The sequence below is a fragment of the Streptomyces albicerus genome, from assembly GCF_008905045.1.
Classification (GTDB): Bacteria; Actinomycetota; Actinomycetes; order Streptomycetales; family Streptomycetaceae; genus Streptomyces; species Streptomyces albicerus.
This window is the reverse complement of record NZ_VWMY01000024.1, coordinates 51,113-95,084: the sequence shown is the minus strand read 5'-3', so window position 1 is coordinate 95,084 and position 43,972 is coordinate 51,113. Positions and strand designations below refer to the sequence as shown.

At 70.7% G+C, this 43,972-nt stretch carries 38 protein-coding genes and 1 pseudogene; 17 read left to right on the top strand and 22 right to left on the bottom strand.

Going from position 1 to position 43,972, the window contains the following annotated elements; translation table 11 throughout:
* Positions 1 to 115 precede the first annotated feature (115 nt).
* The gene (locus tag GAS53_RS22655; RefSeq protein ID WP_151479498.1) at positions 116 to 1,537 is read right to left on the bottom strand and encodes a GH39 family glycosyl hydrolase; all 1,422 of its coding nucleotides are present in this window, start codon (positions 1,535 to 1,537) and stop codon (positions 116 to 118) included.
* 208 nt (positions 1,538 to 1,745) lie between these two features.
* Between GAS53_RS22655 and GAS53_RS22650 the strand changes: the two genes are divergently transcribed.
* A complete protein-coding gene (locus GAS53_RS22650; protein ID WP_151479497.1) occupies positions 1,746 to 2,840 on the top strand; it encodes a DUF5925 domain-containing protein in 1,095 nt (364 codons plus the stop codon).
* Between the two features lie 184 nt (positions 2,841 to 3,024).
* A complete protein-coding gene (locus GAS53_RS22645; protein WP_151479496.1) occupies positions 3,025 to 3,795 on the top strand; it encodes a DUF72 domain-containing protein in 771 nt (256 codons plus the stop codon).
* Between the two features lie 152 nt (positions 3,796 to 3,947).
* On the opposite strand, the gene GAS53_RS22640 is transcribed toward GAS53_RS22645, so the two are convergent.
* The gene (locus tag GAS53_RS22640; protein ID WP_192583238.1) at positions 3,948 to 4,322 is read right to left on the bottom strand and encodes a GntR family transcriptional regulator; all 375 of its coding nucleotides are present in this window, start codon (positions 4,320 to 4,322) and stop codon (positions 3,948 to 3,950) included.
* Positions 4,323 to 4,393: 71 nt separating this feature from the next.
* Between GAS53_RS22640 and GAS53_RS22635 the strand changes: the two genes are divergently transcribed.
* Both GAS53_RS22635 and GAS53_RS22630 read left to right on the top strand, forming a co-directional pair.
* Entirely contained in the window at positions 4,394 to 5,314 is a 921-nt protein-coding gene (locus GAS53_RS22635; protein WP_151479494.1) for a GNAT family N-acetyltransferase, read from the top strand.
* The gene (locus tag GAS53_RS22630) at positions 5,295 to 5,795 is read left to right on the top strand and encodes a DUF402 domain-containing protein (protein ID WP_151479493.1); all 501 of its coding nucleotides are present in this window, start codon (positions 5,295 to 5,297) and stop codon (positions 5,793 to 5,795) included. Before GAS53_RS22635 ends, GAS53_RS22630 begins: the two co-directional genes overlap by 20 nt.
* Before the next feature lie 109 nt (positions 5,796 to 5,904).
* Here GAS53_RS22630 and GAS53_RS22625 read toward each other — a convergent pair whose 3' ends face one another.
* Positions 5,905 to 6,534 carry a class I SAM-dependent methyltransferase gene (locus GAS53_RS22625; RefSeq protein ID WP_151479492.1) on the bottom strand — a complete coding sequence of 210 codons (630 nt, stop codon included), beginning with the start codon at positions 6,532 to 6,534 and terminating at the stop codon, positions 5,905 to 5,907.
* Between the two features lie 231 nt (positions 6,535 to 6,765).
* Between GAS53_RS22625 and GAS53_RS57645 the strand changes: the two genes are divergently transcribed.
* Positions 6,766 to 6,900, top strand: coding sequence for a hypothetical protein (locus GAS53_RS57645; protein ID WP_263974157.1), 135 nt, complete (start codon positions 6,766 to 6,768; stop codon positions 6,898 to 6,900).
* 61 nt (positions 6,901 to 6,961) lie between these two features.
* Here the strand turns inward: GAS53_RS57645 and GAS53_RS22620 are convergent, their stop codons facing one another.
* Positions 6,962 to 7,426: a GNAT family N-acetyltransferase gene (locus GAS53_RS22620; RefSeq protein WP_151479491.1), complete on the bottom strand. Its 465-nt coding sequence runs from the start codon at positions 7,424 to 7,426 to the stop codon at positions 6,962 to 6,964.
* Between the two features lie 169 nt (positions 7,427 to 7,595).
* On the opposite strand from GAS53_RS22620, the gene GAS53_RS22615 reads away from it, so the two are divergent.
* Positions 7,596 to 8,651, top strand: a complete 1,056-nt coding sequence (locus GAS53_RS22615) for a lytic polysaccharide monooxygenase auxiliary activity family 9 protein (protein WP_151479490.1) — start codon at positions 7,596 to 7,598, stop codon at positions 8,649 to 8,651.
* A gap of 122 nt (positions 8,652 to 8,773) precedes the next feature.
* Here GAS53_RS22615 and GAS53_RS22610 read toward each other — a convergent pair whose 3' ends face one another.
* Both GAS53_RS22610 and GAS53_RS22605 read right to left on the bottom strand, forming a co-directional pair.
* Positions 8,774 to 9,643 (bottom strand): esterase/lipase family protein, encoded by an 870-nt coding sequence (locus GAS53_RS22610; protein ID WP_151479489.1) that lies wholly within the window; start codon positions 9,641 to 9,643, stop codon positions 8,774 to 8,776.
* A 171-nt stretch (positions 9,644 to 9,814) separates the two neighbouring features.
* Positions 9,815 to 10,261 (bottom strand): MarR family winged helix-turn-helix transcriptional regulator, encoded by a 447-nt coding sequence (locus GAS53_RS22605; RefSeq protein WP_151479488.1) that lies wholly within the window; start codon positions 10,259 to 10,261, stop codon positions 9,815 to 9,817.
* Between the two features lie 94 nt (positions 10,262 to 10,355).
* On the opposite strand from GAS53_RS22605, the gene GAS53_RS22600 reads away from it, so the two are divergent.
* Entirely contained in the window at positions 10,356 to 10,730 is a 375-nt protein-coding gene (locus GAS53_RS22600; RefSeq protein WP_151479563.1) for a cupin domain-containing protein, read from the top strand.
* Here GAS53_RS22600 and GAS53_RS22595 read toward each other — a convergent pair.
* Together GAS53_RS22595 and GAS53_RS22590 are read right to left on the bottom strand one after the other, a co-directional pair.
* The gene (locus GAS53_RS22595; protein WP_151479487.1) at positions 10,668 to 11,786 is read right to left on the bottom strand and encodes a DNA polymerase Y family protein; all 1,119 of its coding nucleotides are present in this window, start codon (positions 11,784 to 11,786) and stop codon (positions 10,668 to 10,670) included. The two genes, GAS53_RS22600 and GAS53_RS22595, sit on opposite strands and share 63 nt — an antisense overlap.
* Positions 11,783 to 15,244 carry a DNA polymerase III subunit alpha gene (locus GAS53_RS22590; RefSeq protein WP_151479486.1) on the bottom strand — a complete coding sequence of 1,154 codons (3,462 nt, stop codon included), beginning with the start codon at positions 15,242 to 15,244 and terminating at the stop codon, positions 11,783 to 11,785. Before GAS53_RS22590 ends, GAS53_RS22595 begins: the two co-directional genes overlap by 4 nt.
* 155 nt (positions 15,245 to 15,399) lie before the next feature.
* Between GAS53_RS22590 and GAS53_RS22585 the strand changes: the two genes are divergently transcribed.
* Positions 15,400 to 16,452, top strand: coding sequence for an ABC transporter permease (locus GAS53_RS22585; RefSeq protein WP_151479485.1), 1,053 nt, complete (start codon positions 15,400 to 15,402; stop codon positions 16,450 to 16,452).
* Positions 16,453 to 16,595: 143 nt separating this feature from the next.
* Here GAS53_RS22585 and GAS53_RS22580 read toward each other — a convergent pair whose 3' ends face one another.
* Together GAS53_RS22580 and GAS53_RS22575 are read right to left on the bottom strand one after the other, a co-directional pair.
* Positions 16,596 to 17,678: a S1 family peptidase gene (locus GAS53_RS22580; protein ID WP_151479484.1), complete on the bottom strand. Its 1,083-nt coding sequence runs from the start codon at positions 17,676 to 17,678 to the stop codon at positions 16,596 to 16,598.
* A gap of 287 nt (positions 17,679 to 17,965) precedes the next feature.
* The gene (locus GAS53_RS22575) at positions 17,966 to 18,967 is read right to left on the bottom strand and encodes a slipin family protein (protein ID WP_151479483.1); all 1,002 of its coding nucleotides are present in this window, start codon (positions 18,965 to 18,967) and stop codon (positions 17,966 to 17,968) included.
* An 89-nt stretch (positions 18,968 to 19,056) separates the two neighbouring features.
* Here GAS53_RS22575 and GAS53_RS22570 point away from each other — a divergent pair, with 89 nt between their 5' ends.
* Positions 19,057 to 19,938 carry an alpha/beta fold hydrolase gene (locus GAS53_RS22570; protein ID WP_192583237.1) on the top strand — a complete coding sequence of 294 codons (882 nt, stop codon included), beginning with the start codon at positions 19,057 to 19,059 and terminating at the stop codon, positions 19,936 to 19,938.
* 201 nt (positions 19,939 to 20,139) lie between these two features.
* On the opposite strand, the gene GAS53_RS22565 is transcribed toward GAS53_RS22570, so the two are convergent.
* The 3 genes from GAS53_RS22565 to GAS53_RS22555 form a co-directional block, all read right to left on the bottom strand.
* Positions 20,140 to 21,051: a S1 family peptidase gene (locus GAS53_RS22565; protein ID WP_151479482.1), complete on the bottom strand. Its 912-nt coding sequence runs from the start codon at positions 21,049 to 21,051 to the stop codon at positions 20,140 to 20,142.
* 238 nt (positions 21,052 to 21,289) lie between these two features.
* A complete protein-coding gene (locus GAS53_RS22560; protein WP_151479481.1) occupies positions 21,290 to 22,093 on the bottom strand; it encodes a DUF1684 domain-containing protein in 804 nt (267 codons plus the stop codon).
* Between the two features lie 102 nt (positions 22,094 to 22,195).
* A complete protein-coding gene (locus GAS53_RS22555; RefSeq protein ID WP_192583236.1) occupies positions 22,196 to 23,437 on the bottom strand; it encodes a DUF5685 family protein in 1,242 nt (413 codons plus the stop codon).
* 285 nt (positions 23,438 to 23,722) lie between these two features.
* Here GAS53_RS22555 and GAS53_RS22550 point away from each other — a divergent pair, with 285 nt between their 5' ends.
* Positions 23,723 to 24,166 (top strand): cell division protein SepF, encoded by a 444-nt coding sequence (locus GAS53_RS22550; RefSeq protein WP_151479480.1) that lies wholly within the window; start codon positions 23,723 to 23,725, stop codon positions 24,164 to 24,166.
* Between the two features lie 53 nt (positions 24,167 to 24,219).
* On the opposite strand, the gene GAS53_RS22545 is transcribed toward GAS53_RS22550, so the two are convergent.
* Both GAS53_RS22545 and GAS53_RS22540 read right to left on the bottom strand, forming a co-directional pair.
* Positions 24,220 to 25,410 carry an acyl-CoA dehydrogenase family protein gene (locus GAS53_RS22545; RefSeq protein WP_151479479.1) on the bottom strand — a complete coding sequence of 397 codons (1,191 nt, stop codon included), beginning with the start codon at positions 25,408 to 25,410 and terminating at the stop codon, positions 24,220 to 24,222.
* Positions 25,411 to 25,688: 278 nt separating this feature from the next.
* Positions 25,689 to 27,308, bottom strand: coding sequence for an MFS transporter (locus GAS53_RS22540; protein WP_151479478.1), 1,620 nt, complete (start codon positions 27,306 to 27,308; stop codon positions 25,689 to 25,691).
* Positions 27,309 to 27,569: 261 nt separating this feature from the next.
* On the opposite strand from GAS53_RS22540, the gene GAS53_RS22535 reads away from it, so the two are divergent.
* On the top strand, positions 27,570 to 28,739 hold the full coding sequence (locus GAS53_RS22535; protein ID WP_151479477.1) for a glycosyltransferase family 39 protein: 1,170 nt from the start codon (positions 27,570 to 27,572) through the stop codon (positions 28,737 to 28,739).
* Positions 28,740 to 28,976: 237 nt separating this feature from the next.
* Complete coding sequence (locus tag GAS53_RS22530) at positions 28,977 to 29,999, top strand: phosphatase PAP2 family protein (protein WP_151479476.1); 1,023 nt, start codon at positions 28,977 to 28,979, stop codon at positions 29,997 to 29,999.
* Positions 30,000 to 30,119: 120 nt separating this feature from the next.
* On the opposite strand, the gene GAS53_RS22525 is transcribed toward GAS53_RS22530, so the two are convergent.
* Positions 30,120 to 30,335: an I78 family peptidase inhibitor gene (locus tag GAS53_RS22525; RefSeq protein WP_151479475.1), complete on the bottom strand. Its 216-nt coding sequence runs from the start codon at positions 30,333 to 30,335 to the stop codon at positions 30,120 to 30,122.
* A gap of 434 nt (positions 30,336 to 30,769) precedes the next feature.
* Between GAS53_RS22525 and ctaD the strand changes: the two genes are divergently transcribed.
* Positions 30,770 to 32,461 carry an aa3-type cytochrome oxidase subunit I gene (gene ctaD, locus GAS53_RS22520; RefSeq protein ID WP_151479474.1) on the top strand — a complete coding sequence of 564 codons (1,692 nt, stop codon included), beginning with the start codon at positions 30,770 to 30,772 and terminating at the stop codon, positions 32,459 to 32,461.
* Here ctaD and GAS53_RS22515 read toward each other — a convergent pair.
* Positions 32,343 to 33,380: a helix-turn-helix transcriptional regulator gene (locus GAS53_RS22515; RefSeq protein WP_151479473.1), complete on the bottom strand. Its 1,038-nt coding sequence runs from the start codon at positions 33,378 to 33,380 to the stop codon at positions 32,343 to 32,345. The two genes, ctaD and GAS53_RS22515, sit on opposite strands and share 119 nt — an antisense overlap.
* Before the next feature lie 63 nt (positions 33,381 to 33,443).
* Between GAS53_RS22515 and GAS53_RS22510 the strand changes: the two genes are divergently transcribed.
* Positions 33,444 to 34,619, top strand: a complete 1,176-nt coding sequence (locus GAS53_RS22510; protein ID WP_151479472.1) for an epoxide hydrolase family protein — start codon at positions 33,444 to 33,446, stop codon at positions 34,617 to 34,619.
* 2 nt (positions 34,620 to 34,621) lie between these two features.
* On the opposite strand, the gene GAS53_RS22505 is transcribed toward GAS53_RS22510, so the two are convergent.
* From GAS53_RS22505 to GAS53_RS22490, 4 genes are all read right to left on the bottom strand, one after another.
* Positions 34,622 to 35,461 carry a hypothetical protein gene (locus tag GAS53_RS22505; RefSeq protein WP_404829269.1) on the bottom strand — a complete coding sequence of 280 codons (840 nt, stop codon included), beginning with the start codon at positions 35,459 to 35,461 and terminating at the stop codon, positions 34,622 to 34,624.
* On the bottom strand, positions 35,458 to 36,726 hold the full coding sequence (locus GAS53_RS22500) for a glycosyltransferase family 4 protein (protein ID WP_151479471.1): 1,269 nt from the start codon (positions 36,724 to 36,726) through the stop codon (positions 35,458 to 35,460). Before GAS53_RS22500 ends, GAS53_RS22505 begins: the two co-directional genes overlap by 4 nt.
* A gap of 143 nt (positions 36,727 to 36,869) precedes the next feature.
* Positions 36,870 to 38,159, bottom strand: a complete 1,290-nt coding sequence (locus GAS53_RS22495; RefSeq protein WP_151479470.1) for an ABC transporter substrate-binding protein — start codon at positions 38,157 to 38,159, stop codon at positions 36,870 to 36,872.
* Positions 38,134 to 38,673 (bottom strand): hypothetical protein, encoded by a 540-nt coding sequence (locus tag GAS53_RS22490; RefSeq protein ID WP_151479469.1) that lies wholly within the window; start codon positions 38,671 to 38,673, stop codon positions 38,134 to 38,136. Before GAS53_RS22490 ends, GAS53_RS22495 begins: the two co-directional genes overlap by 26 nt.
* Positions 38,674 to 38,793: 120 nt before the next feature.
* Between GAS53_RS22490 and GAS53_RS22485 the strand changes: the two genes are divergently transcribed.
* From GAS53_RS22485 to GAS53_RS22475, 3 genes are read left to right on the top strand one after another with little or no spacing between them, the layout of a single operon-like run.
* Positions 38,794 to 39,315 (top strand): hypothetical protein, encoded by a 522-nt coding sequence (locus tag GAS53_RS22485; RefSeq protein WP_151479468.1) that lies wholly within the window; start codon positions 38,794 to 38,796, stop codon positions 39,313 to 39,315.
* Positions 39,315 to 42,641, top strand: coding sequence for an ABC transporter permease subunit (locus GAS53_RS22480; protein WP_151479467.1), 3,327 nt, complete (start codon positions 39,315 to 39,317; stop codon positions 42,639 to 42,641). The genes GAS53_RS22485 and GAS53_RS22480 overlap by 1 nt, the downstream gene beginning before the upstream one ends.
* On the top strand, positions 42,638 to 43,408 hold the full coding sequence (locus GAS53_RS22475) for an ATP-binding cassette domain-containing protein (protein WP_151479466.1): 771 nt from the start codon (positions 42,638 to 42,640) through the stop codon (positions 43,406 to 43,408). The genes GAS53_RS22480 and GAS53_RS22475 overlap by 4 nt, the downstream gene beginning before the upstream one ends.
* Before the next feature lie 262 nt (positions 43,409 to 43,670).
* On the opposite strand, the pseudogene GAS53_RS58795 reads toward GAS53_RS22475, so the two are convergent.
* Positions 43,671 to 43,964: pseudogene (locus tag GAS53_RS58795) on the bottom strand (transglycosylase family protein); the annotation flags it as partial.
* Between the last annotated feature and the right edge of the window lie 8 nt (positions 43,965 to 43,972).

The following is a 43,972-nucleotide window of genomic DNA, read 5'->3' as shown; positions in this document are numbered from 1 at the left end:
GGGGCGCGGGGCCGTGACATATGCGGCTCCGCCGCGTGGGCGCGACCAGCCACAACGGCCCCGCAGCCAAGACCGCACCCCAGCGGGGCACCCAGCGGCCTAGTGGCTCAGCGGTTTACCGCGTAAGCCACTTCACCTCGTACGCGCCCATCTCGAACCGCTTCCCGTCGACGTTCGCGCTGATCTTCCGGTCGAGGATGTTCACCACCAGGACCGCCTTGTCGTCGGCGAGAACCCGTACGTTGGGCACGTCGTCCTCGGCGACGGAGACCTGCTCGTACGTGGTGCCGGCCGGGAACTCCTTGCCGAAGCGGGAGACGAGGTCGAGCATCGGCAGGGCCTTGCCGCCCGAGGCGCGGTCGGTCGGGGTCCACAGGCAGCCGGCGCAGGTGGCGCCCTTCTCGTTCTCCGGGTTCCAGTAGAAGGCGGAGGTGGTGCCGCCGCGGGCCATCGCGATCATGCCGGAGGCCTGCACGGCGACGCGGTGCGGCTCGGACCAGCCTTCGCGTTCGTCGTCGGCGTCGGCCGGTTCGACGTAGTACTCGGCCCACCACAGCGGCAGCTCGCCGGTCCGCTCACGCACCCAGCGGCTGATCGCCGTGAACTTGGCGGTGGCCGCGAACTCGTCGGGCAGCAGGTCGTCGTCCTTGGTGTAGCTGGACCCGTCGACGACGACGAAGTCCGCGCCCGTCTTGTTCTTGTTCCAGTAGTCGAACGCGTCGAGAACCCGCTGGTCCGCGGAGCCCCAGGCGCCCTTCAGCGTCGTCGACGCGTCTTCCTTCTGGCGCGGGTCGAGGCTGTCCATCACGAGATAGGGCCCGCCGACCTGGATGTCCTCGTTGACCTTCTTCAGCGCCTTGTACACGAGGTTGTACAGCTCGGTGTAGCCCTCGTAGTCCCAGCGGGCCTCGGCATCGTTCCAGAAGCCCTTGAACTCGTTCCAGACGATGAAGTGGCGTACGTCCGGATAGCGCTTGGCGACGGTCGCGGCGAGCGCGGCGTAGTCCTTGTAGTGGGCACGCTCCGGCGCCGTCTCCAGTGCCTCCTGGCTCCAGTCGGTCTTGTCGGTGCCGGGCGTGCCGCCCTTCATCCAGTCCGGGGCGCAGCACAGCGTGACGACCGGCGTGCCGCCCGTCTTGCGGACGAAGTCGATCCGGCGGTCCATGTCCTCGAAGTCGTACCGCCCCTTGACCGGCTCGGGGTTGCTCGAACCCCAGCCCATGATGTGCTGGATCTGCGGCAGGGGCTGCTCGCCGAGGCGTTCCTCCACCCGCTTCGAGGCGGCGCCGGGGCCCTCGTCGGCGCTGAACTGGGTGTGGGTGAAGCCCCAGCCGACGTCCGGTTTCGTCTCCGGCGGGGGTACGGCCGGCGTGCCGTGCACCTTGTCGCCGTCGCGGGTCGTGCCGGCCTTGCTTCCGGTGTCCCCGGGCAGCGTGTTGATCAGGGTCAGTACCAGGGCCAGAGCGGCCACGCCCACGCCGAGCAGAGCGGTGAGTCGCCACCGCCGAGCCCCCGAATTCCACCCATGACGTCCCATCAAGGGCAACAGTAACGGCGGTGGTCGGCGGTAGGACAGGTTCCGTAGTCCACAGCCCTGTAACAGGACGGAGGGGATACACCGGAAGCCAGGGCCCTTCTGACGGATCTCCGCGGCGTCGCGACGCCCAGCACGCACTCTCGCCGGCACAGGGGGCGCAACGCGGAAACCGGATGCACGGGGCGTCCACGTGACGGATCATGGCGGCATGTCTGCGAACCCACACGACGCTCTGCCGATCCGGCTCAACGTCGACGACAGCGACTCACCGTCGGACGTCGTCGACGCGCTGTTCCTCGGCCGCTTCGCGACGGGCGAGCAGCCGCACTCGCACGCGGCGAACATCGACCGCGTACGGTCCGGGGCCACTCTTCTCCCGCCGGGCGCACGCGTGTTGCGGTCCGCCCGCGACGACGACCGCAGCGCCACACTCGCCGAGGGCGACGGCTGGACGGTGCTGGTGTCGCGCTGGAACCGGGGTGCCGACGTCACGGTCACCGCAACCAGCGAGGAGCTCGCCGAGAAGGTGCTCGGCCAGGCCACGGACGGCGCGGCCGACGAGCCCGAACCGCAGCCGGAGAACGTGACGATGGGCTTCTGGTACGTGTCCCCGCGGCGCGGCCCGCACCGCACGACCCGGCAGATTTCGGCGGGTACGTGGGAGGAGGTCCGCCCCAACTACACGGCACCCGTGGCGGACGCGATGGACGGCCTGATGAAGACGACGCCGGAGGACATCGCGGGCCGTCTGCTGTTGCTGCACGGTCCGCCCGGTACGGGCAAGACGTCGGCGCTCCGTACGCTGGCGCGCTCGTGGCGGGACTGGTGCCAGGTCGACTGCGTCCTGGACCCGGAGCGCCTGTTCTCCGACGTCGGCTATCTGATGGACATCGCGATCGGCGAGGACGACAGCACGGGCAAGGGCCGCTGGCGGCTGCTCCTGCTGGAGGACTGCGACGAGCTGATCCGCGGCGAGGCCAAGCACACGGCCGGCCAGGCGCTCTCACGCCTGCTCAACCTCACGGACGGCTTGCTGGGCCAGGGCCGCAACGTCCTGGTGGGCGTGACCACGAACGAGGACCTGGAGCGCCTCCACCCGGCCGTCGTCCGCCCGGGCCGCTGCCTCGCCCGCATCGAGGTCGGCCCCCTCACCCGCCGCGAGTCCGCTGCCTGGCTCGGCACGGAGGAGGGCCTGGGCCGCGAGGGAGCAACGCTGGCGGAGCTGTACGCGCTGCGCCGGGGCACCACGCCGACGTCGGTCCCGGACCCGCGGACCACGGCGGACTCGGGTCTGTATCTGTAGCCGCCGAGGTCGCCTGGGCCGCCGAGATCTGTAGCCGACGAGCGGGCTGAGCCGGCCCACCGAGCCCGTCGGCTCCTGTCCGTACGTGCCCGGAGGCCGGCTCCTGTCCGTATGTGCCCGGAGGTCGCGTCCTGTCCGTACGTGCCCGGAGGTCGCGCGTCTCCGCCGGTGCTTTGATGGGTGTATGACCCTGTTCGTCGGCACATCGGGGTGGCAGTACAAGGACTGGCGCGGCGTCGTGTACCCGGCCGGGGTGCCCATGCGGCGCTGGCTGGAGGAGTACGCGGAGCGGTTCGCCACGGTCGAGATCAACAACGCCTTCTACCGGCTGCCGTCCCAGGAGACCTTCAAGACATGGCGGGAGCGCACACCGTCGGGCTTCGTCGTCGCCGTCAAGGCGAGCCGCTATCTGACCCACATCAAGCGCCTGCGGGATCCCGAGGAGCCGGTGCAGCGGCTGATGAGCCACGCCGCCGGACTCGGCGACCGACTCGGACCCGTGCTGCTCCAGCTCCCGCCCACCCTGCGCGTCGACCCCGGTCTCCTCGACGACTGTCTCGGATGCTTCCCCGCCGACACCCGGGTCGCGGTCGAACCGCGTCACGACTCCTGGTGGACGCCCGAGGTGCGCGAGGTGCTCGAAGCACGGGGCGCCGCGCTGTGCTGGGCCGACGTCCGGGCCCGGCCGGTGACTCCACTGTGGCGGACGACCGACTGGGGCTATGTGCGCTTCCACGTCGGACGCGCCCGGCGGTGGCCGCACTACGGCCGGCAGTCCCTGACCACCTGGGCACAGCGGATCGCGGACACCTGGCCCGACGATCGCGACGTGTACGCCTACTTCAACAATGATCCGCATGCCGCGGCGGCCCTGGACGCAACGGTCTTCGCACGGGCCGCGACAGCAGCGGACCTGACCGTCACCCGCACACCACGACGCCTCCGCGCCCCGTAAGAGGCGCGGGGCTGTATCAATCTGCGGCTCCGCCGCGTGGGCGCGACCCCCTACCGGCCCGCAGCTTCACCACCGCGCCCCGTAAGGGGCGCGGGGAACTGCGCGACCAGCCCCACCGGCCCGCAGGTGAATCACCGTGCCCCGCGGAGCGCTCAGTCCCCGTACGCCGCGCGCAGCGCATCCCGAGCCGCGTCGAGGGCGGCGGACTCGGCCAGCCCGAGCCGTCGGACACGCTCCGCGTAGGCCTGCGCGGCAGCGGCCGCTTCCCGGGAAGCCGCATCCCCCGCGGCAGCGACAAACGTCCCGTTGCGCCCCCGAGTCTCGATGACCCCGTCCGACTCAAGTGCCCGGTACGCCTTGGCGACCGTATTGGCGGCGAGTCCGAGCTCCTCGGCCAACCCCCGCACGGTCGGCAGCCGGTACCCCACCGGCAGCGCCCCGGCCCGCGCCTGCTCGGAAATCTGGGCGCGCACCTGCTCGTAGGGCGCGACCCCCGCCTCGTCATCGATGTCGATCTTCAACGTCACGCAGCGATTGTCCCGCACCGGAGGGAAAATGAGAGGCACCCTGCCACGCCTCACGCGTAGCGTGCGACGTCATGACTGTGACTGTCCGCGACTTCCGCGCGGGAGACGCCGAGGACTTCGCCCGCGTTCGGCACCTGGCGTGCCCCTTCATGCTCTCCACCTCCAAGTCCGTCGCCTACGACGTCGCGAACGCCCACCCCGACGCCCACGCCCGGCCGCTGGTGGCCGAGGAGGACGGCGAACTCATCGGCAGGGCCGACATCGGCATCGTGTACGACAGCCCGCAACCCGGCCAGGGCTACCTGTACGTGTTCGTACGCCCGGACCGCCAGGGCCGCGGCGCGGGCTCCCTGCTCGTGAGGACCGCCGAAGAGCACCTCGCCGCCCTGGACGCGAAGAAGCTCTTCTCGTGGGTCCTGGACAAGCCCGCGAACCGTGCCTTCGCCCAGAAGCGCGGCTATCGTGCGAGCCGCTCCGCGCACTTCCTCCGCCTGGACCTGGTGAACGGCACGCTGCCGCCACTCCAGGAGCCGCCCGCGGGCGTCGAACTGCGCACGGGCGCGGACTTCGCGGACGACCCGCGCCCCCTGTTCGGCCTGGACGCGGAGACGCTGGCGGACGAACCGAGCGACATCGACCATGAGTTCACGGACTACGAGGCCTGGCTCAGGGAAACCTGGCATCACCCCCTCCTCAGTCACGAGCTGACCTCGGTCGCGGTGGTCGACGGCCGACCCGCCGCGTTCAGCGCCGCCCGCACCGACGGCGGCACCCGCTACGGCACCGTGATGACGGGCACCGCCCGTGCCCACCGCGGCCGCGGCCTCGCCAAACTCGCCAAGAACGACTCCCTGCACCGCGCCCGTGCCGCCGGCTTCACGGAGGCGTTCACGGGAAACGACTCCGGCAACGAACCGATGCTGGCGATCAACAAGTGGTTCGGTTACGAGATCTGCGCCACGGAGGTGCACCATGTCCGCGAACTCGGCTGATCCCGCACGGCAGTTGGACATCGTCCTGGTCAAGGCGGGCCGCACGAAGATCCGTTACCCGGCCGAGCTGCTCCACGACGACGGCACCCGCGTCACCGTCCGCGCCGCCTGGGCCGGTGCCGGAGTCCGCGACTTCGGCTTCGTACGCTTCGAGCCGGGCGACGTCTTCACGGAGCACTACTGGCGCGACCGGTGGTATTCGGTGAAGGAGGTCCGTGACGCGGAGGGAGCGCTGAAGGGCTGGTACTGCGACATCGCCCGACCGGCCGAAGTCTTCGAGGGCGAAGTGGTCGTCGAGGATCTCGACCTCGACCTGTGGCGCTCCGCGGACGGCAGCGCCGTACTGCGCCTGGACGAGGACGAGTTCGCGGCCAGCGGCCTGGAGACCACCGATCCGCGGGCCGCATCCGCCGCCTGGGCCGCCCTGGACGAGCTCGAACTCCGCGCCCGCGAGGGCGACTTCGAGGCACTGCTGGCCTAAGCGCTCCGCTGGAAGCACGGTGATGCTGTATCGATATGCGGCTCCGCCTCGTGCGCGGGCCGGTGGAGGCTGGTCGCTCCCCCACACCTCACCCCTCACTCCGTGCCTCTCACGGCACAGCGACCACCACCGCGTACCGCTCGTCCTCCACCTCGCGCCCCCACAGCAGCGAGTCGTCCGACAGCCGCTCCACGCGCACGTCCTCCGCGAGGGGTGCGAGCAGCCCGGTCAGCCGGTCGGCGGATATGCCGACCGGGCTCACCGTCCCCCAGAGGCCCTCTATGAGGACGAGCCGCCCGCCGGGGCGGAGCAGCCCGCACCAGTGCCGCAGGACGCGGCCTGGATCGGGCAGCGTCCACAGCACATGGCGGACGAGGACGACATCGAACCGCTGCTCCCCGACCGGCGGGGCCGCCGCGTCACCGACCAGGAATGCCGCGTCACGTCCGGCCAGCTTGGCGCGGGCGAGTTCGACCATGCGCGGCGAGAGGTCGACCCCCGTGACCCGGTGCCGCTGCTCGGAGGCGAGGAGCGACAGGCTGCCGGTGCCGCAGCCCAGATCGAGCACGTCGGCCGGGGCGCGTGGCAGCCAGCCGCGCAGTCTGGCCGCCCAGGCCTCGCGCACGGCGGGGTCCCGCAGTCCGTGGTCCGGCTCGTCGTCGAAGGTGGCGGACTCGGCGTCCCAGTCGACACCTGACCGCTCCTCACTGGCGCTTTCACTGGCGCTGTTACTCGTCATGAGCCCAGAGTGACAGCCGCCACTGACAACGGGCCCCGACAGCCCGGCCGACCCCGGCCCGGCACGCAGAGCGACGCCCTGACCTGCATCCTGACGGCCAGGTGTCCGGCATATGGACTCGCGGTTGAAACGTGACAGCCGCCACTGACAAGCGGCCACCGATGAGTCACCCTCCCGGAAACGGTCTACCTCCGTACAACCGCGGAACCTGGTAGACGCAAGGAGGCAGCCATGCGCCGCGTAACCGTGCAGAAGCCCCTGAGGAAGTCGGACGCCCGTCGCCTGCGGGACGAAGCCGACGAACGTCCCGTCGAGCGTCCGGAGGTCCGAAAGGACATCGCACGCACCTGGTGGCCGGACGGATGAGCCGGCCGAGCCCGGCTGACATGAGAACCGCCTGCCCAGCGCCGGGCGGCGACGAGAGCCGTCAGGGCGCCAGCCGCTTGCGGTAGTGGAGCCGGTCGTACGGCCCGTCCTCGCGGCGCTCCATGAGCTCGTACCCGTACTTCGGGTAGATCTTCTGGTTCTCCCACATCATCGCGTTCGTGTAGAGCCTGACCTCGGGCAGGCCGAGCGCACGCGCGCGTGCGTCCACGAAGGCGAGCAGCCGCCGCCCCACGCCCTGCCCATGGGCGTCCGGGTGGACGGCGATGCTGTCGAGGAACAAGTGGTCCTCGTACGCCTCGATCACCACGAGCCCGATCACGGGCTCCCCCGTGACGAACACCCGCCCCGCGGCGACATTGGCCGCGTGGTCCGCCTCCATGGGCACCGGGACCACCCCGATGCGCTCGATGTAGTGGTGGTACGCCGCGTCGGTCACGGCCTTCACGGCGGCGACGTCGGAGGCGACCGCGGGACGGATCTCCGGGTCTCGCGAGCTGTCTGTCATGGCGGGAACGGTACCTACCTGATCGCAGTCTCAGCACTCCCTTAAGCGGACCATAAGGATCGCCATCACCCGCTCTCAGCAGGCGATTCCGCGGTTTCGAGGGGCTAGCTTGCTGATCGCCCCCAGGCATCACAGGCACCCCCCAAGATCCGTTTCGAGGAGTTCCCCCATGCCAGCTCGCCGCAAGGCCGCCCGCATCGCCACCGTCACCGCCGTCGGTGTCGCCCCGCTCGCCCTGACCGCGCTCGCCGCCGCCCCGGCCGCCGCGCACGGCTCGATGACGGATCCGGTGAGCCGGGTCGCGGCCTGCTACGCGGAGGGTCCGGAGAGCCCGAAGTCAGCGGCCTGCAAGGCGGCGGTCGCGGCCAGTGGCACACAGGCCCTCTACGACTGGAACGGCGTCAACATCGCGGACGCGGCCGGGAAGTCGAAGGAGATCATCCCCGACGGAAAGCTGTGCAGCGCGGGCAACGACAAGTACAAGGGCCTCGACCTGGCCCGCGCCGACTGGCCGGCCTCCCGGCTGACCTCGGGCAACCGCACCTTCCGCTACAAGGGGACCGCCCCGCACAAGGGCTCGTTCGAGCTGTACGTCACCAAGGACGGCTACGACCCGACGAAGCCGCTGAAGTGGTCGGACCTGGAGTCGAAGCCGTTCCTCAAGGTCACCGACCCGAAGCTGGAGAACGGTGACTACGTCTTCGACGGCGTCGTCCCGGTCAAGTCCGGCCGCCACCTCATCTACTCGATCTGGCAGCGCTCGGACTCGCCCGAGGCCTTCTACACCTGCTCGGACGTCGTCTTCGGCGAGAGCGACGGCAGCGGCGGTGGCAGTGGCAGCGGCGGGACCGAGGCCTCTGCCGCGCCGACGGCATCGGCGCCGTCCGACCAGGACATAGCGGACGGTGCCGACAACTCATCCGTAGAGCACGGCGGCCACGGCGACGACGACCCGAAGACGCAGGCCACGGCGACGGAGGCCGCGGCCGCGGGCTCCGAGTCGGGCTCCGGTTCCGGCGACGCGACGGAACCGGCCGCGGCGACGGATGACGCCGTGACCGACGCCGAGCCCGCCGGTGGCAAGGAGAACCTCGCCGAGACCGGCGGCTCCGGCACGACCCCGTACGTCGCGATCGGCGGGGCGGCCGCCCTGGCGATCGGAGCCGCGGCACTGTTCGCCTCGGTCCGTCGCCGTGCGGTGACCGGGGGCCGCCACAGCCGATAGCCCCGTAAGGGGCGCGGGGCTGTTACATATGCGGCTCCGCCGCGATGGGGGTCCCCCCGCTCGAGCGAAGCCGAGAGTGGGGGAGCGACCAGCCACAGGCGGCCCGCAGTTCCCATACGGCGCTAACCGATCACCGAGAGGCAGGTCGTCGGGGTGGCGCGCGCCGGATCAAGGGCGTTCGCCACCTCGTGGAAAGCGATCCGGTCGACGAGCCCGAGTGCCGCATGCTCCGAGAAGTCGACCCCGCACAGATCCTGGATCAGGACGTTGCGTACGTGCGGACCGTCTAGGTACTGCGAGCGGTACGGCGTGACGATCTCGTCGTACTTGGTGGCGATGACCGTGTAGCGGACGCCCGGAACGGTGTCGCCGCCCGCGTTGAGCTTGGTCAGGAAGGCGGAGCCGGCCACTTGGTCGGCGAGGGCCGGGGTGGCCGTGGAGAGCAGGTCGCCCGCGCCGGGGAAGTGGTCGAGCAGCTTGGTGAGGCCGTTCAGGGTGGTGCCGTGGTTGTCGGGCGCGATACCGACGAGGGCGTTCACCTTGGCGGCTCCGCCAAGGAACTTCAGGTAGTGGCGGGGCATCAGGCCGCCCTGCGAGTGGCCGACGAGGTCGGCCTCGGCGGCGCCGGTCGCGGCGAGCACCTTGTCGACGAAGCTCTTCAGCTGCTCGGCCGACTTGTCGATGGGACCGAGGCCGTGGAAGAGCGGTACGCCGGGCAGTTGCCCGTAGTCGAGGGCGTAGACGCAGTAGTCGCGGTTCACCAGGTAGGGCGCGAGGCCCAGCCAGTTGTCGACGGAGTTGGCGAAGGTGCCGTGGACGAGGACGACGGGTCGTGGGTGGGCGGCGGACGGTTTGCAGGAGTAGTCGTTCCAGCCCCTGCTGGGTGCGGAGTCGGCCTGGGCGGTGGCGGCCGTGGCGGTGGGGACGACGGTGGCCGCGGCGGTGAGCAGCAGCGCGGCGAGGGGTCTGAGCAGGCGCTTCCAGGGCAGCATCGGGTGATCTCCTTGCGGCTCAAGGGAGTTACGACGGCGTACGCCCTGTGATCCGGATCACGAGGATGCTGTTCTTTTGCCAAGTTACGAGCGAGTAGTAGAAGTGTGAAGTTACGCGTCAGTAAAAACTTCCAGTGACAGCCGGGGGTACTGACACGTGCCTTTGAACCGTCACCAGGCGGGTCTGATGGGACCGTAGGGCGCAATGCGCAGCAAACGGTCACGCAACGCCCGGACTTCACTCTCGCCGAGCAGCTCGACCCACGGCCGTACGGCTTCCGCCGCTGCCTCCTCGGCCGCCCGCGTACAGTCCCAGCCCCGCTCGGTCAGCACGACCAGCCGGGCACGCGCGTCGCCGGGATGCGGCCGCCGCTCGGCGTAGCCCTTGCGGACGATCTCGTCGACAAGTTGACTCGCGGCCTGCTTCGTCACGCCCAGGTGGGCGGCCAGTTCGGTGACCGTCGCCCCACCGGGCGCGAGCCGGGTGAACGCGAAACCGTGCGCGGGCCGCACCCCCTCGAAGCCACGGGCGACGACACCCTCGTGAATGCGCTGCGTGAGCTCACCGGCGACGGCGAGCAGGGCGGCGGACAGGGCCATGGCCTCGGAGTTCTGCACGCATGCATTGAAACACCCTTGACGAATTGGTCAAGCTGCTTGACCATAAGTCCATGTGGTCAAGCAGCTTGACTATTTACTACTGGAGGCAGCCGTGCCAGTCATCCGCTCGTCCGAAGCCGTCGTCCACGAGATCCACGGCGCCCGCTTCGTCTCGTACGCCACTCCCCTCAGCGGGAGCAAGGAACTGTGCGCCTGGCGGGGCGAGATCCCCGCGGGCACGAAGGCGCCCGCGCACACCGTCAACCGTGAGGAGATCTTCCATCTCCTCGCCGGGGAACTGCTGATGACGCTCGACGGCCACACCGAGCGGATCGCCGCGGGCGACACGGTGATCATCAATCCCGGCGCGACACTCACCGTCGAAAACCCAACCGACCAGACCGCAATCTCCTGGGTCACCACATCAATCGGCCTCCAGGCAACGCTTGCTGACGGCACGACCATCACTCCCCCATGGGCCAACTAACCCGGCCCGTAAGGGGCGCGGGGAACTGCGCGACCAGCCACATCCGGCCCGCAGCTTCCAAACGACCCGCAGCTCCCCCACCTCCCCGCGGAGCGCCGCCGGCATCACCGCCCGCGGCCCGAACTTCGCCCGCACCCGGTCCGCCGCCTCCTCGATACGGCGGGCCTTCTCGTCCAACGGGTCGAAGGTGAGCTGGTAGGAGGCCTGTTCGGCGGGGTCCAGGCCCTCGGCGCGCAAGGCGATGCCGCGGACCCGGGCGCGTTGCAGGCCGAGCGCCTCGTACATGCGGTACGCGGCGTCGGTGAGCGCCGAGGAATGGGCGGTCGGCTCGAGGAGCGTACGGCTGCGGGTTGTCGTTGAGCGGTCGGCGTAGCGGACGGTGAGGGTGAGCGTGCGGCACACCTTTTCCAGGGCGCGCAGCCGGGCGCCCAGTTCCTCGGCGGCGGAGAGCAGGGCCCGCCGGTGCCGGGCCGGGTCCAACTCGTCGTGTGGGAAGGGGCGTTCGGCGGCGAGCGAGCGGGAGACGGCGTTCGGTACGACCCGGCCGCGGTCGATGCCCTGCGCCATCTCGTGCAGTTCGCGGCCGGTACGGGCACTGGTGAGCCGTTGCAGTGTGGACAGCGGAGCGGCGGCGACCTTGCCGACGCTGTCCAGGCCGTACTCGCACAGGGTGCGGGCGGTGGCGGTGCCGACTCCGGGCAGCGCCCGCACGGGCTGTTCCGCCAGGAACTCCGCGAGGGCGTCGGGCTCTTCGGGCACCACCCGGGTCTCCCCCGGAGGGGTGTCCCGCAGGGCCATCCGCGCGAACATCGGTCCGGGTCCGGCCCCGATCGCGCAGTCGACACCGTGCCAGGCGAGCGCCCGTACCCGTATCAGCGAGGCCAGTTCGACGACGTCGCGTCGGAAGTACCGCTCGGCGCCCCGCAGATCCGCCAGCGCCCCGTCGGGCGGCATCGCTTCGACGACAGGGGTGAACTCCTCCAGTGTGCCGAGGAGTTGAGGCAGGGCGGCCTCGTGCATCGGAGGCAGCTGGAAACGTACGCAGAGGATGGTCATCCCGCACTCCCCGGACTCTGGTGCCACAACTTCTTTCCGCTCGCGGGCCCTTCGCCCGCCGGGCGCAGATCCGCCCACGGATGCATTTCGTATCCCGTGGGCAACTGGATTCGACGGCCGCCCGTCGGATCTCCCACGCCCCGGGAGTCGTCTTCGGCCCCGGCCGTCGCCTGTGGCTCGGCCAGCCGCGACGCCACTCCGTCCAGCCCTTCCTCGTGCCGCAGTTCCACCAGGTCGGCGAGGTTCCAGGCGGCCGCTCCGACCACGCTGAGGCTGCGCGGGCCGCGCCGCTGCACCACACCGCGGACGAGCAGGAGCCAGGAGTGGAAGACGGTGTACGCGCACGCGTCGTGGGAGTCGTCGAAGAAGGCGAGGTCGACCAGGCCCGTGCCGTCGTCCAGGGTGGTGAAGATGACCCGCTTGCCGGAGCGGATCGGCGGTGTCTGCGTGGCCGCCTTCGCGCCCGCGACCAGAACCGTCTCGCCGTGCCGCACCGTGCGCAGCCGGCGCGCCGACACCACGCCCAACTCGTCGAGAAACTCCCGGTGGTCGTCCATCAGATTGCGCGAGGCGTCCATGGAGAGCACACCCAGCTCGGCACTGAGCCGCTCCGCCGAGGAGAGGTCAGGGAGCCCGGCCGACGCGGTCTTCTGCCCACCGGCCAGCGGGAGTTGGGATCCACGGCCGCCGCGCGAGCCCCGGTGCAGCTCCGTCAAGTGCAGTTGCAGATCACGGCGGTTGGCGCCGAAGGTGTCCAACGCACCTACCTGAGCAAGCCGTTGGGCAAGTGGCCGACTCGGCCTGGCCCGTTCCCAGAAGTCGAGCAGCGAGGCGTACGGCTGCCCGTCCGCGATCCGGGCGGCCTCGGCCTCACTGATTCCGTGCACATCGGAGAGGGCGAGCCGTATGCCCCAACGACCCGGAGAACCCCCTGATTCCCCCGATTCAGACACCAGTTCGATATGATGTGCGACCGCCGACCGGTTCACGTCCAACGGCAGGATCGGCACCCCCCGCCGCCGCGCGTCCGCCAGCAGCAGCCGCTTCGGATACATCCCGGGATCGTGCGTGAGCAGCCCCGCGTAGAAAGCGGCCGGGTGATGGGCCTTCAGCCACGCCGACTGGTATGTCGGTACGGCGAAGGCGACCGCGTGCGCCTTGCAGAAGCCGTAGGACCCGAAGGCCTCGACGATCTCCCAGGTACGGGCGATCGTCTCCGCGTCGTATCCCCGCGCGGCCGCGTGCTGCGCGAACCAGAGGCGGATCCGCCCCTGCGACTCGGGGTCGGACAGCCCACGCCGCACCCGGTCCGCCTCGTCGCGCCCGCAGCCGGTCATGATGTCGACGATGTCGATGATCTGCTCGTGGAAGACCACGACCCCGTACGTCTCCTTCAGCGGCCGCTCAAGATCGGGGTGCGGGTAGCGGACCGGCGCCCGGCCGTGCCGTGCCGCGATGAACGGCCGCACCATGTCGGCCGCGACCGGTCCGGGCCGGAAGAGGGAGATGTCGACGACGAGATCGTGGAAGGTCGCGGGCTGGAGCCTGCCGACCAGGTCCCGCTGCCCCGGCGACTCGATCTGGAAGCAGCCCAACGTCTCGGTGGACTGGATGAGTCGGTACGTCTCCGGGTCGCCCTCCTCCACAGCGTCCAGGTCGACATGAGTCCCCGTCGCCCGCGCCACCTCGGCCACCGCGTGCGCCATCGCGGACTGCATCCGCACGCCCAGCACATCGAGCTTGAGCAGTCCGAGATCCTCGACGTCCTCCTTGTCGAACTGCGACATGGGCAACCCTTCGCCGCTGGTCGGCATGACCGGCGTACGGGCGAGGAGCGAGGCGTCGGAGAGGAGCACCCCGCACGGGTGCATGGCGACTCCGCGCGGCAGGGCGTCGAGGGCTTCGACCAGCTCCCACAATCTGCCGTATTTCTCCTTCTCCCCTGCCAGGGAGCGGAGTTCGGGCAGTTCCTCCAGCGCCGCGCGGGCGTCGCGGGCGCGGATGTGCGGGAAGGACTTGGCGATGCGGTCGATGTCGGCCGGGTCCATGGAGAGCGCGGCGCCGACGTCGCGGACGGCGTGCCGTACGCGGTAGGTCTCGGGCATCGCCACGGTCGCGACCCGCTCGGTGCCGAACCGGTCGATGATCGCGCGGTAGACCTCAAGGCGGCGCGCGGACTCCACGTCGATGTCGATGTCGGGCAGGACCGGGCGGCGCTTGGACAGGAAGCGCTCCATCAGCAGCCCGTGCTCGACGGGGTCGGCGTGCGCGATGCCGAGGAGGTGGTTGACGAGCGAGCCCGCGCCGGAGCCGCGCGCGGCGACCCGGATGCCCATCTTCCGTACGTCGTCCACGACTTGAGCGACCGTCAGGAAGTAGGAGGCGAAGTTGTGGTGGGCGATGATGTCCAGCTCGCGGTGCATCCGCTCCCAGTAGTCGCGCGCCTCGGAAGAACGGTCGTAGCCGCGCAGCACCATCCCCGCCGCCGCCCGCGAGGCCAGCACGTGCTGCGCGGTACGGCGCCCGGCGCCGACGAGGTGCGGCTCGGGGAAGTGGACGGCGCCGATGCCGAGGTCGTCCTCCGGGTCGACGAGGCACTCGGCGGCGGTGGACCGGGTCTGTTCGAGCAGGCGGTACGCGGCACTGCGGCGGTAGCCCGCGGACTCGACGATCCGTTCGGCGGCGGCGAGCATCGCGTCCGCGTCCCTGAGCCAGGCCTCGCCGCTGTCCAGCTCCTTGCGGGGGTCGACCGGCACGAGCCGGCGGGCGGCGTCCAGGACGTCGGCGACCGGGCCCATGCCGGGGTCGGCGTACCGGACGGCGTTGCCGAGCACCGGGCGCACCCGCTGCTCGGCGGCGAAGCCGACGGTGCGGGCGGCCAGCCTCAAGGAACCCGGCCCGGTTCCCTCGCGCCCGTGCCACACGGCTTCCAGGCGCAGGGCGTCGCCGTAGACCTCACGCCAGGGCGCGAGCAGTTTCGCGGCCCGGTCGGGGCGCCCGGCGGCGAGCGCGCGGCCGACGTCCGAGGTGGGGCCGAGCAGCACGGTCAGGCCTTCGGCGTGGTTGTCCGCCCAGGGCAGCAGCGGCTGCCCCTCGCCGCCCGCATGCGATGCAGTAACGATTCTGCAGAGGTCGGCCCAGCCCGCCGCGCCATCCCGGGCAAGGAAGGTCACCCGAGGTGTCGACTCATCGATGAAGGCACCGCCCCGCACGGGAGTCCGGCGCCGCTCCCCTTGTACGGGCTCCCCGACCGCGAGCTCGGCCCCGAACAGCGGACGTACACCGTGGGCCGCGCAGGCCTTGGCGAAGCGGACCGTGCCCGCGAGGGTGTCCCGGTCGGTGAGCGCGAGCGCGTCCATCCCCCGCTCGGAGGCGCGCTCGGCCAGGCGCTCCGGATGGGAGGCCCCGTATCGCAGCGAGAACCCGGAAGCGGTGTGCAGATGCGTGAAGCCCGGCACGCGCACCTCCACTCCCCAGGGGCTCCCACGCCCGCTCTCGAACATTCGTTCCCATACCCTCGCCCCCACCATAGACCAATTCTCGAACCTCTGTACGACATCCGTTCGGACCCGTCCCACCTGCGCAAACGTCGGGCGGCTCGGACCGTGGGGGCATGACGCGGACAGCCGAGGCCCCACGCCGGTCCTTCCTCGACGAGGTGAAGGACGCGGTCACCCCGCGGGCCACGCTGCTGGTCATCGGCGTGATCGCCCTGCAGCTGCTCTTCATCGCCTCCTATGTGGGGGCGCTGCACCATCCGAAGCCGAAGGACGTGCCGTTCGGGGTGGTCGCGCCGGAGGCCGCCGCCGACCAGGCGGTGACCCGGCTGAAGCAACTGCCCGGCGAACCGCTGGACCCGCGCACGGTCGCCGACGAAGCCACGGCGCGCCGACAGATCATGAACCGCGACATCGACGGCGCCCTGGTCGTCGATCCGTCCGGCACCACCGACACCCTGCTGGTCGCCTCCGGTGGCGGCAAGGTCCTCGCCACCACGCTGATCACGCTCACCACCGCAATGGAGAAGGCCGAAGGGCGCACGGTGAGGACTGTCGACGTGGTCCCGGCCGCCGCGCAGGACGCCAGCGGGCTCACGCCCTTCTACCTGGTCGTGGGCTGGTGCGTCGGCGGCTATCTGTGCGCCTCGGCATTGGCGGTCAGTGCGGGCGCGCGGCCCGCCAACACCCGGCGCGCGACGATCCGGCTCGCCGCCATGGCCCTGGTCGCGATCGTCGGCGGGCTCGGCGGTGCGATCATCGTCGGGCCGGTCCTGGAGGCCCTGCCGGGGAGCGTGGCCGCCCTCTGGGGACTGGGCGCGCTGATCACCTTCGCGGTCGGGGCGGCCACGCTCGCGCTCCAGTGCGTCTTCGGAATCATCGGCATCGGAGTGGCCGTGCTGCTGGTGGTGATCCTGGGCAATCCGAGCGCGGGCGGCGCCCTCCCGCCACCGATGCTGCCCCCGTTCTGGAAGGCGATCGGCCCCGCCCTGCCCCCGGGCGCGGGCACCTGGGCGGCCCGCTCGATCGCCTACTTCAAGGGCAACGACGTCACCGTCTCCCTGCTGACACTCTCGGCATGGGCGGCACTGGGAAGCGCGATCACGCTCTTGGCGGGTTCACTGCGCAGAAAAAAGGGGCGGCTCACGTTAGGGGCGCAGCCCCTTTAGGGGCGCGGGGCTGTGACACTGTGCGGCTCCGCCGCGTGGGCACGACCAGCCCCAACGCACCCGCACCTTCTCCACAACGCGAAAGCCCCGCCCCCACCAGCCCAGGCTGGTGGAAACGGGGCTCCCCAATCTCAGCTAAGCCATCAGCCGATCTCCGTACCCGTGGCGGACAGCGCCTCCGTGACCGGCTGGAAGAACGTCTCCCCACCGGAGGTGCAGTCCCCGCTGCCACCGGACGTGAGTCCGATCGCGTTGCTGCCCGAGAACAGCGACCCACCGCTGTCACCGGGCTCCGCGCAGACGTTGGTCTGAATGAGCCCGTTCACGATGTCACCGTTGCCGTAGTTCACGGTGGCGTCCAGACCGGTGACCGTACCGTCGTGCACCTGGGTCGTGGACCCGCTGCGGGTGACCTCCATACCGACGGTGGCCTCCGCCGCACCCGAGATCTGCTGCGCGGAACCGTTGTAGAGGTTGACCTCGCTCGGGTGGTCCACCTCCGCGGTGTACTTGACCAGGCCGTAGTCGTTGTCGGGGAAGCTGGAGTCGGCGTTCTCCCCGATCACGTTGCCGGACGAGTCCGACCAGCTGGTGATCCCCTCGGTGCAGTGCCCGGCGGTGAGGAAGAACGGCTCGCCGCCCTTGACCACGTTGAAGCCGAGGGAGCAGCGGCCGCCGCCACCGGTGATGGCGTCACCGCCGGCGATGAAGGGCTTGAACTCCCCCTTCGTGCGCTTGAGTTCGGCCTTGGCGCCGAGCCCGTCGACGACCTTGGTCAGCTTGGTCAGCTCGGCGCCTCTGACCGTGCGGTCCGCGGTGACGACGACCTTGTTGGTCGCCGGGTCGACCGCCCACGAGGTGCCGGGGATGGTCGCGTCCTGCTTCAGCGTCGTACGGGCGCCCTTGAGTTCGGCGAGGGAGTTCTCGACGACCCGCGCCTTGGCGCCGGCCGACTCGACGATCTTGGCCGCGGCCTCGTCGAGCACGTTCACGACGAGGTTCTCGGCCTTCGCGTCGTAATACGTTCCGGCCGCGTCCGTGCCGAGGTCCTTGCCGAGCGTCGAGGCGAGCTTTCCGGCCGCCGTGACCGAGAGGGTCTGGGGCTCGGGTGCGGGCGCGTTCTCACTTGCGTTCGCGCTCTGCAAGGTGACTCCGCCGGCGACCAGTGCGGCGATGCCCGCACCTGCCACGGCGGCCCGTCGCTTGGGTATGCGTCGGTGCTTCAAGTTACGTCCTCCTGTGGGGGGTCGGACGCGACGGTTATGGGGACCGTCGCGGCCGGAAGGCGTACGGGCACGAACCCGACTCGCAATAAAAAAGCCGCGTTCATGCCAACGGACGCCGACCACTATCCCGAGGCTCGCCGGGGTCACACAAGGTCGACTTCAGGACGCGCACACCACAACAAACGTGCGCCCCCTCCTGGTTGACGCGCGTTGACAAGCGGCCGTCACGCCACGTCGGTCCCCATCGCAAACACTACGAGCGAGTAACTATCGGCGCTCTGTGAGGTCTAGTCCTGTCCGGATTTCGACCCTCCGAAGTCCGGATCCAACGGTGTTTCGACGGGTGGGAGTTGCTCCTGCATCGATTGCTGCCACTGGGCCAGCAGCCGCTGCGCCTGAGCCGACAGCTCCGGCGGCTGATCCGACGACTGCTGCGATTGAGGCAGTGACGGCTGGTTCTGATCCGACGACTGCTGCGATTGAGGCAGTGACGGCTGGTTCTGAGCCGACGGCTGCTGCACCTGCGTCGGCTGCTGCGCCCGCTCCAGGAACCGCAGCAGCTCCACCGGGAAGGGCAGTACGAGCGTGGAGTTCTTCTCGGCCGCGACCGCCACCACGGTCTGCAGCAGCCGCAGTTGGAGCGCGGCCGGCTGCTCGGACATCACTCCGGCGGCCTCCGCCAGCTTCTTGGAGGCCTGCAGCTCGGCGTCCGCGTTGATGACCCGGGCCCGCCGCTCACGGTCGGCCTCCGCCTGCCGGGCCATGGACCGCTTCATCGTCTCCGGCAGCGATACGTCCTTGATCTCGACGCGGTCGATGGAGACACCCCATTCCACGGCCGGGCTGTCGATCATCAGCTCCAGACCCTGGTTGAGCTTCTCGCGGTTGGAGAGCAGATCGTCCAGCTCGCTCTTGCCGATGATCGACCGCAGTGACGTCTGCGCCATCTGCGAGACCGCGAAGCGGTAGTCCTCGACCCGGATGATCGCGTCGGCGGCGTCCACCACCTTGAAGTAGACGACGGCATCCACCCGCACCGTGACGTTGTCCCGGGTAATGCCCTCCTGCGCGGGCACCGGCATCGTCACGATCTGCATGTTCACCTTCTGAAGCCGGTCCACGAACGGCAGGATCATGGTGAATCCCGGGCCGCGCACCCCGGACCGCAGCTTGCCGAGCCGGAGCACCACGCCCCGTTCGTACTGTTTGACGACCCGGGCCGCCGCCATCACGTACACCGCTCCGACAGACGCGAGGGTCACTCCCGCCGTCACCAGCTCCTCGACCATTACGACCCCCAGGGTCCGTATCGGGCGCAACAGGTGTGTACTTCGACGGTAACTCCGGCGCGGACGCGAAGGGGAGATGGAGGACCGAGGTGCCGAACGGGATACGGATGCGGGACGGACGGCGGCTGGCGTTCGAGGAGTGGGGCGACCCGGGCGGCACGCCGGTGGTGCTGCTGCACGGCACGCCGGGCTGCCGGCACGGGGTGGTGCCGCGAGAGGTGATGGACGAACGGCCCGGGGTGCGGTTCATCGCGCACGACCGTCCCGGTTACGGGGATTCGGACCGTGGTCCCGGACGACGGGTGGCGCAGGCCGCGCGGGACGTGGCCGCGCTGGCCGACGCGCTCAAGCTCGGCCGGTTCGCGGTGCTGGGCCTCTCGGGCGGTGCCCCGCATGCGCTGGCCTGCGCGGCGCTGCTGCCGTCGCGGGTGCGGCGGGCAGCGGCGTTGGCCGGTCTCGCGCCGCCCGTCGCCGAGGGGCTGAACTGGTTCGAGGGGATGGCGACGTCCCACGTCGAGGAGTACACGCGGGCGCTGACCGAGCCGGTGGACTTCGCGGACCGGCTCGCCGCACGGGCCGCCGCCATCCGCGCGGACCCGGCGCAGTTCCTCGCGTCGATGCGCGACGGCCTCACCGACTCCGACCGCCGGATCGTCTCCACCCCGGCCGTGAGCGACATGCTGCTGCGCAACTACCGTGAGGCGCTGAGCACTTCGGCGTACGGCTGGCTCGACGACACCCTCGCGCTGCTGAGCCACTGGGGCTTCGACCCGGCGGGGATCACCCGCCCCGTGCTGCTGTGGCACGGCACCGAGGACACCTTCTCCCCCGTGGCCCACTTCGAGTGGCTGGCCCGCCACATCCCCCGGGCCCGCCCGGTCCTGGACCCGAAGGGCGGCCACTTCTCAGCCCTGGAGGCCCTCCCGGACGTACTGGACTGGCTGTGCGCGACACCGCGGACGGACACGTGACCCGGGCCGGGGCATGACCCGGCAGGCTCCGGGCGTGGCGACGCAGGCCGGAAGCCGCTTCCCTGTTCCCGCGGTCTTTCTCATGCCCATGGTCGTTCCCCCACGGCCAAGGACGAGCCCCCGCACCGCGAACGGCGTGCGGGGGCTCGTCTGCTGCTGGCTGCAGTCAGGTCGCGCGGGTGTCGCTTTGGCGCGTACCGGTCAGAATACGTTGACGTTGTAGGCGCTCAGCGCCTCGGTGACCGGCTGGAAGAACGTGGTGCCACCGGAGGTGCAGTTGCCGCTGCCGCCGGAGGTCAGACCGTAGGCGACGCCGTTGCTGCCGTAGAGCGGGCCGCCGGAGTCACCGGGCTCGGCGCAGACCGTGGTCTGGATCATGCCGTAGACGATGTCGCCGCCGCCGTAGTTGACGGTCGCGTTGAGGGCGGTGACGCGTCCGGTGCGGGTGCCGGTGGTGGAACCGGTGCGGATGACGTTCGTGCCCACGCTCGGAGTGGCGGCACGGGTGATGTCCACGGTGCCCGCGGTGCCGGACTTGGTGATGCTCGTGTTGGTGTACCGGACGAGACCGTAGTCGTTCGTCGGGAAGCTGGAGCCCGCGGTCGGCCCGAGGACCGTGGTACGCCCGGAGTTGGAGTACCAGGTGCCCGCGCCGTCGGTGCAGTGACCGGCGGTCACGAAGTAGTCGGCTCCCGAGCTGTTCTTGACGTTGAAGCCGAGGGAGCAGCGCCAGCTACTCGCATAGATGGCGTCGCCGCCCTTGATCAGCTTGTTGAACTTGCCCGGGGTGTGCTTGATCTGCAGGGCGCCGGCGTTGCTACCCGCGGCCTGCTTGATCTTGGCGATCTCCGCCTTGGAGACGGTGCTGTCGACCGTGACGACGACCTTGCCGGTCTTGGCGTCGGTCGCCCAGGCGGTGCCCGGCACATCGGCCTTGAGCACCGAAGAGCTGGCGCTCTTCAGCTGGGACGTGCTGAACGTCGATGCGTCGCTCGCGTTCGCGGAAGGGACGGTAACGGTAACTGCGGCCGCAGCCACGAGTCCGGTGGTCACGGCGATCAGCCGGGTCCGTCTCGCTATGCCACTGCGGGGGGTGGTGCGCTTGGTCCTCACTGTTCGTTCCCTCCAAAGGGAAGTCGGGGGCCCGCGTGGGGGTCGGGGCCCGTGAGGCGCACGCCAGAGGGAAGGTGTCCGGATTCCGAACACGCCGTGCCCCTGACAAGGCGCTGGGGGGAATATTCGGCCCCACGGCCGACGGGCGCAAGGGCGCCTTTCGGCCGTGCGGCTTTCAACTTACGTATATCCCGCTGGAGTTGATCTCGTCGGCGTGGATGTGCAGATTACGTGCGGATTAGCGGATCAGATTGCGTTCCCCAGCCGCAATCGTCGCGCCCAGGGTATTCCCCGGCGGCGGGAATGGGCAGATGAAGTGGTCCGCGAATGCGCACGGCGGCAGGAGGGCCCGGTTGAAGTCCACGGTCGTACGGCCGTCGGCGTCGGGTGCCGCGGGCCGCAGGAACCGGAAGCGGTAACTGCCGTGCCCGCTGGTGGCATCGCCGAAAACAGCCCACAGCGAGCCGTCCTCCTGGACCGTCACCTGAAGCGTCAGGTCCTGCCCGTCCAGCCTGAAGGCGAGTTCACCGCCGAGCCCGAGTCCGCGCTCACGTCCGTCGGCGTTCGCCACGCGCACGGTCCGGTCCTCCCCGTACGGCGTGAAGCGTCCCGGCACCGACCAGCGCGGATCGTACGGTGTGGCCTCGATGCCCCGGAACGCCCGCCGCGCCGGTGAGGCGGGGTCGAAGTCGCGTACGCCCCAGATCCCTTCGCGCACGAGGACGACGAACCGGCGCTCGCCGTACGCGACACGGGCGGCGGCGGCCCGGCCCCGGTCGGCCGCCAGCCGCACCTCACCGGCGAAGGGCTTCCCGTCCACGAGGAGACCGTCGGCCTCCTCGGCCGTCAGCACGACCGCGTCACCGTGCACGGCCCACCGGCCGGGGATGTCCGGAAGACTCCCGTCCGCATAGTCCTCGATCCAGTGGGTGCCGCTGAGCGCGAGCGGCCCGTACGGCGCGGACACCGTCTCGGTGCGGTGCTCGTGCCAGCGCTTCCAGTCCTCGGATGCGTCCGATGTGCCCGATGCGTCCGTCGTCATGCGATCAGCCCTTCCACCCGGGATCCGGCAACCCGAGGGGAGAGCGCAGCGCCTTCCTGGTGTATTCCGTCCGGAAAGCGCCGCGAAGGACCTGGACAGGATTCAGCAACCGTCGCAAGGGCAGCAGCAGTCACAGTTGCCGCAGTTGCAGTCACAGTCGCGGCAGCAGCCCTCGCGCTTCTTGCGGGACCACGGACCCTCGTACTCCTTGGCGCAGCACAGCTTGCAGGTGCAGCACAGCAGCCAGAACATCCCGCAGCCCGCCCAGAACCCGCGCCGGCCCTTGGGCGGCTGGGGCGCGGGCCCACCACCGGAACCGCCGAAGCCGCCACCGTCGTGTGATCCGCCACCCCCGGCGAACGGATTCCCGCCGCCTGCATACGGGTTCTCCCCGCTGTACGGGTTCGGGGCGCCGTGCTGCGGCGAACCGTAAGGCCCGGGCTGCTGCGGCTGCCCGTACGGGCCGGGCTGGTGGGCCGAGCACATCGGTACCGTGCCGAACGCCCGGTCCACCGACCGCCCCAGCTCGTGCACCAGCAGCATGTGCACCAGCTTGGCATCGGAGAACCGGACCTCGCGCAGCGCGAGCCGGATCCCGTGCAACGCTCCGTCGGCGAGCCGCCGGGCCTCCAACAGTGACGTACCGGTGGCCGTCAGGGGGTTCCAGGCGCCCGCCGCGGCATCCGCTTCCCTGTCCTCCACGGCGTCCAGGAGGTGGGCGAGCCGTCCGAAGAGCCTGCCTGCCTCGGCGAGCGGCTCGGCGTTGCCCGGCCGCCCGGCGAGAACCGCGGTGTACGCGAAGGCCGCGGCCGTGGCGGTCTCGGTCGGCTCGGTCACCGTCAGCAGCGGTGTCCCGGGGCCCGCGAGCGCCTCGATGCCGGTCTGCCGGTCCACGGCATCGACCAGCACCGCGGTGTCGAAGCCCACGGCGGAACCGGTACGGGCGCCCGCCCTGTCCCAGCTCGTGGCGACCCGGCGGGCCGCGAGCGCCACTGGCCGGCGCGCCAGCAGACCGTCCCCGTCGGCGACGTGGTCGCGCACCTTGGCCGAGGCCAGCACCAACGAGACGGCGGCGGCGAGCCGTGCGCCCTCGCCCTGTGCGACGGACGCGGTCCGCATTCCGCGCAGCGCACACGGTCCCGCGGTTCGCCGCAGGCCCGCGGTCTGCTCGGCCTGAGCCTCCGTCAGAACCGAAATCAACAGCCCGTCATAGTTGGTGACGAGCCTGGCGAGCTGGCCGTGATCGCCGCGCAGTGCGAGACAGAGCCCGCACAAATGCGCCATCCACTGCGCCTTCAGACTCTCCGTCAGCCGGTGACTGCACGGCCGGACCATTCCGAACATGACGCTCCCCCGTGGTTTGTACGACAGCTGCGGCATCGTACCGACCACCTCGTTCACCCGTACGCTCCGACCGTCACCCGTACGCCGCGAACAATCATATTTCACTCTCAGTCAGCAGCCTTGTACGGCAAGACCCTTGGGAAACGCGGGCTCTCGACGAATTCGTTCTGCACCAGTACCGTCACGAAACCCCCGCGCGGCGTCTATCCCCTTGGCGCGACATCCGCATCATGGACGACCATGGGGATGCGGAAACAAGAAAAACCGCTGTGAGAGGAGGCGTCCATGGGATCGGTGCGCAAGGCGAGTGCCTGGCTTGGCCTCGTCGACGACAACGATGACGAGCGTTACTACGACGACGATTACGCCGAAGGGTCCGAGACCGGGACCGGGGATGCCTGGGTCACGGACCCGCGTGTGAAGGTGGCGTCGGAGGCGGCCGAGGAGAAGGGCCGCCGGATCGGCACGGTCACCCCGGACAGCTTCCGGGACGCCCGTGGCATCGGCGAGCTCTTCCGCGACGGCGTCCCCGTCATCATGAACCTCACGGCCATGGAGCCGGCCGACGCCAAGCGCGTCGTCGACTTCGCGGCCGGCCTGATCTTCGGCCTGCGCGGCTCGATCGAGCGTGTGTCGAACCGGGTTTTCCTGCTGACTCCCGCCGACACCGAGATCGTCAGCGGGGAGCCCGCGAGCCGTCGCACAGACGGTTTCTTCAACCAGAGCTGAGCAGGGCCGCTCACCGGCCCCGCCTCTCGGCGCCGCCTCAGGGCCTGTCGGCCTTACCGGAAGGCGTCGAGACCGGTGAGCGCCTTGCCCAGTACCAGCTGGTGCATCTCGACGGTGCCTTCGTAGGTCAGCACCGACTCGAGGTTCGTGGCGTGCCGCATCACGGGGTATTCGAGCGAGATCCCGTTGGCACCGAGAATCGTCCGCGCCGTACGGCAGATGTCGATCGCCTCTCGTACGTTGTTGAGCTTGCCGAAGCTGACCTGCTCGGGACGGAGCCGTCCCGCGTCCATGCGCCGCCCCAGGTGATGGGCGAGCAGAATCCCCTTGTGCAGCTCGACCGCCATGTCGGCGAGCTTGGCCTGGGTGAGCTGGAATCCGCCGATGGGCCGCCCGAACTGCTCGCGCGTCTTCGCGTATTCGACGGCGGCCTCGAAGCTCGCCCGCGCGGCGCCCATCGCGCCCCACACGATCCCGTACCTGGCATGGGACAGACAGCTGAGCGGGCCCTTCAGCCCGGTGACCTCGGGCAGCACCGCATCACCTGGCAGCCGCACCTCGTCGAGCACGAGCTCACTGGTGACGGACGCGCGCAATGACCACTTGTGCTTGATCTCGGGCGCGGAGAACCCGGGACTCTCGGTCGGCACGACGAACCCGCGGATCCCGTCGTCGGTCTGCGCCCAGACGACGGCCACACCCGCCACGGACCCATTGGTGATCCACATCTTCCGCCCGGTGAGGACCCAGTCCCCGCCGTCCCGCTTGGCGTACGTACGCATGGCTCCGGGATCGGACCCGTGGTCGGGCTCGGTCAGCCCGAAGCACCCGATGACCTCACCGGAGGCCATCCGCGGCAGCCACGCCTGCTTCTGCTCCTCGCTCCCGAACCGGTGGACGGCGTACATCGCGAGCGATCCCTGCACGGAGACGAGCGACCGAATCCCGGAGTCGGCGGCTTCGAGCTCCAGACAGGCAAGCCCGTACTGCACGGCGGAGGCCCCGGCACACCCGTACCCGCTGAGCGACATCCCCAGCGCGCCGATCTCCCCCAACTCCCGCGCCAGCTCCCGGATCCCGGGCAGCTCGCCGTTCTCGTACCACTCGGCGACATACGGCAGCACCCGGTCCGCCGCCCACGCCCGTACGGTGTCGCGAATCGCCAGATCCTCGGCGCTCAACAGGTCATCGACACCGAGCGGATCGGCGGGATCGAAGGGCGGCAGCTTCGAGGAAGCGGACATGAGTGCCTCCGGCACGGAAAACTAGCACTGTTAACCACGGGCAAAGTCCGACGTTACGACGCAGTGTGACGCACGTCCAGGGGTGCTTCACCCGATCCGCTTCCGCGGCGGTCCGGGGTGCTTCACCCGGTACGCTTCCGCGGCCGGCCGGGGGGCTTCACCCCGTACGGGCCCGCGGCCGCCGACGGCGGGACGCCTCACGGGAAACCCGCACGGGACTGTCGGGCTCAACGGGCGGTGCGGGCGGGAAACACATGAAGCCGAGCCACGACGAACGGTCAGCCGACAGACTCGACCCGCAGTGAAGCCTCAGCCCCCCGAGGTGCGGGCACATCAACACCGGCACCCTCCTCAGCCGCCTCACAGTCCATCACCCGAGGCAACCGCAGAGCCATCACCGCCCCCAGCAGCAACAACCCCGCACTCACCAGCAACGTCACATGCAGCCCATGCACGAACGCATCCCGAGCCGCATGCCGCAAAGCCTCACCCGACCCCCCGCCAAGCCGCGCAGCGACCTCGTACGCCTCCCCCAACGAGTGCCCCGCCGCAGCGGAGTCCGAAGCAGGCACCCCCTGCACGGAAGCGAGCCCAGGCGCGTACGCCGCGTTCATCACGCTGCCGAGAAGCGCGATCCCGATCCCGGCCCCGAGCTGATACGACGTCTCCCCGATCGCCGCGGCCCCACCGGCCTGCTCCTGCGGAGCCTCGCTCAGCATCGACTCGTACGCCCCGAAGAGCGTCACCTCGAGACCGAACCCGAGCAGCACGAAACCGGTCAGCAGCAGCGGAGCGTTGTCGTGGCTCCCCATGGCCGTCAGCATGACCACGGCGGCGGCGGTGAGACAGAACCCGGCGGACACCATGGTCCGCGGCCCGAACCGGTGCAGCATCTTCGCCCCGACGAGCCCCGCGGCCATGGCGGCGATGGTGAGCGGCAGCAGCCGCAGCCCGGTCTCCAGCGGAGAGAGCTTCAGCACGAGCTGGAGATACTGCGCGGCGATCAGTTCAAGACCGACGAGCGCGAGCATCGCGAGCACGATGCATCCGACGGACGTGCTGAAGGCGGGCCGCGAGAACATCTTCAGATCCACCAGCGGATGCCGGCGCCGCCGCTGCCGCCGTACGAACGCGACGAGCAGCCCGGCGCCCACGGCCAGCGGCACCGCCGTGAAGGCGCTCAGCGGGGCCTCTCCGCCGCCGAGCCGCTTCACGCCGAGCACGACGCCGAAGAGCCCGGCCGCGGCCATCAGCGCGCCGACGACGTCCCACGGCCCGTCGCCGTCGCCGGTCGACTCGGGCAGCAGCAGCCGCCCGACGGGCAGGCTGACGAGCATCAGCGGGATGTTGATGAGGAAGACCGAACCCCACCAGAAGTGCTCGAGCAGGAAACCGCCGAGCAGCGGGCCGACGGCCGCGCCCACCGCGGCGACGGCGCTCCAGACGCCGATCGCGAGCGCCCGCTCGCGCCGGTCGGGGAAGACCTGCCGCAGGATCGACAGCGTCGCGGGCATGATCATCGCGCCGCCGACGCCGAGCAGGGCACGCGCCAGGATGAGGACCTGCGCGGTCTCGGCGAGGGCGGCGACGGCGGAGGCGACGCCGAAGAGCGCGTATCCGAGGAGGAGGATCCGTCTGCGGCCGACCCGGTCGCCCAGCGTGCCGAAGAGGATCAGCAGCGAGGCGCAGACGAGCGGGTAGACGTCGACGATCCAGAGCAGCTCTATCGCGCCGGGCGTGAGGTCCTCGGTGACGGCGGGCACCGCGACATGGAGCACGGTGGCGTCGACGGCGACCAGCAGCAGGCTGGCGCAGAGGACGACGAGGACGACCCAGCGGTTTGCACCGGCCCCGGCCTCCCGACGGCAACGCGCAGCGGCCGTGGTCGTCCCGGACATGTACGTACCTCCCAGATGTTCCCTCGCGTTCGGCGGATCCGCTGGGTGGGGACTCCCTGCGGTCGCGGCCCAGGAGGAGCGGTGTCCCGGGCCCACGCAACAAAGGCGAGTGAGTCGCCAGAGTACGCGAGTTCCCGCCGATGACGGGTGGCGGACCTCTCACGTTCCCCTCAGACACGTGTGGCGTGCGCCACGCTCCCCCCTGTCCGAGCACGCCCCCGCCGGGGACCCCGGTTCCGGATGCCCCCGATAATCGAGCCCGTGACCGATCTTGAAACGCCCGTCGCACCGACCCGTGCGGGGCCCGCCTGGCGCCGCGCCGCGCCCGCTCTCCTCGGGTACGCGGCCGTACGCGCGCTGGGCCTGGTGGCCCTGGCGGTGTGGAGCGCCGCGCGGGACAAGAGCCCGCACACGCTGCTCTCGGCCCGCTGGGACTCGCTCTGGTACACCCGGGTCGCCGAGCTCGGCTACGGCTACGAGGTGCGCCTCCCGAACGGCGACGTGCACTCGAACCTGGCGTTCTTCCCGCTGCTGCCCTGGCTGGAACGGGCCGTCACGGCGGTCACCCCGCTGTCCTACTCGGACGCGGGCCTCCTGGTCAGCACACTGGCCTCGCTGGCCGCGGCCTGGGGGATCTTCGCGGTCGCGGACCATGTGTACGGGCGGCGGGCCGGGGTCTGCGCGGTGCTGCTGTGGGCCGTCCTGCCCGTCGGGATCGTGCAGTCGATGGCATACAGCGAGTCGCTGTTCACAGCGCTCGCGGCCTGGTCGCTGTACGCGCTCCTGACCGGCCGCTGGCTGACGGCGGGCCTGCTCGCCGCACTGGCCGGCCTGACCCGCCCGGTCGGTGCCGCGGTGGTCGCGGCCGTGTGGGTGGCGGCCATTGCCTCGTTCGTACGGGAGCGGGGTGTTCCGGCACAGGACGGCGCCCAGCGATGGCGGCGCGCCCTGGCCATGCTGCTCGCGCCCCTCGGCGCCGCCGGCTACGTCCTGTGGGTCGGCCACCACACCGGCAAGGGCCCGCTGGGCTATCTCGACGTCCAGGCCGGCTGGCGCAACGGCTTCGACGGCGGCTACGCCTTCGCCCGGTTCGTCGCCGACAAGTTCACGTCCTTCCCGTCGGCCCTGGCCGGGCTCGGGCTGATCATCGGCGTCGGCCTGCTGATCTGGCTGTACGTGACCTGCGTACGGCAGCGGCAGCCGCTCCCGCTGCTGGTGTACGCGGGGCTCGTCACCGCGCTCGCCCTGTGCGCGTCGAGCTATTTCGGCTCGAAACCACGCCTTCTGCTGCCCGCCTTCCCCCTCCTGCTGCCCCTCGCGCTAGCCCTGGCCCGACTGCGAACGTCCAGGTCGGCGTGGGTGCTGGGGGGCGTGGCGGTGGCGTCGGCGGCGTACGGGGCCTTCTGGCTGAACGGCACCGGTCCGCCATGATCGCTCCCAGCCGCCGGTGAGCGGACGGAGAAGCGCACACGAGCATTCGGTGAACGAATTCAAAAGCGCCACAAAACTTCACACCGGAATGATCAATCGAATTGAAGGAAGAGCGGACGAGGGAATCCATAATCGACGGAAATAAAGGCCCTCGCGAGAGCAATCCCACATCACACCCTCATCACAAAGAGGGTGCTTCGCTCGGGAACAGAGCTCACTCGCTGTAACGTCGATTGAGTGCGTACCGAACGAAAGCTGACTCGTCTGGACCGGGTCTTCGCCCGGCTGGACCGTGAGCCGGAACGACCGGCCCACATCGACGTGCCCCGGATGAGCCGGCACCGGGTGGTCCTCTTCGCGGCCACGCTCGCCTTCTACGTGGCCATCGTGTGGGCCGTCGTGATCACCTCGTGGCTGGTCCGGTTCGACTGGCAGGTCATGTTCTTCCGGCCGTACCAGCAGTGGCCGGAGATCCACGCGTTCCTCGACTACTACGTGGTGCTGGGCCAGCGCGGCCCCACCGCCGTGATGGTCGCCGCCTGGCTGGGCTGGCGCTCCTGGCGGCAGCACACCCTGCGCCCGCTGCTCACGCTGGGTGTCTCGCTGCTGCTGCTGAATGTCACGGTCGGTGCCGCCAAGATCGGCATGGGCCGCCTCGGTCCGCACTACGCCACCAACATCGGTTCGAACGAGATGTGGCTGGGCGGCGACATATTTCCTTCGGGCCACACCGCCAACGCCGTGGTGACCTGGGGCATCCTCGCCTATCTGGCCTCGACGCCGGCCGCCCGGCGCTGGCTGTCGGCCGTCTCCGCCGTGGTCTCCCTCGGGGTCGGTCTGACCACCGTCTACATCGGAACGCACTGGCTGAGCGACGTGGTCCTCGGCTGGGCCGCGGGGCTGCTGATCCTGCTGGCGCTGCCCTGGTTCGAGCCGCTGATCGCCCGCGCCGAGGCCGGCATCTTCGATCTGCGCGACGCCTGGCGGGCCCGCCGCCGCGGCGCGCTGCCGGCTCCGGCCCCGGTGGACGCGCCCGCTTCGCTCGCCCCGCTCGGCAACCCCGCCGACCAGGAGGAGCCCGTGGTCCGCGAGCCCGTGGCCGCCTCCCGGCCGCCCCGGCCGCAGGGCTACCTGGCCCCGGGCCCCCACACGGCCCGCTCGGAGCGCACGCCGGTGACGCCCGTCGGCAGCCGAAGACCTCCGCAGACCGACCGAGTGACACGTGGAACCGCCTCGGCCCGCCCGCTCACGGGCGGCTGAGCACGGACAGCGGGGCCGGTACGCACACACCACTCCCCGCGCGGCGAAGGCCCCGGCTCCTCGAGCCGGGGCCTTCGCCATGTCTCACCGCATGTCTCACCGCGCACGGGACGGGGCGGGTCAGCCCTTCCAGCAGCGGGTCACGCGGCCGTCGGTGACCTCGAAGTTCAGGCGACCGCTCAGGTATTCCATCGTGATGATCGCGCCCGGCGGCAGCGACCGCACAGTGGACCAGCCACGCTCACGGGCCAGCCGCTCGGCGCCGCTCGCCTCCAGTCCGACGTACGCGTCCGGGCTGTCCGAGGGCTCTGCGGGAGGAGTGGGAATCGGTGCCATGACGCCACGTTAGGCGCCGGACTGCGGACGGGGAAGCCCGGACCCGCCACCATCCGTCACCGGTCCCCCTCCGGTCACGCTTCTGTCACAGGACAACGACACCCGTTCAGGCCTCCACGACATCAACTGCTGCGCAGCGAGCCGTCACACGTACGAGCGATTCCGTACGTGTTCCGCCCGCCTTCGAACGTAATTCGGGAGTACCCGGGGCTACCTTGGCCGCGATCCGAATAACGGGAGAGAAAGCGCGGTCCCGACCCGCGTCCGTGTCTTTCCAATCCGAATCGGTGGCGTGTTCCAGAAGTTGACATGCCATAGGAAATACATGGTTCAAGCACAGAACCGACGTACGCCCCCTGTCGGAGCGCGGTGCGACGCGAGCATCATGGCGTGAGCTTCAGGAGGCCCAGGGCGCGACGAGCGAGGGGGCAGCAATGGGGACGGACACCGCGAAGGCGGAGGTACGGCCCGAACCGGTGAATCCGCTGGGGCGGTTGATCGTGGACTGGCTGACCACGACCGACCACAAGAAGATCGGCCACCTGTATCTGATCACCTCGTTCGCGTTCTTCCTGGTCGGCGGTCTGATGGCGCTGCTGATGCGGGCCGAGCTGGCCCGGCCCGGCCTGCAGATCATCGACAACAACGAGTTCAACCAGATGTTCACCCTTCACGGCACGATCATGCTGCTGCTCTTCGCGACACCGACGTTCGCCGGATTCGCCAACGAGATCATGCCGCTGCAGATCGGCTCGCCCGATGTCGCCTTTCCACGGCTGAACATGCTGTCGTACTGGCTGTTCCTCTTCGGCGGGCTGATCGTGCTGGGCTCGCTGCTGGTGCCCGAGGGCCCCGCCAACTTCGGCTGGTTCGCCTACGCGCCGCTGAACAGCCTGGAACGGTCGCCCGGTCTCGGCGCCGACATGTGGATCATGGGTCTCGCGCTGGCCGGCTTCGGCACGATCCTCGGCGCGGTGAACTTCATTACGACGATCGTCGGGATGCGCGCTCCCGGCATGACGATGTTCCGGATGCCGATCTTCACCTGGAACACCCTCTTCACGTCGATCCTCATCCTGTTCGCGTTCCCGGTGCTCGCCGCCGCGCTGCTGTGCCTGGAGTCGGACCGGCGGTTCGGCTCGCACATCTTCGACGCGACGAACGGCGGGGCGCTGCTGTGGCAGCACCTCTTCTGGTTCTTCGGGCATCCCGAGGTCTACATCATCGCGCTGCCGTTCTTCGGGATCATCTCGGAGATCATTCCGGTCTTCAGCCGGAAGCCGATGTTCGGCTATCTGACGCTGATCGCGGCGACGATGGCGATCACCGGTCTGTCGGTGGTCGTGTGGGCGCACCACATGTTCGCGACGGGCGCGGTGCTGCTGCCGTTCTTCTCGTTCATGTCGTTCCTGATCGCGGTGCCAACGGGTGTGAAGTTCTTCAACTGGACCGGCACGATGCTCAAGGGCTCGCTGTCCTTCGAGACACCGATGCTGTGGTCGGTCGGTTTCCTGGTGTCGTTCCTGTTCGGCGGTCTGACGGGGGTGATCCTGGCCTCGCCGCCACTGGACTTCCACGTCACGGACACGTACTTCGTCGTCGCGCACTTCCACTACGTGGTGTTCGGCACCGTCGCCTTCGCGACCTTCGCCGGCTTCTACTTCTGGTGGCCGAAGTTCACCGGGAAGATGCTCGACGAACGGCTCGGCAAGATCCACTTCTGGACGCTCTTCGTCGGCTTCCACACCACGTTCCTGGTGCAGCACTGGCTGGGCGCGGAGGGCATGCCGCGCCGGTACGCGGACTATCTGGCCGCCGACGGCTTCACGGCGCTCAACACCATCTCGTCGATCGGCGCGTTCCTGCTCGGCTTGTCGACGCTGCCGTTCCTCTACAACATCTGGAAGACGGCCAAGTACGGCGAGAAGGTCGACGTCGACGACCCCTGGGGCTTCGGCCGCTCCCTGGAGTGGGCGACCTCGTGTCCGCCGCCGCGGCACAACTTCGTCACGCTGCCCCGCGTCCGCTCCGAGTCCCCGGCGTTCGACCTGCATCACCCCGACTACGCGGCGCTTCCCGAGAGGGCCGCGCCAGAGCCCGGGTCAGCCGGTCCCGGGCCGTCCTGATCGCCTCGGTGAGCTCGGCCGGTTCGAGCACCTCGAAATCGATGCCCATCAGCATCACGTGAATCACCATCACGTCGAGGCTCGCGGCCCCCGTGCGCAGGACACAGCTGTCGGCGCTCTCCGCCTCCAGCGTGCCGGCCGAGGGCGAGATCCGCTCGGCCGCCTCCTCGATCGGCACGAGCAGCCGGATGACGGCGTGCGAGGCGTACGCGCGGACGGAGACGCCCTTGGACACATAGGCGGCCAGGTCGTCGGCGGGCGGCTGCCGGGGCGTGAAGCGCGGTCCGTGCGGCGGCTTGGGCGTGATGCGGTCCACCCGGAACGTACGCCAGTCGTCGCGGTCCACGTCCCAGGCGACCAGGTACCAGCGACGCTCGGTGCACACCAGGCGGTGTGGTTCGACCGTGCGGCGGGTCGGGGAGCCGTCGTGGGCGCGGTACTCGAAGCGCAGCCGCTCCGAGTCGCGGCAGGCGGCCGCGAGCTCGGTGAGGACGGCCGGGTCGACGGCGGAGGGCCGGCGGCCGCGCAGCATCGGCACGGTGAAGGCGTTGAGGGCGCCGACACGGCGGCGCAGCCGGTGGGGCAGTACCTGTTCGAGCTTGGTGAGGGCGCGTACGGAGGTCTCGCCGATGCCCTCGATGCCCTGCCCGGCGGCGGTGCGCAGGCCGACCGCGACGGCGACCGCCTCGTCGTCGTCGAGGAGCAGCGGCGGCAGCTCGGCCCCCACGCCGAGCTGGTAGCCGCCGCCCGTGCCGGGGCTGGCGTTCACCGGATAGCCGAGCTCGCGCAGCCGGTCCACGTCACGGCGGACCGTGCGCGGGGTGACGCCGAGGCGGTCCGCCAGGTCCGCGCCCGACCATTCGCGGTGCGCCTGGAGCAGTGAGAGCAGACGCAGAAGTCGTGCCGAGGTCTCCAACATGAATCCGAGTCTGCCAGGCATCGCGGACAGTAGTTGTCCGCAAGGGTGCGTAGCGTTTGAGTCATGGCAGACAACAGCTCGAACGAAGAGATCCGCCCCTTCCGGATCGAGATTCCTCAGGCGCAGCTCGACGATCTGCACACGCGCCTGGACCTGACCCGCTGGCCCGACGAACTGCCGGGCGTGGGCTGGGAGTACGGTGCCTCGCTGCCGTATCTCCGCGACCTGGCCGACTACTGGCGCAGCGCCTACGACTGGCGCAAGCACGAGGCCGCCCTCAACGAGATCCCGCAGTTCGTGACGGAGATCGACGGGGCCCAGGTGCACTTCCTGCACGTCCGCTCGCCCGAGCCGGACGCGGTGCCGCTGATCCTGACGCACGGCTGGCCGGGCTCGATCGTGGAGTTCCTCGGCCTGCTCGGCCCGCTGAGCGACCCGCGTGCCCACGGCGGCGACCCGGCCGACGCCTTCCACCTGGTCGTCCCGTCCATCCCGGGCTTCGGTTTCTCCGGGCCCACCCGGGAGACGGGCTGGAACATCAGCCGTACAGCGCGGGCGTGGGCCGAGCTGATGCGACGGCTCGGCTACGAGCGGTACGGCGCGCAGGGCGGCGACATGGGCGCGCTGATCGCGCCCGCGCTGGGCCGGATCGCGCCCGAGTCGGTGATCGGGATCCATGTGAACGCCGCGTCGGTGGGCTTCATCCCGCTCGGTCCCGTGCCCGAGGACGTCCAGGCCGAGCTGACGGACCAGGAGCGGCAACGCCTTGCCTCCATCGGCAGGTTCACCACCGACGGCTTCGGCTACAACGCCGTCCAGTCGACCCGCCCGCAGACCCTCGCGTACGGCCTGACCGACTCCCCCGTCGGCCAACTCGCCTGGATCATGGAGAAGTTCAAGGAGTGGACCCACGCCTCGGCCGAGCTGCCCGAGGACGCGGTCGACCGGGACACGCTGCTCACGAACGTGATGCTGTACTGGCTGACCGCGACGGCCGGTTCGGCGGCGCGGATGTACTACGAGAACAGCCATGTCGGCGACTGGTTCCCCGTCACCCGCTCCGAAGTGCCCACCGCCGTCGCGAACTTCGCCGAGGACGTGGCGATCCGGCGCTGGTCCGAGGAGACCAACACCGTGGTCCGCTGGACGGAGTTCGACCGCGGCGGGCACTTCGCGGCCCTGGAGGCGCCGGACCTGCTGACCGGCGACATCAGGGAGTTCTTCAGCTCACTGCGATGAGGTCACTGCGATGAACTCGCCGCCGTGACGGCCACCGACAGGTCGTTGTCGCTCGTGTAGTACGGCCCGGCCGTCACCGGGCCGTGCTCCGTCTCCAGCGTGATCTTCGGATAGGCGAAGATCGGCTTCTTGTCGGCGATGTCGTCGAGCAGCCGGGCGATCCGCACCTGCGGCCCGGTCTCCCCCGCCGGGCGCAGCCACAGGTCCCAGATGCCCTCCGTCAGTTCGGAGTAGGCCACCGCGAAGCTGAACCGCGCCTGGTCCGAGGCGACCTCGGCCCTCAGCACCGGCTCCGGCTCCTCGCGGCTGCGCAGTTCGGCGTACGCGTCCGGGGTGAGATCGACGCCGTACACCTGCCCCCTTACGCCCAACTCCCCCTCCTTTATGTGCAGTTCGCCCGCCTCGGCGTGCGGGGCGCGCAGCCAGCTGCGGACGGAGAGGTTGCCGTGCTTGGTCGCGTACGGAATGCGGACGGCGACATGGCCGCGGGCGCCGCTCGGCACCCGGTCGACGAGCGAGCGCAGGTCGTTGAGGCCGGGCGTCAGGCGCTGCGGCTCACCGCCGGCGACCTGGGCGTAGGCGTCCCAGCGACCTTCGGGCAGTTCGACGCTGCTGGGCAGCGCGGCGCGCAGCCGGCCGTCCGCGGCCGGGGTGAGCGGCAGCCGGACCTCCTGGTCGCCGTCGCGGTGCCGGAGCACGAGGTGCGCGTCGCCGACGTCCCCCCGCTCGGTGATGTCGAAGGTGAGTCCGCCCGCGGAGTCGGCGATGCAGTCGGCACGCGGAGGCATGGTCGCGTCGTCGTCGGTGTGCCGGTGCGAGGCCTGCGGAGCCAGCGTCATCATGCGGAACGCTCCTTCCCGAGTACGGTCCGTCCGGCATCCCGGACGGCATACGCGCCACCGAGCAGCGCTCCCCGTGTGCGGTGCAGTGAGCCGCGCATCCGGCCGATCTTCGAGGTGCCGCCGCGTGAGACGAGGCCGTCGAAGATCGACTCGTAGCGTTCGGCGATCCGGGCGGGGTCGAAGCGCTCGGAGTCCTTGAGCGCCGCGTGCGCCATCTGCTGCCGCAGCGCGTCGTTGTTGATCAGTTCGAGCAGGCCGTCCGCGATGGCCCCGACGTTGCCGACCGGAACGAGACGTCCGTCCACGCCGTTGTCGATGATCTCCCCCGGGCCGTGCGGGCAGTCCGTGGAGACGACGGGCAGGCCGCAGCGCATGGCCTCGACGATCGTCATCCCGAAGGACTCCAGGCTGGAGGTGACGGCGGCGATGGAGCCCTTGGCCCACTCCGGCTCGATGGGGTGGGCGGGGCCCATCAGATAGACGTGGTTGTAGAGGCCCCGGTCGTCTATGAGTCTTCGTAGCTTGTCCTTCTGTTTGCCGCCGCCGTAGATCCTCAGCCGCCAGTCGGGCCGCTGCTCACGCACCCGGTCGAAGGCCTTGATCAGCAGGTCGTACCGCTTGACCGGGGCCAGCCGCCCGGCCGCCACGACCCACTTGCCGGTGCCGTCCGCGGGCGCCAGGCCGGGCGCGGGCACCGGGTTGGGCACGGCCTCGACGTGGACGCCGGGCAGCCGCATCTTCGCGCGGTACGCGCCGGCGTCCGCCTCCGTGGTCGTGGTGAGCGCGTCGAGCCGCGGGTAGGCGCCGCGCAACTCCGTGCGCAGGGAGACCGAGTGGGTGTCGAGCGTGAGGTGCTCCTGGCCGACGCGGATCGGGCCGCGCCTGGTCTCGCGGGCCAGATGCACGTTCAGCCCCGGCCGGGTACCAACCACGACATCGGCGTCGATCGTCTCGAGATGCTCGGCAATACGGCGGTCGGTCAGGACGCTGTACTGGTCGTAGCGGTTCTCCCCGCGCGGGAAGGCCCGGGCCGGAGCCCGGTAGTCGGGATCATCCCCCTCGTATCCCGCGCCGCCCTCGCGGATGTCGACGAGGTGACGCACACGCACGCGCGGGTCAGGCGCGAAGACCGGCTCGTCGCGGTGCCGGAAGACGGAGACGATCTCGACGTCATGCTGCTCTGCGAGTGTGTTGGCAAGGTTGTACGTCGTCCGGATCGTCCCCCCGATTCCGTAGGCGTTGTGTATCAGGAAAGAGATCTGCATGCGTCCCCGTATCTCCGTCTTTTCCGGCTACCTCAGGGTTAGACCGGGGAGTTGGCGGGATGGTTGGGCTTGCTTACCAATCCGTTCCCGAACAGTTGCGCCATCGGTAACCCCAAAAGGGAACCTTTTGGCATCGATGCGCATCAGGGGTTGTAAGACAACTGCGGTACCTCGAAACACTCACTGCTCATGTCCCCCTGACTCACCCATCCCCGGGCGTCCTCCCAGCGGGCCACCGACAGGCAGGTCCTGCGGGTTTCCGGCGGTTCGGGCAGTCGCTCGTACCGGACGGGCAGCAGCAGACCGTCGGCCGTATACGACTTCCCCGAGTCCATGAAGCGGTCGACGCACGCGCGCGTGACGCCCGTTTCCGCGCACGACCTCGCCGCGTCCGTGAACCACTTCGCCGCGGCCCACCCCTCCAACTGCCACTGGGAGTGGGTCTTCAGGCCCTTCGTGCCGTCCCGGAACTCCCGTACGGCGTCGTGGTCCGTGTCCTCGTAATTGCGGCTCGCGCCCGTCGCCCACAGGGCGTTGCGGCAGCGCGGCGCGTCCTTGTAGTCCTCGCGGACGGTGGACGTCCAGTTCTGCACGTTGGTGACCTTGGCGATGACCTCCGCGCCCACGTCGTCCATCGCCTTGCACAGCTGGGCGTTGCCGTACGTGTCGATGGCGTCGAACACCACGTCGGCGCCCTGCTCCTTCAGATCGGCCGCCGCCGCACGGAAGTTGGGCAGCGCGAAGTCGACCTGCTCGGTGACCACCTTGTAGCCCTCCGCCTTCAGGCCCCGGGTGACGAGCCGGGCGTACGCCGCCGACGAGGACTGGTTGTACGAGATGACGGCCGCCGTACGGGCGCCCTCCTCGCGCTTGAAGTAGCGGTAGATCTCGGTGCCGCCGTACAACTTGCCGTCCCAGCCGGGCTTTCCGTCGCGCGGGGCGAGGCTGCCGTAGATCCCGTAGAGGTGCGGATAGGTGTCGTACGCGGCGCCGATGGGCTGGCCGCCGATGTCGGGCACGCGTGCGCGTGACACGCGGGAGGCACCCGCGTAGTCGAGGGCGGCGGTGGCGACCAGGGCGACCACCTCGTCCTCGTCGACGAGCTTGTGCACGCACTCGTTGTTGCCGACGCCGCTGCCGCCGTCGTCGCACGTACGGACCTCGACCCGGCGGCCGTCGATGCCGCCCCGCGCGTTCAGCTGGTCGAAGTAGGCCTTCGCGCCGTCGCGCGGGCCGGTGAAGGTGTCGCCGCCGACCGGACTGGTGGCGCTCGTGATGATGCCCACGCGGATGGGTTCCGCGGTGTTCTGCGTGGGCGTACGGCCGGGCCGGTCCTCGAAGTCGCTCTCCGGGAGGCGGCTGCCGCAGGCCGTGCTCAGGAGGAGCAGCAGGCCCACGACAGCGGACTCAGCAACCCGGGCCCGGCGACTCATTGCCGCTCAGCCCCACCAGCCCGCACAGCGTCTTGACGGACACCTTCCATGTGCCGTCCTGCTCCACGGCCGTCCCCGCGGCATTCGGCATGACCGTGGCGCCCTGCAGAGTCATCGTGTACGTCACGTCCGCCTCGGTCGGTGAGGTGAACGCGACCTTGTTGACCGTCGCCTGCACCTGCCCGCCGCGCTCGTCGCCGCTGAAGCTCTGCAGGACCTGGGCCATCTTGTCGCCGTTCTCCAGGACGGCCTGTTTGTCCTTCAGGGAGACGGCCGGGTCGAAGAACTTCTTCCAGTTCTCCTTGATCTCCTTCTCGGCCGCCGCCGGGTCGTCCGGAGCGGTCGCACTCGGACTCGGTTCGGACGTCGTGGGCTGCTCCACGGTGGGCGAGGGCGGAGTCGTGTCGTCACCGCCGCTGTCGTCCCCGCACGCCGTAAGAGCCGAGGCGAGGACGAGCACCGCCACCGCCAGCCCCCGGCCTGTTCCCCGCCTGAGGTCACTCCCGAGAACCATCTGGCTCACCACCGGGTGTCGGTCCGGGCCATGTGCGCCCGGTGCTTTCAGGGTCAGCTTCCAGAAGGCATAGTGCAAGCCATTGGCTGGCATGGACAGACACATGACGTGGGAGCCACCATGCGGACTGCTCGACTGCGGACTGTGCACCCCGTCCTCTGGGCCGGGTGGGCCGCGCTCGCCACGGGAGCGGTGCTGTGCGTCCTCGGCTGGTACGGGATCTCCGGCGAGCGCTATGCGGAACGGCAGCTGCCGTATCTCGCGTCCTGCACGGTGCCGGGAGCCGCGCTGATCATCGCGGGCGCGGTCCTGCTCACGCACGGCAGGAACGCCCTCGCGGCGGCGCGCGTGGAGGAGTTGTACGGGCTCCTGGTGGCGGCCGAGCCCGCCGACGCCGAAGAGTCCGGGCAGGCGGCCGCCGCGCCCGTCGCCGTCAGCGGGGACCTGCTCATGGTGCCGGGCGGCACGCTGTGGCACCGCGCGGACTGCCCGCTCGTCGCCGGGAAACCGGACGCCCTGCCGGTGGACTCACGGGTTCTCGCGGGCGGCGAGCTGGATCCCTGCCCGATCTGCGAGCCGGCGGCCGCCTCCGACGACCGGTCGTCCGACCACGGCGACCGGTCGTCCGACCCGGGCCACTGATGGCGTCGCTGACGTACGACCTCACGCTCGCCGGGCTCTCCGTCGGCAGCGCCGCCGCACTCACCGGGATCGGACTGATCGTCACCCACCGGGCGACCGGCGTGCTCAACTTCGCGCACGGCGCGATCGCGATGGTGTGCGCCTATCTGCTGCGGCAGCTCACGGTCGAGTGGGACTGGCCGCTCGCGCTCGCCGCGGCGCTCACGCTGCTCGTGGTGGCCCCGGGCATCGGCATGGCCCTCGAACGCTTCGTCTTCCGCCCGCTGTCCGTCCTCGGCAGCGATCCGGCACAGACGCTGGTCGCGTCCATCGGCGTGTTCGTGCTGCTCGTCGGCGGAGCGGCGCTGGTGTGGGGCTCGGGCGCGCGCTCGGACGCGCCGACGCTCGTCTCGGCGGACCCCTGGGGGCAGCTGGCGGCGACGCTCGTCCTGGCCGTGGGCGTGGGCGCGGTGATCCGCTGGACCCGCTTCGGCCGGGAGCTGCGGGCCGTCGTCGACGACCGTTCGCTCGCCGCGCTGGGCGGCATCGACGCGGACCGGGTGGCCGCGGCGGGCTGGGCCTTCGGCTCGTTCACGGCGGGCCTGACGGGCGTGCTGCTGGCTCCGTACGTACGCCTGGACCCGTACGGCATGCCGCTGCTCGTGATGGAAGTGGTGGCGGTCGCGGTGGCCGCCCGGATGCGCAACCTGCCCGTGGCCGTGATCGTGGCCCTCGGCATCGGGGTCGCCCAGAGCCAGTTGACCCGGCTGCATCCGACGGGCTGGCGGGAACCGCTGGTCCAGGCGGTGGGCGCGAACCTCTTCGTGGTCGCCCTGCTGATCGCGGCGCTGGTACTGCCGGGGATCGGCACGCGGGACGCGCTCCCGCGCACGGCGACGGCCCGGGTGGCGACCCCACCGGGCGCGTGGATCGTGGCCGTGGTGCTGTTCCTGATCCCGCTGGGCTTCGCGGGCCGCGACCTGCAGACGTCCGTCCAGGTGCCCGCCCTGGGCGTCGTACTGCTGTCCCTGGTCGTCGTGACGGGCCGCGGCGGCCAGATCTCGCTGGGCCAGGCGGCGTACGCGGGTCTGGGCGCCCTCTTCACGGCGCTGCTGGCGGCGGGCCGCTTCCCGGGCCTGCCGGAGTTCCCCGAACTGGCCGCGCTCGCGGTCGCCGTCCTGCTGGTGGCGCCCCTTGGCTTGCTGACCGGCTGGCCCGCCATCGGCCGCCACGGCCTGGCCCTCGCCCTGGCGACCTTCGCGGTGGGTGTCGGCGTCAGCCGCTTCGTCTTCGCCCAGCCGTACGCGACGTCGGGCCTGAACCTCGGCCGCCCGGCGGGCTTCGAGGGCGACCGCGCGTACTACGTACTCGAACTGGGGCTGCTCGGGGGCGCGCTGCTGGCCGCCCACGCGCTGCGCCGGGGCCGTACGGGCCGGGCGCTGGCCGCGATGCGCGACCACGAGGCGGGCGCGTCGGCGGCGGGCGTCCGCGTCCCGGCGCTCAAGGTGACGGCCTTCGTGGCGGGCGCCGCCCTGGCCGCGCTGGGCGGCGGCATGCTCGGCATGGGGCTGCGCGCCTTCGACCCGGCGGCGTACGACCCGGTCCGCGGCCTGCTGTGGTTCGCCGCGATCGTCGTCCTCGGCGCCGACAGCGTCCTCGGCGCACTGGCCGCGGCGGCGCTCCTGGTCGGCCTGGACGCGGGGACGCGCGGCGGGGTGGCGGCAGCGCTGATCGGTCTCCTGGCGGTCTTCGTGGGCCGCTTCCCGGGCGGGCCGTACGAGGCCCTGCGCCTGGCTGCGGGACGCCTGCGGCTCCGGCGTGAGGCGACTCTGACACCGCTGGGTGCCGGGGTGAGGCGGACACTGCGGGCCACGCTCACGGGGACCGTCACGCGACCACAGGTCGTGGGAGCGACCGCGGTGGCGGGACCGTCCGCCGGCACGGGCACGGGGAAAGGCCTTGTCGGCGGACACCCACTGGTGAGGCGGCCGGTCCCGCCGTCCACGCCCACGTCCGGTGAGCCCGGCTCCCCCTGGAAATCCGACGCGGCAAGGCGGACCGGAACGCCCCCGGCCACGGACTCCGGCCCGCCCCCAACACCCGGTAAGGAACAGGACGAAGGCCCGGAACGAACCCACCCCACACCCGAGACGGAGGACACCGGGCCGGCCGAAGGCCACGAGCACCCCCGCCCGCCGGCCGACGCACCGGAGTCCGACTCACCACCGCGTCCGGCCGCCGACGACAACGAACCCGACACGAAAGACACCAGGCCGACCGAAGGCCACGAGCACCCCGGCCCAACACCCGGCACACCGGGGCCAGACTCAACAACCGGTCCGGCGGGCGGCGACGGCGAACCCGGCGCCTCCCGCTCCACGGACCCCGCCAGGCAACCCGGTTCTCCTCCAGCGCCCGGCGCGGGGCGGGCCGAAGGCCAGGGGCGGCCCGTCTCGCCCGAGTCCGGGGCGACAGCCGGGCCCGGGCGGGACGGTGGCGAAGTCGGCGCGGCCGCGCCGACTTCGCCCGGCGGATCCGGCGCCCGCGCCGAAGGCGCACCGCGTGCCGCAGGGCCTGTGACACCGCCGCCCGCCCGCTCCCGCGCCTTCCGCGACACGCCTGCCCGCCACGTCCTCCGCGCCCGCGGCCTCCGCGTCGCCTACGACGGGTTCACCGCCCTGGACGGCGTCGACCTCGTTCTGCCGCCGGGCCGGATCACCGCGGTCGTCGGGCCCAACGGAGCCGGCAAGAGCACCCTGTTCCACTGCCTCGCCGGGACCGTGCGGCCGGGCGCCGGGCGGGTCTGGCTCGGGGAACGGGACATCACCCGGCTGCCCGCCCACGCGCGGACCCGGCTCGGAATCGCCCGCACCTTCCAACAGCTCGCCGTCTTCCCGACCCTGACCGTCGCCGAGAACGTACGCGTGGGTGCCGAGCAGGGACGCGTCGTGGACGCCGGCGCGGTGGAGCGGGTACTGCGGCTGCTCGGGCTCGACGGGGCCGTACGGGCGCTCCCGGCAGCGGGTCTGCCGACCGGCACCCTGCGGCGTGTCGAACTGGCGCGAGCCCTGGCGGGAAGTCCGCGTGTCCTGCTCCTCGACGAGCCCGCGGCGGGTCTCGACACGGGCGAAGTGGCGGCGCTGGCCCGCGTGTTGCGAGCCCTCGCCGCGGACGGCACGGCCCTGCTCGTCGTCGAGCACGATCTGGACCTGGTGGCCGACCTGGCCGACACCGTGCACGTCATGACGGCGGGCCGCATCGTCACCTCCGGGCCCGCCGACCGCGTACTCGAAGGCGTCGACGGGCTCGAAGGACGCCAAGGACTCGGAACGGGAGTCGAGGGATGAGCGCCCCCGGGATTTCCCTGCGCCACGCGCGCGTGCGCTACGGCCCGCTGGAGGCCCTGCACGGCGTGTCCCTCTTCGCGCCCTCCCCCGGTGTCACCGTCCTGCTCGGCCGCAACGGCTCGGGCCGTACGACCGCGTTGCGCGCCCTGGCGGGAACCGTGCCCCTGTCCCGCGGTGCCGTGGTCTGGGACGGCACCGACGTCACGAGGATGGCCGCGTACGAACGGGCCCGCCGCGGCCTGTGCCTCGTCCCGGACCGCCGGGCCGTCTTCGGCTCGCTCACCGTCCGGGAGAACCTCGAACTCGCGGCGCCCGGCCGGAACTTCGCGCCCGCCCTCGATGCCTATCCCCAGCTGAGCCCTCTGCTCACCAGAAGAGCCGGCACCCTCTCCGGCGGCGAGCAGCGCATGCTCGCCCTCTCCCGCGCGCTGCTGGCACGCGCGCGCGTGGTCCTCGTCGACGAACCCGCGCAGGGCATGTCGCCTACGGTCGCGGCCCGCACGTACGAGCTGCTGAGCGGTCTCGACGCCTGCGTGATCGTGGCCGAACAGCGACTGCCGCCCGGCCTGCACGACGGGCCGGCGCTCGTGTACGAACTCCGGCGCGGCGCGGTCGTGTTCAGCGGTGAGACAGCAGAGGCAGGAGCCTCGGCAGCGGCGGACCCATCAGGACCGGCGGGGTCGACGGGACGGACCCGGCCGATGGGACCGATGGGGCCGACACGCCCGGCGGATTCTGGACGGCCACGGTCGCGTCCTCCGGGGTGACCAGTCCTCTCGGCCCCGCCCCCTTCGGCAGCCGCAGCATCGTGCCGGGATTCAGCCGGTCCGGGCGCTCCCCGACCATCTGCCTGTTGGCCTTGTAGAGCTTCTTCCAGCCGCCCTTGATCCGGTACCGGCGGGCGATCGACGCGAGCGTCTCCCCGGGCTGCACCGCATGTGCCCGGCCCTTGAGTTCGTACCTCTTGGCACAGGCGGGCCACGCCTCCCATCCCTGGACGCGTACCACCTCCTGCGCGACCGTGATCTGTTCGTCACGCGTGGCCAGATCCGCGCGCGCCGCGTAGGCGAGTCCGCCGAACGTCTTCCAGGTGGCCTGCCGGAACTGCAGTCCTCCGTAGAAGTCGTTTCCGGTGTTCGCGTTCCAGCGGCCACCGCTCTCGCACTGCGCGAGACAGCCCCACGGCCACTGGTCCTTGACGCAGCCGCGCGGCACCGATGCCTGAGCCGCGGCGGGACCCGGCGCCGGGGGTGGTGGCGCCGCGACCGCGTTCACGGGAGCGAGCACGGCCAGGACGACGGCGACGACGACCGCGTACCGCATGCGCTTGA

What these genes read in the sequence shown, in the direction of transcription:
- GAS53_RS22655 (WP_151479498.1), bottom strand. Translation starts at nt 1,537, where the DNA reads ATGGGACGTCATGGGTGGAATTCGGGGGCTCGGCGGTGGCGACTCACC.
- GAS53_RS22650 (WP_151479497.1), top strand. Translation starts at nt 1,746, where the DNA reads ATGTCTGCGAACCCACACGACGCTCTGCCGATCCGGCTCAACGTCGAC.
- GAS53_RS22645 (WP_151479496.1), top strand. Translation starts at nt 3,025, where the DNA reads ATGACCCTGTTCGTCGGCACATCGGGGTGGCAGTACAAGGACTGGCGC.
- GAS53_RS22635 (WP_151479494.1), top strand. Translation starts at nt 4,394, where the DNA reads ATGACTGTGACTGTCCGCGACTTCCGCGCGGGAGACGCCGAGGACTTC.
- GAS53_RS22630 (WP_151479493.1), top strand. Translation starts at nt 5,295, where the DNA reads ATGTCCGCGAACTCGGCTGATCCCGCACGGCAGTTGGACATCGTCCTG.
- GAS53_RS22625 (WP_151479492.1), bottom strand. Translation starts at nt 6,534, where the DNA reads ATGACGAGTAACAGCGCCAGTGAAAGCGCCAGTGAGGAGCGGTCAGGT.
- GAS53_RS57645 (WP_263974157.1), top strand. Translation starts at nt 6,766, where the DNA reads ATGCGCCGCGTAACCGTGCAGAAGCCCCTGAGGAAGTCGGACGCCCGT.
- GAS53_RS22620 (WP_151479491.1), bottom strand. Translation starts at nt 7,426, where the DNA reads ATGACAGACAGCTCGCGAGACCCGGAGATCCGTCCCGCGGTCGCCTCC.
- GAS53_RS22615 (WP_151479490.1), top strand. Translation starts at nt 7,596, where the DNA reads ATGCCAGCTCGCCGCAAGGCCGCCCGCATCGCCACCGTCACCGCCGTC.
- GAS53_RS22610 (WP_151479489.1), bottom strand. Translation starts at nt 9,643, where the DNA reads ATGCTGCCCTGGAAGCGCCTGCTCAGACCCCTCGCCGCGCTGCTGCTC.
- GAS53_RS22595 (WP_151479487.1), bottom strand. Translation starts at nt 11,786, where the DNA reads ATGACCATCCTCTGCGTACGTTTCCAGCTGCCTCCGATGCACGAGGCC.
- GAS53_RS22585 (WP_151479485.1), top strand. Translation starts at nt 15,400, where the DNA reads ATGACGCGGACAGCCGAGGCCCCACGCCGGTCCTTCCTCGACGAGGTG.
- GAS53_RS22575 (WP_151479483.1), bottom strand. Translation starts at nt 18,967, where the DNA reads ATGGTCGAGGAGCTGGTGACGGCGGGAGTGACCCTCGCGTCTGTCGGA.
- GAS53_RS22560 (WP_151479481.1), bottom strand. Translation starts at nt 22,093, where the DNA reads ATGACGACGGACGCATCGGGCACATCGGACGCATCCGAGGACTGGAAG.
- GAS53_RS22555 (WP_192583236.1), bottom strand. Translation starts at nt 23,437, where the DNA reads ATGTTCGGAATGGTCCGGCCGTGCAGTCACCGGCTGACGGAGAGTCTG.
- GAS53_RS22550 (WP_151479480.1), top strand. Translation starts at nt 23,723, where the DNA reads ATGGGATCGGTGCGCAAGGCGAGTGCCTGGCTTGGCCTCGTCGACGAC.
- GAS53_RS22545 (WP_151479479.1), bottom strand. Translation starts at nt 25,410, where the DNA reads ATGTCCGCTTCCTCGAAGCTGCCGCCCTTCGATCCCGCCGATCCGCTC.
- GAS53_RS22540 (WP_151479478.1), bottom strand. Translation starts at nt 27,308, where the DNA reads ATGTCCGGGACGACCACGGCCGCTGCGCGTTGCCGTCGGGAGGCCGGG.
- GAS53_RS22525 (WP_151479475.1), bottom strand. Translation starts at nt 30,335, where the DNA reads ATGGCACCGATTCCCACTCCTCCCGCAGAGCCCTCGGACAGCCCGGAC.
- ctaD (WP_151479474.1), top strand. Translation starts at nt 30,770, where the DNA reads ATGGGGACGGACACCGCGAAGGCGGAGGTACGGCCCGAACCGGTGAAT.
- GAS53_RS22515 (WP_151479473.1), bottom strand. Translation starts at nt 33,380, where the DNA reads ATGTTGGAGACCTCGGCACGACTTCTGCGTCTGCTCTCACTGCTCCAG.
- GAS53_RS22510 (WP_151479472.1), top strand. Translation starts at nt 33,444, where the DNA reads ATGGCAGACAACAGCTCGAACGAAGAGATCCGCCCCTTCCGGATCGAG.
- GAS53_RS22505 (WP_404829269.1), bottom strand. Translation starts at nt 35,461, where the DNA reads ATGATGACGCTGGCTCCGCAGGCCTCGCACCGGCACACCGACGACGAC.
- GAS53_RS22500 (WP_151479471.1), bottom strand. Translation starts at nt 36,726, where the DNA reads ATGCAGATCTCTTTCCTGATACACAACGCCTACGGAATCGGGGGGACG.
- GAS53_RS22495 (WP_151479470.1), bottom strand. Translation starts at nt 38,159, where the DNA reads ATGAGTCGCCGGGCCCGGGTTGCTGAGTCCGCTGTCGTGGGCCTGCTG.
- GAS53_RS22490 (WP_151479469.1), bottom strand. Translation starts at nt 38,673, where the DNA reads ATGGTTCTCGGGAGTGACCTCAGGCGGGGAACAGGCCGGGGGCTGGCG.
- GAS53_RS22485 (WP_151479468.1), top strand. Translation starts at nt 38,794, where the DNA reads ATGCGGACTGCTCGACTGCGGACTGTGCACCCCGTCCTCTGGGCCGGG.
- GAS53_RS22480 (WP_151479467.1), top strand. Translation starts at nt 39,315, where the DNA reads ATGGCGTCGCTGACGTACGACCTCACGCTCGCCGGGCTCTCCGTCGGC.
- GAS53_RS22475 (WP_151479466.1), top strand. Translation starts at nt 42,638, where the DNA reads ATGAGCGCCCCCGGGATTTCCCTGCGCCACGCGCGCGTGCGCTACGGC.